The sequence below is a fragment of the Nostoc sp. genome (assembly GCF_036917095.1).
Lineage (GTDB): Bacteria > Cyanobacteriota > Cyanobacteriia > Cyanobacteriales > Nostocaceae > Nostoc.
In genome coordinates, this window is the sequence record NZ_JBALFH010000021.1 from 1 (window position 1) to 57,671 (window position 57,671).

Here is a 57,671-nt window from a genome sequence, read left to right on the forward strand (position 1 = left end):
AAAATATTTTGGGACTGCTTCTGATTCCTCTGAAACTCCCCACAGTGCCAGGTTGTAGGCAACAATGGTTTATGCACTGTGCCCAGTTAGGAAGGGGCAAGCGTGAATTTTCAGTCGGTTATAGCTTTATTGCATCAGTTCTGGGGCGAGCGCGGTTGTCTCATCGCCCAGCCCTACAATATTGAGAAGGGCGCTGGTACTAAGAAATCTCATCAATTCAATCAGATAACAGAAGCAGTCAAATAAATCCCACCCAAAAGTTGGTGGCACCTTTGTCATAGCGGATGGGGATTGTCCGATATTGCCTGAGCTTGGCAAAAATGTTTTCAATGAGATGGCGGACTTTGTATAAGTGTCGATCGTAATCACAGGCTGTGGTGTAGTGACGTTTTAGCAGAATCATCACAGTTTTGCCTTTGAAAAGGAGTAGTTGAATCACTCGCCAATCTAAATCGTATCCTTTGTCCGCAAGTGCAGTATTCAGTTACAAACTCAGGCAATATTTGATCGGAACCATCTAAATCACAAGCTTGTGCTGGGGTGAAATGAAAGCTCACCTTTATTCCCCAACGTATCTACTGTGGCATCGGAATCTTGGTACTCACTCAATCCACCTTTGCTGCGACCAATTGCTTCTTGCCCTGACTCCCCCCTTTGCAACCACACTATGCTGGTAGGCGTAGACAATCGTAGAGTCATCATGGCATATTCTTTGTCGGTATCGTCTGCTAAGTGTTGAAATACCTACTACCACACTCCAGTGTTTGACCACCGCGTAAAACGGGTGTGAATCACTCAAAAATCCCCAAATCTGTCTGGCAATCTCTCCAGGGAATTTCTACCCATATAGGTAGAACACAGCTTCGACAAACAGACAAACAATCGATTGTTTGAAGGCGGTGATTCCCACATAGCCTTATCGCCCAGGTAGCAGGCCTTTGATTCTCTCCCAGCATTCATCTCGTAGTGCCTACCGACGCGTCATCGTTTCTGTGTTGTCTATAATCTTGCTCAACTATTTTTGATTCCGTTTACCTATATTGATGACACGCCCTAGTAACATTACTGTTTTTTTTGAGAAAAATTTAAGTTAGATATAGTAGCTGCTACGTATTTACTTATACTTTCCAAGTATTAAGGATTCAATCTGTAATTTATTTAATTACAAATAATGATTAGAAAAACCTTGGTTAGAAATCAGCCAGAGGTCGGCAAGCTCGTGGGCAAACTGGGAATTTTTAGTAGATTTATAACATTCAGCTTTGCGATCGCCGCAATATTGTGCAACTATCAGGATGCGATCGCCCAAACTCCCAATCCTCAAACATTACCCCCAGGTCGGTTAGACAATATTCCTGACACTCCGTTACCGTCGGATGTGCTACCCAAGCCACCAGACGAGAATCAATTGCTTCCATCCCCAAAACTACCGAATCAGCCAATTCTGGAGCAGGATGACTCTAATGACCGATTTCGGGTCGATCGAATTGAAGTTTTGGGCAGTACAGTTTTCAAAGCAGAACAGTTTGCCGCTGTGACTGCTCCCTTTGTAGGACGGGAACTGACGTTTGCAGAGTTATTGCAAGTTAAAGATGCCATCACGAAACTCTACACTGATAACGGTTATGTCACTACGGGGGCGTTGATTATACCGCAGACAGTAGAAGGTGGGACGATCAAAATTCAGGTAATCGAGGGCAGTATACAAGAAATCAAGATTATCGGTAATAGACGATTGCACAGTCAATACATTCGCGATCGCATCCAACTTGGTGCTGGAAAACCCCTAAACGTACCACGCTTACTGGAAAAGCTGCAACTACTGCGCCTCGATCCGCGGATTCAAAACTTGTCAGCCGAGTTGCAGACAGGCGTGCAACCGGGAACCAATGTGTTGCAAGTTGAGGTTGAAGAAGCTGAAACTTTCAAGCTGACGGCAAGTCTGGATAATGGGCGATCGCCAAGTGTCGGCAGTTTTCGTCGGGGAGTGGATCTGCAAGAAGCCAATTTATTGGGCTTGGGCGATACCCTGAGTGTGGGATACGCCAATACCGATGGCAGTAATACAATCAATGCCAATTACACGCTACCGATTAACGCCCACAATGGCACCCTATCCTTCGGTTTTAGCCAGGGATGGAATCGCGTGATTGAAAAACCATTCAGCGTCCTTGATATTCAGTCAAATACCCGCTCTTACGAATTGGGCTATCGGCAACCACTGGTGGAAAAACCAACTCAAGAGTTGTCAATTGGGCTGTCATTCTCGCGCCAAGAAAGCCAAACTGAGTTGGGTATTGATAACATTGGGCCGTTTCGACTCTCCCCTGGTGCTGATGCGAACGGAAAAACCAATATTTCAGCTTTCCGCTTTTTTCAAGAATATACCCAGCGAAGCAATCAGTATGTATTTGCGGCGCGATCGCAATTGAGCTTTGGGGTAGATTGGTTTGGTGCAAACGTTAGTGATAATGAACCAGATAGCCGCTTTTTCGCTTGGCGGGGACAGGCGCAGTGGGTGAGGCAATTAGCACCAGACACTCTCTTTTTAGCTAGGGGCGATTTCCAATTGGCAGCAGATTCCTTAGTGCCTTTGGAACAATTTGGTCTTGGTGGACAGCTAAGTGTACGGGGCTATCGCCAGGACGCATTACTCACAGATAATGGTCTCTTATTTTCAGCAGAATTTCGAGTACCCGTTGTCCGCGCTGCCAAGATTGGCGGAGTGCTGCAACTGACACCCTTCATTGATGTAGGCAAAGGCTGGAATGTCAAGGGCGAAAATCCATCACCGAGTACGCTTGTTAGTACTGGGTTGGGGCTGTTGTGGAAACAGGGTGATGACTTATTGGTTCGCCTAGATTGGGGCATTCCCCTGATTTCGGTGGAGGGTGATAAGCGATCGCTCCAGGAAAATGGGTTGTATTTCTCGGTGCGCTATTCGCCGTTTTAAGGGAGCGATTGTTCAAAATAATACCGTTTTGGGCATCTTAAATACAAGGTATAAATAAAGGCTTGGTAATGACAACGACCTCTATTTGGTTGGCTCTATGCGGTAGAATAGCGCCGTTGATGGTAATGTCACTTTGGTGCGGCTTTGCCAATGCCCAGGTAACTCCCGATAGCACCTTGAATACTACTGTTTCCCAAACCGATAATAACTTCACCATTACTAACGGTAGTGCCGCCAACAGTAACCTATTTCACAGTTTCCAGCAGTTTTCGGTTCCCACTGGCGGTTCAGTTACCTTTGATTTAGCGAACACGCCCAATATTTCCACCATCTTTAGCCGTGTTACTGGCGGTAATATATCTAACATTGATGGCTTGATTCAGACGATTAACAGCAACAATCCCGTTAGTTTATTTTTAATCAATCCTAGTGGCATTGTCTTTGGCCCCAATGCCCAACTGAATATTGGTGGATCGTTTATTGGTACAACTGCAAATAGCATTAAGTTTGCTGATGGGGTGGAGTTTAGTGCCAGCAACACTACAGCAGCACCTTTGTTGACAATCAATGTGCCAGTTGGCTTGCAGTTTGGGCAAAACTCAGGCGCGTTGGCGCAGCCTGCCGTAGGCATCGCAGTACAAAACTCGATTAATGGCATCCCACAAACTCCACTAGGCTTACAGGTAAGTTCAGGTAAGACCCTTGCTTTGTTAGGGAATGGAATTGACTTAGCAGGTGGCGTTCTCAGAACTGTAAATGGCTCCATCGAACTCGGTAGTGTCCAGTCAGGACAAGTTCGCCTAATTCCCACAAACCAGGGGTGGACATTTGATTATTCCAATGCTGAGGGACTGAGCGATATCCATCTGACTCAGCAAGCACAAATATCTGCTTCTGGGCTTGGAAGTAGTGCCATTCAAATACAGGGTCATGATATCAGCCTTTTGGAAGGTTCAGCTATTATCACTCGAAATCAAGGTTCCCTCTCATTGGATCGGATTACGATTAATGCCACTCGGTCATTCACCCTTGCAGGAAAAAACCCAACACAAACTAGAAGCAGCCAATTGACAAGCAACACAATCGGGGTAGGGCAGGCTGGAGATATTACTATCTCAACCGGGCAACTATTGGTGCGGGATGGAGCGCAAATCAAGTCTCAAAGCTTGAGTTCGGGGCAGGGTGGAAATATCGTAGTTAAGGCTTCCGAGTCTATCTCAGTGAGTGGATTTAACCCTGCCAATCCTTCAGCAACAACATCGATTCTGACAAGCTCGGCCGGTTCTGGAAAGGCAGGAAATATTACCTTTTCAACCCAAAAATTTACAGCTGCGAACGGCGCTGCTATTGGGTCAACTACTTTGAGAACTGGTGATAGTGGCAATGTCCAAATTGATGCCTCAGACTCGATAGATGTTTCTGGAATTAATAAGGTCACATTTCTCCCTACTACTGTGGCGTCATCAACAGTAGGAAGTGGAAATGCTGGGAATCTGACCATCACAACTGCACGATTAACAGTGCGGGATGGAAGCTTAGTCACCTCCTCAACTGGCGCAACCGGAAATGCTGGTAATGTAAAGATTTTGGCTTCAGACTTTATCGAAGTGAGCGGCGCATCACCAGATAGTATTCTCAGTAGTAGCATTGGATCTAATGCACTACGCCTCGATCCTGTCACCCGTGCGACTTATCATCTGCCGGAATTTCCTAGTGGTAATGCGGGAGGAGTAATCTTAATGACGCCTCAATTGCGTGTGACAGATCGAGCTGACATCGGGGTGAAAAATGAGGGTACGGGTAATGCAGGTAATTTCGAGATTTATGCTGACTCGATTTTCCTCACTAATCGCGGAACGATTTCCGCAGCCACACAATCTGGCAACGGTGGTAATCTGGCTATTAATGCTCAACAACTATTGCTAATGCGGGGTAATAGCAAAATTTCTGTTGAAGCCAAGGAAGCAGGCGATGGTGGTAATATCACGCTCAACGCTCCCATCGTTGTGGGTTCAGAAAACAGTGACATCATTGCTAATGCAGTAAAAGGTCGGGGGGGCAATATTCAAATTACCACCCAAGGTATCTTTGGGCTGAAGTTTCGCAGCCAACTCACTGATGATAATGACATCACTGCCAGTTCGCAATTTGGGGTGAGTGGCATGGTTCAAGTCAATAATGTCGGCGTCGATCCAAATTCGGGTTTAGTCGAACTACCAGTAAATGTCACCGATCCATCCCAGCAAATTGCTACAGGCTGCGCGGGCAGTGAAGGTAGTCGCTTTGTGGCAACGGGACGAGGTGGTGTACCGCAAAATCCTAATCAGGAAGTGACGAGCGATCGCACTTGGTCTGATATCCGCAATCTGACTGCATACCGCAAAACAGGCGAAGTGATAGCGCAAATACGCACAAAAGAGGCAGTTCTTGTCCAGGCTACAGGTTGGCGACGTAATACACAAGGAAAAATTGAGTTAATTGCAGATAAATCTCCTACTCAGGTGCAAGCAGCATTAACCTGTGCTGCGGTTCCAAGAAGTTAATGATGTTATTAATCATATCATTTAGGGAATTCTAACTTTAAATCAGTAAAAGAAGTCTTTAATAATGAAAGCTGTACCCTTTGTATTTATATTGACAAGTGGGTTATTGACTCCAGGGATGATGCTAAGGGCGATCGCTCAGGTGACATCCGATGGTACTACCAATACCGTTGTCAACCAAAGTGGTAATAATTTTAATATTATTAACGGCATACAAAAAGGTAATAATTTATTTCACAGTTTCAGTAATTTCTCTATACCCACAGGTGACACAGCAATCTTCAACAACGCCGCAGATGTGCAGAATATCTTCAGTCGCGTCACTGGTGGGAGTGTTTCCAACATTGATGGTTTAATTAAAGCCAATGGTAGCGCTAATTTATTTTTGCTTAATCCCAGTGGGATAATTTTCGGTGCAAATGCCCAACTTAATATTGGCGGCTCCTTTATTGGGACAACTGCCCAGAGCATTAAATTTAGTGATGGTGCTGAATTTAACGCTATTAATCCCCAAGCTAACCCCTTATTAAGTATCAATGTTCCTATTGGTTTGCAAATGGGCAACAATCTTACACCGTTGGCGCAGCCTGCCTTCGGCATCACCGTTCAAGGCACAGGACACCGCTTGACTAATATCGGTGGACTGCCTCTTGTCACTCAAAATCCGAGTGCAACAGAATTGCGGGTACAGCCGAGAAAAACCCTAGCTTTGGTGGGTGGCAATCTGAATCTGAATGGGGCAACTCTGACCGCCAAGCAAGGGCAAGTAGAATTAGGCAGTGTGAGTGGTGCAGGATTGGTTAGTTTGCTCCCAACTGCACAGGGGTATACTTTGGGATATGAAGATGGGCAAAAGTTTGGTGATATTCAGCTAACAGGGCGATCGCTATTAGATATAAGCGGGGTGAATGCAGGTTCCGTTCAAATTCGGGGGCGACACATTCAATTCACCGATGGCTCTCTGGTGCTGGCGCGAAATTTCGGGAATCTCCCCGGCGGCGACATTCGCCTTCAGGCTACAGAGGCGATTGATTTGATTGGCAGAACAGCTGATACCACAATTCCGAGTGGGGTGCGTACTGAAGCTGTGGGTATCGCAGCTAGTGGGAACATCAGTGTAATTACTCCCAGGTTTACCCTCCAGCAGGGAGGGGGGTTGAATAGCATTTCAGTTGGAGTGGCTCCCAGTGGCAATATCCACATTGATGCAACAGCGATTGAACTGTCTGGCTTCTCACCAATCAATCCAAATAGCGTTAGTAGTCTTTCTACTTCTGGCTTTGGTTCTGGGAACACTGGCGATATCTCCGTCAATGCCAATAGTTTACTGGTGTCAAATGGTGCCTCACTGATTTCAGCTACATTTGGCAGTGGCTCCAGTGGTAAAGTTGCAATTCGCACCAATCACACCACTGTCATGGGACAAAGCCCCTCTGGACTATATAGCAACATTAGCTCAATCACTTTTGCGACCGGAAACGCCAAAACTTTGACCCTTGATACCGCCAAATTGCAAATTCTGGATGGGGGAGCAATTGGGACAACTACATTTTTTGCCGGTAATGGGGGAGATATAAGCATTAATGCCACGGAATCCATCGAGATTAGCGGTCGCAGTCGAAGCAATAACAGCAGTATCAACTCATCTAGCATTCTACTACCTCCACTACTCCGGCAGAGATTCCGTCTACCGGATAAACTCACGGCAAATGCAGGTAATGTGAGCATTACCACGCCGAACCTAACGCTGACAGATGGCGGGACAGTCGGTGTCACTAGTCAAGGTAGCGGCAATGGTGGCAGTCTCAAGATCGCAGCCAATAGTATCCGATTAGACCGTCAAGGAAGCATCCAGGCACAAACAGAATCAGGTAATGGAGGTAATATCGACTTACAAGTTGGGAACTTATTGCTGCTGCGTCACAAGAGCGCGATCGCAGCAACAGCAGGCGGTAATGGTGATGGAGGTAATATAAACATTAATGCACCGATCATCGTTGGCTTAGAAAACAGTGACATTATTGCTAATGCCATTAAAGGCCGGGGGGGCAATATTCAAATCACCACCCAAGACATCTTTGGGCTAAAGTTCCGCGACCAACTCACGTCTGATAGTGACATCACCGCCAGTTCGCAATTTGGGTTAAGTGGCACTGTCCAAGTTAATAATATCGGTATCGATCCAAATTCCGGCTTAGTCGAACTACCAGCAAATGTCAACGATTCATCCCAGCAAATAGCCAGTGGTTGTTCTGCAAATCAAGGTAGCCGATTTGTCGCCACAGGACGGGGTGGTGTACCACAAAATCCAACACAAGAAATTGGGAGCGATCGCACTTGGTCTGATATCCGCGATCTCTCTGCATATCGCAAAACACAGCAAGTACAAGCCCAAATATCAGCACCAAAAGAAACTCTCATCCAAGCTACTTTCTGGCATCGTAACGCTCAGGGCAAAATTGAGTTAGTTGCAGATAAAGCTACTGCGAATGTACAACAACCATTAACCTGTGCTGCTGTTACCAAAAATTAATCATGTTATCAATAATGCCCTGAACGGGAACTATAACTTGAAATCAGGTTAAGGAAGTTTTTCATGATAAGAATCCTAGCTTTTCTATTTATATTCATAACTGGATTATTCACTCCAGGAATGATGCTAAGGGCGATCGCTCAGGTGACATCCGATGGCACAACTAACACCACTGTCAACCAAAGTGGTAATAATTTTAATATTCTTAACGGAATTGATAAAGGTAATAATTTATTTCATAGTTTCAGTAATTTCTCTGTGCCTACAGGTGCTTGGGCGACTTTTGATTTAGTTAATACACCAAATATTACAACTATATTTAGTCGAGTCACAGGAGGCAGTGTTTCCAATATTGATGGCTTGATTCGGACTCTTAATAGCAGCAATCCAGTTAGTTTATTTCTACTCAACCCCAGTGGAATTGTATTTGGGCCCAATGCCAGCCTGAATATTGGGGGGTCATTTGTTGGTACAACTGCCGACAGCGTAGTATTTGCCGACGGGTTGAAGTTTAATGCCACCAATGCCACACCACCGCCCTTATTAACTATGAGCGTACCTGTTGGCTTGCAATTTGGGAGCAATCCGGGAGCATTAGCGCAGCCCGCAGTAGGCATCACTGTCCAAGGGTCAGGACACAATGCTCAATTAGGCGACTCACTTCAGGTTTCTGGATTAAACCTCGGTACGAGAGGATTACAGTTGCAATCTGGAAAGACGCTGGCATTGCTGGGTGGGAATATTGCCTTAGATGGAGGATTGCTCTCCGCACCAGGAGGGCAAATAGAACTGGGTAGCATCACTAACGGAAGCGTCGCCCTCAATTCCATCCCTGAAGGATTTGCGCTGAGTTATCCTAATGCTTCGAGTTTTGGCGATATTCAGATAACCCAACGAGCTTTAGCATCTACACGCGACCTCAGTGGGCAAAAGGGAGGAACCATCCAAATTCAGGGTAAACAGGTCAGCATCCGAGATGGTTCACTGATATTAGTGCAAAATCGCAGCAATCAAACTGCTGGTGATATTGCAATCAATGCCACCCAGTCCCTCCAGATTATCGGCAAGTCTCCTGATTTTAAAAGTTCCAGCAGTTTAATTAATGAAACTACATCCCCAGGTGCAGCAGGGAATATTATCGTTACCACCCCACAGTTGAATATTGACGGGGGTGGGTATATCTTAAACCGTACCTTTAGCACAGCACCGGGTGGCAATATTGCAATAAATACCGATGAAATGCGGGTGAATGGTTTTGCATTTGGCGATCCTTCTCCTTTTCGAGCAGTTAGCCAGGTATTAGCCGCTTCCTATGGGGTTGGAAAAGGTGGAAATGTTAACATCTCTACTCAAAACCTGTCTATTTTAGCTGGCGGCAATATAGCAGCAAGACCCTACGCTTCAGGTAATGGCGGCAATCTCATCGTCAAGGCGGATACAATTCAGGTGACAAATGAGAGAGCGCCAAAGGGTTTGTATTTTAGTCTGTTGTCTACTGCCACATTTGGGTCTGGTAATGCAGGGAATTTGAAAATCGATACCCGCAAGCTGTCGATTCAAGCTGGCGGAAGAGTGTCAGCCTCTAGCATAGTTTTAGGAAATGCGGGTTCACTGACTATCAATGCGTCTGAATCGATTGATGTGAATGGTGTCAAAGATGCACAAAATCCCAGCTATATTGGTACGGCAGTTCGTCCTGTTTTTGGATTTTCCAGCGCTACTTCAGGTAACACCACGATTAACACCCCACTTCTTAATATCAGTAATGGTGCAACAGTTTTTGTCCAAAACCTTGGCTCCGGTAAAGCTGGTACTTTAAACATTCAGGCGAATACCCTACGACTCGACAATGGGGCCAGCATTTCAGCATCCACAAAAGCAGGCGGTGGTGGTAACACTAATTTACAACTGCGGGATCTACTACTGATGCGTCATGGTAGCTTTATCAGTGCAGAAGCAGAGGGCAGTGGTAATGGTGGCAATATCACACTTAATGCTCCGAACATCGTGGGTTTAGAAAACAGTGACATTATTGCCAATGCAGTTCAAGGAAAAGGTGGCAATATTCAAATCACTACCCAAGGAATCATTGGGCTGAAATATCGTCCTCAACTGACTCCCGAAAACGATATCACTGCCAGTTCCCAATTTGGGGTTAACGGTACGGTTCAAGTTAATACTATTGGTGTCGATCCAAATTCTGGCTTAGTGGAACTACCAACAAATGTCACTGATTCATCACAGCAAATAGCCAGTGGTTGTTCTCCAAACCAAGGCAGTCGGTTTATCGTAACGGGACGGGGTGGTGTGCCGCAAAATCCAAATCAAGAAGTGACGAGCGATCGCACCTGGTCTGATATGCGCGATCTCTCTGCATACCGGAAAACTGGCGAAATCACGACACAAACCCCTGCATCCTCAGAGTTTCTTGTCCAAGCTACAGGTTGGCATCGCAACGAGTCAGGCAAAATTGAGTTAGTTGCAAATAAATCTTCCGCTCAGGTGCAACAATCATTGTTAACCTGTGCTGCAACGCCAAACTAATCAGTCCCGACGTTGAAAATGCTAAAGTCAAAGCGGAGGTTTTGATATGGCTCAAGCTTTAACTCAACTATTTACCTTTGAAGAATTTATCAAATGGCTGCCAGAAAATGTTGGAAAGCATTATGAATTACACGATGGGATAATTGTTGAAATGTCTCAGCCGAGTGGAAAACATGAAAAAGTAACGGGATTTTTAGCAGGAGAAATTACCGTTGAATATAAGCGCTTACAATTACCATACTTTATCCCCAAAACAGCATTAGTAAAACCACCGAGAAAATCATCTGGTTACTTACCGGATGTAGTTTTAATCAATGATGCTAATTTACATAACGAGGAATTGTGGGAAAAAGAATCTACCGTGACTCAAAGCAAATCAATTCCTTTAATTATCGAGGTGGTGAGTACAAACTGGGAAGACGATTATTACACCAAATTAGGGAATTATGAAGTCATGAAGATTCCCGAATATTGGATTGTTGATTATGCAGCTTTGGGAGCCAGAAAATTTATCGGTAATCCTAAACAGCCAACCATTTCTATTTATCATCTAGTTGATGAAGAATATCAAGTCGCGCAGTTTAGGAATTCGCAACCTATTGTATCCCCTACTTTCCCAGATTTAAAACTGACTGCTAATCAGGTTTTTAATTGTACTTTGTAGAGCCGTTTTGGGTATCTTAAAATACAAAGTATAAATCAAGGCTTGGCGATGAGTACAACCTCTCTTTGGTTAGTCCTGTGCAGTGGAATAATACCGTTGATAGTAATGTCACTTTGGTGCGGCTCTGCGATCGCTCAGGTAACTCCCGACAGCACCCTCAACAGCACTGTATCGCAAAGTAGCGATAACTTCACGATCGCCAACGGTAATCGAGTTGGCAACAACCTCTTCCACAGCTTCAGCCAATTCTCAGTTCCCACCAACGGCTCGGCTTTCTTCAATAATGCTTCAGATATCCAAAGCATTTTCAGTCGTGTTACTGGAGGCAGTGTTTCCAACATTAATGGTTTAATTAAAGCCAATGGTAGCGCTAATCTATTTCTACTCAATCCCAATGGAATCATCTTTGGAGCAAATGCCAAATTAAATATTGGCGGTTCGTTTATCGGTACGACAGCCAATAGCATCAAGTTTGCTGATGGTGTTGAGTTTAGTGCTATTAATCCCCAAGCTAACCCCTTATTAAGTATCAATGTTCCCATTGGTTTGCAAATGGGTAGCAATCCGGCATTAATCAGCGTTCAAGGCACAGGACACTCCTTGGCCAATCCCGGTGGATCGATTCTTGTCACTCAAAATCCGAGTGCAACAGAATTGCGGGTACAGCCGGGAAAAACCCTAGCTTTGGTGGGTGGCAATCTGAATCTGAATGGGGCAACTCTGACCGCCAAGCAAGGGCAAGTAGAATTAGGCAGTGTGAGTGGTGCAGGATTGGTTAGTTTGCTCCCAACTACACAGGGGTATACCTTGGGATATGAAGATGGGCAAAAGTTTGGTGATATTCAGCTTACAGGGCGATCGCTATTAGATATAAGCGGGGTGAATGCAGGTTCGGTTCAAATTCGGGGGCGACACATTCAATTCACCGATGGCTCTCTGGTGCTGGCGCGAAATTTAGGCAATCTCAAAGGCGGCGACATTCGCCTTCAGGCTACAGAAGCGATTGATTTGATTGGCAGAACAGCTGATGGCACAATTCCGAGTGGGGTGCGTACTGAAGCTGTGGGTGTCGGAGCTAGTGGGAACATCAATGTCATTACTCCCCGTCTTACCCTCCAGCAGGGAGCGGGGTTGAATATCAATTCAGTTGGAGTGGCTCCCAGTGGCAATATCCACGTTGATGCAACAGCGATTGAACTGTCTGGCTTGTCACCAATCAATCCAAAGGTTAGTATTCTTTCTACTTCTGGCTATGGTTCTGGGAACGCTGGCGATATCTCCATCAATGCCAATAGTTTACTGGTGTCAAATGGTGCCTCACTGATTTCAGCTACATTTGGCAGTGGCTCCAGTGGTAAAGTGACGATTCGCGCTAATCACATTACTGTGATGGGAGAAGGCCCCGATGGACTATATAGCAACATTAGCTCATTCACTTTTGCCACCGGAAACGCCAAAACTTTGACCCTGGATACCGCCAAATTGCAAATTCTGGATGGGGGAGCGGTTGCGACAACCACATTTTTTGCCGGTAATGGAGGAGATTTGAGCATTAACGCCACGGAATCCATCGAGATTAGCGGTCGCAGTCTGAGCAATAACAGCAGTATCAACTCGTCTAGCACTCGACTTTCTCCAATACTGCGGCAAAAATTCCATCTACCGGATCAACTCACGGCGAATGCAGGTAATGTGAGCATTACCACCCCGAACCTGACGGTGACAGATGGCGGAACAGTCAGTGTCACCAGTCAAGGTAGTGGCAATGGTGGTAGTCTCAACATCACAGCCAATACTATCCGATTAGACCGTCAAGGAAGCATCCAGGCACAAACAGAATCAGGTAATGGAGGTAATATCGCCTTACAAGTTGGGAAGTTGTTGGTGCTGCGCGACAAGAGCGCGATCGCCGCAACAGCAGGCGGTAATGGTGATGGAGGTAATATAAACATTAATGCACCCATCATCGCCGGAGTAGTAAACAGTGACATTATTGCTAATGCGATTAAAGGTCGGGGGGGCAATATTCAAATCACCACTCAAGGCATCTTTGGGCTGAAGTACCGCGACCAACTCACTTCTGATAGTGACATCACCGCCAGTTCGCAATTTGGGTTAAGTGGCACTGTCCAAGTTAATAATATCGGTATCGATCCAAATTCCGGCTTAGTCGAATTGCCTGCAAATGCCACCGATCCATCCCAGCAAATTGCTACAGGCTGCACGGGCAGTGAAGGTAGCCGCTTTGTGGCAACGGGACGAGGTGGTGTGCCGCAAAATCCAACGCAGCAAATTGGGAGCGATCGCACTTGGGATGATATCCGCGATCTATCTGCATACCGTAAAACCGGGGAAGCGACTGCCCAAATACCTGAATCCCCAAAGGCTCTTGTCCAAGCTACTTCCTGGCATCGCAACACCCAAGGAAAAATCGAGTTAGTTGCTGATATTGCTCCTACCTTTGTGGAACAACCATTAACCTGTGCTGCGGTTCCTAAAAGTTAATCATGTTATCACTCCTGAAATTTAGGGAAAACTAACTTTAAATTAGGTAGAGGAAGTTATCTTGGCAATCAGAGCCGTATTGTTTCTATTTATATTCACAACTGGGTTATTCACTCCAGGGATGATGCTAAAGGCGATCGCTCAAGTGACATCCGATGGCACAACTAACACCATTGTCAATCCAAGTGGTAATAATTTTAATATTCTTAATGGAATTGAAAAAGGTAATAATTTATTTCATAGCTTCAGTAATTTCTCTGTACCTACAGGTGGTTCAGCCAGATTTGATTTAATTAACACACCAAATATTACAACTATATTCAGTCGGGTTACAGGTGGAAATGTTTCCAATATTGATGGGTTAATTAGCACGCTTAATACTAGCAACCCGGTAAGTTTGTTTTTGATGAATCCTGCGGGGATTGTGTTTGGGGCAAATGCCCGCTTGAATATTGGGGGGTCATTTCTGGGGACGACGGCGAATAGTATTAAGTTTGCCGATGGGACGGAATTTAGTGCTGTAAATGCTTCGGGTACTCCTTTGCTGACTATAAGTGTACCTGTGGGTTTGCAACTTGGGGCAAATGCTGGAGCGATACAAGTTCAAGGGGCAGACTTGCGAGTTAAAACCGGACAAACATTAGCGTTAGTTGGTAGTCAAATCGACATGACAGGGGCAAAACTGACGGCACCAAATGGACATATCGAACTATGGGCTGTGCAGAATGCTGGGATTCAAATGGAAAATCAAGCTCAATGGCAACTGACGAGTCCTGTGGCTACGACAAATTGGGGCACAATTACGTTACAAAAAGCTTCATTGGTTGATGCAAGTGGAATTAACGGGGGTGCAATTAACATCCGTGGACGTGGGTTGACGGTGCAGGATGGATCGAATATTAGTTCTACTACCTTTGCTGGGCAAGGTAAGGGAATTACTGTCAACACCACAGACTTTGTTGATCTGCTGGGTGCTTCTCTCCCAGGACAATTTAATCCTGGCATTGGAACTTCTTTAGGTATCTTTTTTGGGCCTCCAGCAACTGGGCGAGCTGGAGATGTAACAGTAGAGACAGGACGCTTAAAGTTAGCAAATGGAGCTTGGCTTCAGTCCTCTTCTAATGGCAACAATTCTCGATCGGGAGATGTAACTGTTCGGGCTTCAGATGTAGAGGTGGTAGGTTCTAATCCATTTTTTGAAATCCCCACCTCGATTACCACCACTCTCTTTGGTGGCAAGAACAATCAGAGTGGAAATATTTCCATCGAAACAAATCGAATGCGGCTGCAAGATGGTGGAATCGTCAGTACATCTTTGATACCCTTTAACGGTATCTCTCCTCCCACGGGCAAGGCTGGAAATATCTCAATCCGAGCAACTGAGAGCCTTGATATCTCAGGATACACACCCTCTCTACTACTGTCTGGAGTAGGTACGAGAATTGGTCAAACAGAAGGAGACGCGGGAAATATCTCAATCGATGTTGGACGTTTGCATCTCTTTAATGGCGGGTCTATCCGCAGTACTTTATCAGGAAAAGGGAAAGCGGGAAATATCACCATTCAGGCGCAAGAGGTAACAGTTAGCGATCCAGTAATTGATGTTATCAGCAAATTACCTGGTGGCATTACTGTTTCTGCGGGTGATAATTCAGTAGGTTCAGGTGGAAATATCGCCTTAACTGCTGACAACCTACGGCTTTTTAATGGAGGACAGATCACCTCTTCCAGCCAGGGTCAGGCAAATGCGGGGAATATTAACTTACAAGTTAAAAACATTGATATCCAGGGTATATCTCAACCTTTAACTAACGGTCAAATTCTGCCCAGTGCGATCGCAGCATCTTCAACAACTAATTTTAACGCCGGAACAATAAAAATTACATCTGATACAGTTAAAATACGTAATAGTGCGGAAGTTAGCGTCAGCAATATAGGAGGCGGAGATGCAGGTAATTTGAATATTACAGCCAATAATATTTTCCTCGACAATAAAGCCAGTTTGCGATCGGAAGTCAAAGGAGGTAGCCAAGGTAACATTCACCTCCAAGCAAATGATGTTTTGCTGTTACGTCGTGGCAGTAATATTACAACTAATGCCACTGGTACTTCTACCGGAGGTAACATTGATATTACTGCTGGAGCTATTATTGCCCTTCCTGACGAAGATAGCGATATCGTTGCCAATGCGGTACTCGGAAGCGGTGGAAATATTCAAATCACCACCCAAGGCATTTTTGGGCTGAAATTCCGTCCCCAACTCACCCCAGAAAGCGACATCACCGCCAGTTCCCAATTTGGAGTGAGTGGCACTGTTCAAGTTAATACTATCGGTATCGATCCAAATTCCGGCTTAGTCGAACTACCAGCAAATGTCACCGATCCATCGCAGCAAATTGCTACAGGTTGTTCTGCCAATGAAAGCAGTAAATTTGTTGCAACGGGTCGGGGTGGTGTGCCCCAAAATCCCAATCAGCAAGTGATGAGCGATCGCACTTGGGATGATATCCGCGATCTCTCTGCATACCGCAAAACCGAGCAAGTAAAAGCCCAAATTTCATCATCACCAGAGGTTTTTGTCCAAGCTACTTCCTGGCATCGCAATGCCCAGGGCAAAGTTGAATTAATTGCAGCACGATCTCCGACACATATACAGCCGCCCTTAACTTGTGCTGCGGTTCCCAAAAGTTAATTTGCCCAGGAATTCTGCAACCAAGCCCATTATTTTTAAAAGTAATATAGTATACAATTCATTAGATATTTGAATCGGTAATTACTTATGCCTTTCCAAATCAAACAATTTCGTTGGCTCTATATCAGTCTGAGTATTTTGAGCTTATGTTTGGCAGTGACCATCACACCAGTTAGAGCATCACTGCAAGTACCAACAACTTCCACCCTGAATGTGTCAGCATCTCCTTCCCAGCCTACCAATTGGCTAGAACAGGGACGAAACCTCTACCGTTCAGGACGCTTTGCAGAAGCAGTAACCAATTGGCAAACGGCAGCACAACAGTATCATACCCAAGGCGATGGCCTCAACGAAGCTCTCAGTTTAAGTTACCTCTCACTAGCACAACAGGAACTTAATCAATGGGAAGCAGCCCAACAGTCTATTGAGCAAAGTCTAAAACTATTGCAAACAGGTAAACCTTCTGCTGATGCAATTCTTTGGGCACAAGCACTCAATACCCAAGCAAATTTGCAATTGCACACTGGCAAAGCCGAAACTGCCCTAGCCAGTTGGCAACAAGCTGAAAAATATTATGACCAAGCCGGTGACAAAATAGGCAGTTTGGGTAGTCAAATCAACCAGGCACAAGCTTTACAAAGTTTGGGGTTTTATCGCCGTTCTAAACAGCAGCTGGAGGCGCTGACTCAAAAGCTCTTAGCAATGCCAGATTCGGAAGTCAAAGTTAGTGGATTGCGATCGCTTGGTTTAGCCTTGCAAATGATTGGCGATGCTAGAAGTCAAGAGGTATTAGAGCAAAGTTTAGCGATCGCTCGCAAAATTGAAACTACACCTCAGTTGAGTTCTATCCTGATCGGCTTGGGCAAAACTGCCGTTGACTTGAAAGATCCAGAAGCAGCATTGGATTACTTGGAACAGGCTCAACTTTTAGCCACCAACCCAAGCGAACAGTTGCAAGCGCGTTTAGCTCAGTTTAAACTTTTCCTCGATTACGACAAACCTGAGTATGCTACCCCACTTGCACCTCAATTACTCCAACAACTTAAGGAACTGTCCCCCAGTCACACCTCTCTCTACGCAGCGATCAATTTTGTTGCCACCCTCAATCGCCAGTCAAATCCTGACACAATCCTACCCCTGAAAGATTTGGCGCAACTGATGGCAGTCACAGTCCAGTCTGCACAGCAAATCCAGGATACTCAAGCCCAAGCTTATGCACTGCATCAATGGGGAAAACTTTATCATCGTACACAGCAGGTATCTGAAGCACAAGAATTAGCTCAGAAATCTCTCAATATTGCCCGTCAACTCCAAGCTAACGATATCATTGCTCAATCTGCCTGGCAGGTGGGACAGTTATATAAGCAACAAGGCGATCGCTCAAAAGCAATTACTGCCTATACAGAAGCAGTCAATGCCTTAAAGGCACTCCGGGGGGATTTGGTGGCTATCAACCCTGATGTCCAGTTCTCTTTTCGCACCAGTGTAGAGCCTGTCTACCGAGAATTGGTTGATTTACTTCTAGAGGATCAACCGAGTCAAGCAGAACTGATACAAGCCCGTGAATTGATTGAGTCACTCCAAATTGCGGAACTCGATAACTTTTTTCGGGAAGCTTGTTTAGATAGAGCTCAACAGATCGATCGGGTTGATCCCACTGCAACCGTGGTTTATCCCATCATCCTGCCAGATCGTTTAACAGTAATCCTCTCCAAAGCAGGGCAACCACTTCGTTCTTATGTCACTCACAAATCTCAGGCTGAAATTGAGCAAACTCTAAACAAATTTTTGGTCGCTCTTAACCCTGTCTCAGATTCCAAAGACCGGGATCGATTGTCCCAACAGATTTATGATTGGTTGATTCGCCCAGAGGAAAGAGATAAAGCATTTATTGATACCAAGACATTGGTGTTTGTTTTGGATGGTCGGTTACGGAATATTCCTATAGCAGCTCTGTATGATGGTAAGCAATATCTGATTGAGAAGTATGCTGTGGCGCTCTCACCAGGATTGCAACTGATGGCTACGCGATCGCTTCATCAAAACCACATCAGTGCGATCGTGGGTGGCATCAGCGAATCTCGCGCTGGCTTTAGTGCTTTGCCCGCTGTGGAATCAGAAGTCAAACAAATCTCCAAGTCCGTTTCCTCCTCACTGTTGCTGAACCAGCAATTTACCAGTGAAGCCCTTGCTGAACGGGTGAAATCCAGTAGCGCAGGTGTTGTTCACCTTGCAACCCACGGACAGTTTAGTTCCCGCCTCGAGGATACCTTCTTGCTCACTTGGGATGGAAAAGTCAATGTTAAGGAGTTATCTGAACTCCTAAAAAATCGGGGTAACGATCCATCGAAAGCGATCGAGTTGCTGGTACTAAGTGCCTGCGATACTGCCGCAGGAGACGATCGCGCCGTCCTGGGACTGGCGGGCTTGGCTGTCAAATCTGGCGCTCGCTCAACTATCGCCACCCTATGGCCCGTCAAAGATCGGGCTGCCTCAATGCTTATGACTCGCTTCTATGACCAACTTCGACAACCAAAAATGACTAAAGCCGAAGCACTAAGACAAGCACAAATTAACCTCATTCGCCAAACTGATTTCCACGATCCCTTCTTTTGGTCTGGCTTTGTTTTGATCGGCAACTGGATTTAACTAAGTAATAAAACGGAGTCAATTTCAAATAAATTAGGCTATTTTTTACATAGTTTCCGCTAAAGCTAGCCTATACTACTAGTAGAAGTTCCCTGAGTTGGCTGAAGCCTGGGCTTATTCTCTGAGCGAACGATCGTAGTCGAAAGAAATGTATTTTGTATCATATTTCAATTGGATGAGGTAAAACATCATGAAACGTCGATATTTAGCTAGTATATTGAGCGTCATTGCTCTGATCGCTAGCGGTGTATGGACTAGCGCCTATGCTATTACATTTACCCCGCCCACCAATAGTGGCTCTCCTAGTCAAGCAACGGGAGGAGCTTCTCGGGGTAGCATGTTTACACCTAGTGCCGGGAAAGGTGCGCCTAGACAAGCAACTGGAGGAGCTTCTCGGGGTAGCATGTTTACACCTAGTGCCGGGAAAGGTGCGCCCAGACAAGCAACTGGAGGAGCTTCCCGAGGCAACCTGTTTACACCTAGTGCGGGGAAGGGTACACCTCAGCAGGCAACTGGAGGAGCTTCCCGAGGCAACCTATTTACACCTAGTGCGGGGAAGGGTACACCTCGGCAGGCAACTGGAGGAGCTTCTCGCGGTGACCTCTTTACACCTGCCCCCGGAAAAGGCGCTCCCGAACAAGCAAGTGCGGGTGCTTCTCGCGTTGGTACTTACTACTTGAATCCATCGACTGCAAGTACAACAGAACCAGCAGCGCTAATCGCCCTTTTGCCCCAAAATTTCTATGGCACAACAGTGTCTGAACGTCCGACAATTCTGGTGTATCTGCCGACTTCCAATGCCCAGGAAGCTCTGTTCAGCCTCAAGGATGAAGCTGGCAACATGCAATATCAGATGAACATTCCAGTTGCTGGGAAAACTGGGGTAATTGCGATCAAATTACCCGCCAATGCACCCGCTTTAGCCGTTGGCAAAAACTATCAATGGTTGCTAGCAGTCAAAGTAGATGGACAACTCGGCCCAAGTACCCCTTACATTGATGGTTGGGTTCAGCGTATCCAGCCGAGCGCTGAGTTGGCAACAGCAATGCAAGAGCAAGATGCTCTGAAGCGGGCTACTGTTTTGGGTAAAAACGGTGTTTGGTATGACTGTGTGGCAACACTTGCATCCGCATACACCACCCAACCCAACAATGCAACTCTCCGCAAACAATGGGAAGAACTTCTGTCTTCAGTGAGTTTGAAGGAGATTGTAACAGCGACCTTATTAGCATCGACTAACTAATGCCAGGTCAATTTTAGACAGGTTTTGGTGGGGTGTTGCTCCATCAACGTTGACCCAGATAACTATATGTGGCTCAGATTCCAGGCTTTTATCCAACGCACTCGCAGCGTTTTGATTATTACTCCCAGCGTTGCCTTGACGGTTATGGTTGGGCAATCGTTGGGACTTTTCAATTTACCGGAATGGAAAATTCGCGACGAATGGGTTCGTCAGCGATCGTCACAGGCGATCGCTGATGAGATTGTGATTGTTACAATCGATGAGCGCGATATCCAATCGGTACGTAAATGGCCAGTTCCAGACTGGGCGCTGGCAGGATTACTAGAAAAAATTCGGGCACAGCAGCCGCGTGCCATTGGCTTGGATCTCTATCGAGATTTACCGGAAGGAAGCGGACACGAGCAACTTGTTCAAGTCTTCCGCAACACTCCCAATTTGATTGGAGTTGAGAAAATTACTGGCGAACGCGTCAATCCTCCACCGGAATTGAAAAAAAAGGAGCAGGTAGGATTAGCAGATTTAGTGTTGGATGGCGATCGCTTTGTGCGTCGTGCGCTTTTAACAGCTGAAGATGCCAAAGAAAAAAACACGATTAAAGCCGGACTGGCAACCCTTGTAGCCCTTAAGTACCTCGAAGCTGAAGGAATTAGCTTAGAAAGCATTGACCCCCAGCAGCAAAAGTTTCGGTTGGGTAAGGAAATTTACCTGCCACTGCAAAATCAAGAAGCAGGTTATACGGATGCCGATTTAGGAGGCTATCAAATTCTGCTCAACTGGTATGGAACGGATGCAGCATTTCGCACAGTTGCGATGCGCGATGTCTTAGCAGGGAGAATTCCAGCAGATTTGATGCGCGATCGCATGGTATTTATTGGGTCAATAGCCTCCAGTACCAATGATTTCTTCAGCACACCCTTTTCTTCCTGGGTATCTGCTCAAAAACCGACTCCAGGTGTGGTTGTTCATGCCAATATTGCTTATCAACTAATACGAGGGGCAAAAATAGGAAAAGCCACCCTGCACGGTGTTTCTGGCATTTCTTTATCAATCTGGATTGTTTTTTGTTCTGTCATCGGTTCTACGGGCAGTTGGTGGTTAGCTAGTGCGCGTACTAAGCGACAAATTCCCGGCGGCAAAATTCTTTGGGCAACTATAGGCATCACTGGAGCCTGCATAGGGGGTGGCTATGGGATGTTTTTGCATGGTGTTTTAATTCCGGTAACACCAGCCTTAACCGCCTTCATCGGTAGTGTGATTGCAACAACGAATGCCTATAAACAACGGAAGTTAGAAGAAACAAATCGCCAATTAGAAAATGCTAACAATCAACTATTAGATTATTCCAAAACCCTAGAGACAAAAGTCGAAGAACGAACTCATGAATTGATGGAGGCAAAGCAAGCTGCCGATGCTGCCAATCAGGCTAAGAGCGAATTTCTTGCCAATATGAGCCACGAACTACGCACACCTCTCAATGGCATCCTTGGTTTTGCCCAGGTACTAGAAGGATCGCCAAATATGACAGCTAAAAACCTGGAAGGAGTCAGCATTATCTACCAATGCGGATCGCACCTCTTGATGCTGATCAATGACATTCTCGATCTCTCGAAGATAGAAGCGAGGAAATTGGATTTGGTTGTCACCAGCGTGCATCTGCCCAATTTCTTACATGGTGTGACTGAGATTTGTGGTATCCGGGCTGAACAGAAAGGGATTACATTTAATATTTTAATTAGCGATCGCCTGCCACTTGCCATTGAAGTTGATGAAAAACGGCTGCGGCAAGTCTTGATTAATTTGCTAGGCAACGCCATCAAATTTACAGACAGCGGCGGCGTTATCTTCAAAGTAGAGTTATTAGAGACTGAGCAAGACTCTTCCCAATCTCCAATCGCCAAAATTCGTTTTCAGATTGAAGATACGGGTATTGGGATGTCACCAGACCAACTCGAGAAAATCTTTTTGCCCTTTGAGCAAGTGGGTGAAGCCGGACAGCGCTCTGAAGGTACTGGCTTGGGATTGGCGATTAGCCAAAGAATTGCAGCATTGATGGATAGCCAAATTCAGGTGCAGAGTCACCCAGGCGAAGGAAGTTTATTTTGGCTGGATTTAACAGTACCAGTACCACTCGATCATGACTGGCGGGGAGGAGTGATATCTCCGACGAGCCTAGCAGCCCCAACCCCCCACAAAATTACTGGGATTCAGGGTAATGCGCCTCAAATTCTGATTGTCGATGACGATCGCAACCACTGTTCTATGTTGACCAGTATGCTGCAAAAAATTGGCTGTCGAACCCTAGAAGCGACCGATGGCAAACACGGGCTACAGGTGGCAACTGAACACAATCCAGATGTGATTCTGCTCGATTTAGCCATGCCCAATATGGATGGTTTTGAGCTAATGGTTCACCTGCAAACGAATCCGCAAACCTGTTCTATTCCCATTATCGTCTCTAGTGCCAGTGTCTTCGAGTCAAATCGCCAGCGGAGTTTAGATGCAGGGGCAACAGCATTCTTGCCCAAACCCCTCCAGATCGACGAACTACTCGATAGACTGCGATCGCTGTTGGGAGTGGAATGGATCTATGCCGAATCTTCGCCTCAGCAGTCGTCTCCCATAGGCGAGCAGGCAACTGGTAATCAATGGGTTCTACCATCCCAGGATGTTTTGCAACAGCTCTATCATCTGGCAATGATGGGGGATATCTCGGCGATCGAGGGAATGTTAAGAGAACTAGTTGAGCAAAACAGTCAGCTAGCTCCCTTCGCAGCAGAGTTAAACAAACTCACTGCCAATTTCCAAACCGGAAAAATCCGTAAGTTCCTCAAATCATTTGTCACAACGGAGTCACATCCATGATCGCTGTTCCTATCTCGAAACCCATACATATTCTGTTGGTGGATGACAATCCAAACAATCTCAAGGTGCTATCTGAAGCGATTCAGAGGTGTGGCTGGAAAGCCCTCATGGCAACAGATGGAGAGTCAGCGATCGAACAGACAGAATATGCTCGTCCCGATCTCATTCTCTTGGATGTGATGATGGCAGGTATTGATGGATTTGAAACTTGTCGCAGGCTGAAAACCAATCCCATCACTCAGAATATTCCGGTGATTTTTATGACTGCCCTGGCCGATTCTACAGACAAAGTGGCGGGACTGGAAATTGGTGCAGTTGACTACATTACAAAACCTTTCCAACACGAAGAAGTCATTGCCCGTTTAAAGTTACACCTGAAAATTTCCCATCTCACCCGAACATTAGAAGATCGCGTGCAAGAGCGCACCGCAGAATTAACTCAATCTCTACAGCAGTTACAACAAACCCAACTACAACTGATCCAGAGTGAGAAAATGTCCACTCTTGGGCAGATGATTGCAGGTATCGGTCATGAAATTAATAATCCGGTTGGTTTTGTTAGCGGAAATTTATCCCATATTGAGGAATATGTAAACGATCTGCTTCGCCTGGTGAGCCTCCAACAGCAGAAACTACCGCAGCTAGACTCGGAAACAGAAGAGCTTGTTGAAGAAATCGACTTGGAGTATATGGCAGAGGATCTGCCAAAACTACTGACATCAATGCGCCAGGGTATTACCCGTCTTAAAGATATCAGTCTCTCTTTAAGAACTTTTGCTCGCGCAGATGTTTCATCTCAGGTGGAGTTTCAGATTCACGAAGGAATCGATAACACTATAATGCTGTTGAAACATCGGCTCAAAGGCAATGGCAATCGCCCAAAAATCCAGGTTGTAACACAATACGGAGAGTTACCTCCAATCAGCTGCTATCCCGGACAACTGATCCAGGTGTTCATGAATATCATCGCCAATGCCATTGATGCATTTGATGAACTCAATCAAAATCACTGCGATCGAAAGATTGCTGTTTACCCAAACATCATCACCATTACTACATCAGTTGATTCTCAGCAACAAACCGTCACAATTTGCATCCAAGATAACGGCCCCGGTATGCTTGCTGAGGTGCAAGCTCGAATTTTTGAGCCATCTTTCACAACCAAACCTGTGGGCAAAGGAACCGGGTTGGGATTAGCGATCAGTTATCAAATTATTGTTGAAAAACACAATGGACAAGTCCACTGCTTGTCAAAGCCTGGTGAGGGGACAAAGTTTATTATTACTTTGCCGATGTGATGAGATGAATGAGGTCTGACAAATCAACGGTCTACTAGGGACTCATACCGAATGCATCAATTGTAAATTAACCTTACACCAACTGAGTGATATTGACTTTGTTAGCAAAGGGACTTCCATCTCTTGAATAAAACGCTCTTTGTTTAACAAAATGCTACACTGACTTTTATGACGATAGCAACAAGCAAAAATCTTACCTTGTTAAGTCAATGAAATGGATCTTAACAACTGCTTTGATATTGAGCAGCACTACCCAATATCCAGCACAAGTAACACATCAAACGAAACAACCAGTCACTAATAAACAGCCTCCACAACCAGTTCAAACACCTGCTTCACGTCAAGAGCCTGCCTCTCGACCAGTTTTTATTTTGCCAAAAGCACCCGCTCGGTTAAGTCCTGTATCTGGGCGTAGAGCAGGAATGGGTAGTCGAGATAATTGCCCTGCGGTTTCAACCCCGCTTACTGCCTTAGTCCCATTTCAAGAGGAACAAAAGGTTGCTGGAGAAACAAACAAATCAATTATCGGGGTTGTAGAGGGACTAACTACTTCTGAACGACCTACGTTTTGGTTTTATATGCCCTACACTAAGGATTTGTCTAACTCAAGCGCTGAATTTAGCTTACAGGATAGCGCCGAAAATGATGTTTATAGAAATGCGATCGCCCTACCTTCAAAGCCAAGTATCATTGGTATTTCTCTCCCTATTAATGCTTCATTACAAGTAGATAAGACATATCGCTGGTATTTAAAAGTACGTTGTAACCAAGAGACAGCAAGCATTCCTGTATATGTAGAAGGGGACATTAAAAGAATCAATTTAGATGAGCGTGTTATGCAACAATTAGAAGCCGCAAATGAGCCTCGACAAAAGATTATAATTTTTGCTGAAAAAGGAATTTGGTTTGACGCTTTAAATATGCTAGCCCAAATACGCATTTCTAATTCTAATGATGCATATCTTGAAAAAGATTGGCAAAGTTTATTGCAATCAATCAATTTAGATAATATTGCTACGATGCCCCTAATCAAATTACCAACCCGCTAATAAGTTTATATCCGATAAAATATTTATAAGCTTAGATTTTTACAACCAATTACCAACTATAACATAGGGTGCCCAGTACATCGGACGGTTATATTCAGGAGCTTCAAGTAATTTTAATTGAGCAAAGCGTAAAGCTTCTGCCGTAGTTTTACCACTCACTAACTGGCGATAAAATTCCTCAATAAATAAAGCTGTAGAGTTATCGCCAATTTGCCATAGGGAGGCTAAAGTACTCCGCGCACCAGCACGCAAAGCAACTCCTGCTAATCCCAAGGCAGCTCGGTTATCTCCTGCTGCTGTTTCGCAAGCACTCAAAACAAGTAATTCAACTGGTTCTGTTAGGTTTTGCTCTCTACTTTTGAGCAAACTATCTAATTCACTCACATTGATGCGTCCATCAGCTGCTAAGATAAAAGTGTCTTTTGCTTTAGAGCTAAATTGCCCGTGAGTTGCCAAGTGAACAACTTTAAAAGGTTGAGCGTTGATAGTTTTTGCTAAAGTCGTACTGGTAAAATTTTTATCCAATAATGTAGTTGTCGATACGCCTGATTCCTGAATTAATTCCAGTTCAACCTTAACGTTGGGAAGCGCTGCAAACTTTTCATTTTTGGGTGGTTGTGATAGTCCTCCAGCCAGGGCATTTAATTTTTTCTGTCCTAGAGGTTTGGGAGTAAATAGTTGCAGTCCGGGGCTAATAACTACAGAGTATTTTTGGACTAAATACTCTCTGCCATCATATAATGCAGACATCGGGATATTTCGCAGCAACCCATCTGGAATAAAGACTAGAGTATTAACTTTACTATTTTTAAGGTCTGTTTCAACTGGTTTAATTAACCAGTTATAAAGTTGTTGAGAAACTGCTTTAAATTTCTGATTAGCATCGGGTTCGACTATTGTTTCTCGTATTTTTGTAATGACTTGCTCTACTTGCTGACGGTTGACTCTAGAAGTTTTATGAATCAACGGTTGCTTGGGAAGTTTGATAATAAGTTCTAAATAGTTATCTAGAATAATCGGGTAGAAAATAGCAGTATTCGGGTTGTCGCTGTCTACTACTTTGTCCAAAACCACAAATTGGTTACTCAAGCAAGCTTCTCGAAAAAAATTGTCGAGTTCTGCAAGTTGCAAGGCTTCCATTCGCTGTCGTGCCTTATCTAAATCTGGTTTTCGTTGTCCTTTCTCTTGTAAAATCAACTCTACAGACTGCCGATAAAGAGGTTCTATGCGATCGCGAAAATTGAACTGTACCTCTCGATTAACTCCAACTAAATCGCTGCGAAGAGACTGAAGAGTTGTTACAGCAGCATCATAAGCAGATATGGCGGCTGGGATATTTCCCTGTGCTTTGAGCAAGCGTCCTAACTGCCACTCAAAGCGATAAGCTATATCTGAGGCATCAATTTTCTGAGCCATAAACAACGCTTGCTGCGTCAAATCCTTTGCTTCTTGCAATTGTTGGTTCTGCTCGTAAACTTCTCCCAAGCTGCCCAGTGCATAAGATTGGGCACGTTCATCGCCGATTATTTTGGCTTGGTTAACGCTAGTTGCCAGAATCTCTGCAATATCTTTTTTATTACCAATTGTGGCCAAAGTCTGAGCAAAATTTATCCTTGCATAAATACCAGCTTGATTGGTAGGCAGATTAGCGAATTGAGCTTGGATTATGGATATTAATGACTTTGCTTCAGTGATGCGTTCGTTTTCGACCAGCAAACTCAGCTGATTAATCAGGGCTTGAACTTTGGCCAGAGGGTTTGGTGCAATTTTGGCAGCATTTTCATAATGAGCGATCGCAGATTTAATATTACTTAACGACCTAGCAGTATTACCGAGGCTAAATTCCGTCAAACTAATTTCTAGAGGCAGTTGCAGACGTTGAGCGATTTCTAAGCTTTGTTGTAAGTTTTTCTGGGATGACTCAAGTTCGCCTAATTGTTGTAAGACATTGCCAAGCGATCGCAAAGCTGTTACTTTTACAAGTGAGTCAGGTTGGGAAATTAATTGTTGGGATACTTCATTCAATATATCTAAGCTACGGCGGTAAAAACCAGCAACTCGTAGGGCTTGTGCTTGGTTAATCTGGCTGCGCGTTATTCCGGCATTGTCACCTAATTTCTTCCAGATTTGCTCTGCTTCTTGTGATGTTTTCACAGATGCATCAGTTTGTCCCTGTGATAGTTGCAATTCGCCCTGAATATTTAAAGTTGGTGCGAGAATTTCTAACAATTCAGATTTGGGATTGTTGACATTTAACTTTTGATTTATCTCATCCCAGCCAAGTAAATTTAAGCTACTGTCAATAGTTGAATAAGCTTCTTTCCACGAGCCGAGTTGCTGGTATACAAGAGAGAGGTTAGTTAGCGCTGCGGCTTGTGCGAGGTTATTGCCTTCTCGTTGAGAGGTACGGACAGCTTGTTGTAAAATAATTACGGCTTCAGTAAAGCGTCCAGCTTGATAAAGTGCTTCTCCTTGTTCAAGAAGTGGCTGTGGTGTTGTGGCTGGGGGCTTATTGGTTTGGATGTGAAACCCGTTTGGTGAATTTGTCTGGATTTGTTTAGCAAATGTACTAGGGATAATAGTCAGGAAAACAGCAAGGGTAAATAGGAGTATGGGAGTTACCGCAAATCTAATTACTCGCTTTGGCAGCTGAGATTTTGCCATATTTCACACCTCCCTGAGATACAGGACAGGAAGCAGATGTTTGCCAAGGGCTGTGGGGGTTGAGTTGAGGAACTTGTGCTACTAGTTTTATGTTTCCATTGCCATCGATTACCCAGCCAGAAGCTTCCACAATTGGAGTTGTAGTAGCAATGGGAGTAGTTGAAACTGCTGTTGATTTTGGCACAGGCGTTGTGTTTGCCAAGTTTTCTGATTTTGGTCTTAATCTCACCCACCCAGACACAGTACTTGAATCTTGTAATGGTTCAGTGGGACTCATGGGTAGTCCGCCACGTCCTGTTGCGACAAATGTGTTTTGGAATTGCCGAGTTCCAGGCGTGCAGGCATTAGAAATTTGCCTAGAAGCATCAACTAGATTAATTGGGAGTTCGACTAAGCCGCGAGTGGGGTCTATATCAGGTGTAGTGATTCGCACATTACCGCTCAACTCGCGAGTTGCTCCGGTGGCTGTGATGTCGCTTGTGTTTGGGGAAGCGATATCTTGAAACTGAAGACCAAAGATACCCTTAGTATTAATTTTGACATTTCCGCCACGAAAATCAGTAGATTTGGCAGTGATGTCGCTATTTTGAAAGGCAGCCAAGACATCAGCATCAATATTGATGTTGCCGCCAATAACGTTTGCTCCTGTGGCGTTGGTTCTGATGATACTATTGCGACTTATAATCAAATCTTGTGAGTTAATGTTAATTGTCGCTTGCTTCCTATTCGGGTCAACAAGGGGGCTTTGTGTATTGGCGGTGAGTATAGCATTGTTGTTTAAACGGATAGAGCGAGCATTTAATGTCATCTTGCCTGCGGTTCCTGTTCCAAGACTTTGCACGGTTACTCCTGCCCTATCTCGCACTAGCAAAGTATTGGTTTTAATTGTTAAATCACCCGCATCTCCTGTTGAGTTTCGCTGTGCAGAAGCACCCAAGGCACTAGGAAAACTACCATCAGCGCTTGTACCAATCAGTTGCACATCTTGGGCATCAACAGTCAAACTACCCCCCTTGCCTAGACCGAAAGTAGCAGCATTGATCTGTCCTCCATCTCGTACTAGCAAGGTATTAGTTTTGATCGTCAAATCTCCCCCCTTGCCCGCACCATCTGTAGAAACACTCACCTCTGCCTCATCTCGCACTAGTAAGGTATTAGTTTTGATCGTCAAATTACCCGCATCCCCTAATGAGTTTCGCTGTGCGCCAGTAAACAAGCGACTGGCAAATTGACCATCAGCGCTTGTACCAATCAGTTGCACATCTTGGGCATCAACGCTCAAATTTCCTCCCTTACCCGCACCAGATGTAGCCGTACTTACCTCTGCCCCATCTCGCAGTAGCAAGGTATTAGTTCTGACCGTAAGATCACCCGCATCCCCTAATGAGTTTCGCTGTGCAGAAGTACCCAAGGCACTGGGAAGCCGATTATTAGCACTTCTACCAATCAGTTGGACATCTTGGGCATCAATGCTCAAATTTCCTCCCTTACCTGCACCAAATGTAGCAGTATTTATCTGTGCTCCATCTTGCAGTAGCAAGGTATTAGTTTTAATCGTCACATCACCCGCGTCCCCTGTTAAGTTTGGCTGTGCGCCAGCACTCAAGCCACTGGGATACTTACCATCGGCGCTTGTACCAATCAGTTGCACGTCTTGAGCAATAACGCTCAAATTTCCTCCCTTACCCGCACCAGATGTAATAGTACTTACCTGTGCCCCATCTCGCACTAGCAAGGTATTAGTTTTAATCGTTAAATTACCTGCGTTCCCTGTTGAGTTTGGCTGTGCGCCAGCAGACAAGCCACCGGGATACTTACCATCGGCGCTTGTACGAATCAGTTGCACATCTTGGGCATCAATGCTCAAATTTCCTCCCTTACCCGCACCAGATGTAATAGTACTTACCTGTGCCCCATCTCGCACTAGCAAGGTGTTAGTTTTAATCGTCAAAGTACCCGCATCCCCTGTTGAGTTTAACTGTGCGCCAGCAAACAAGCCACCGGGATACTTACCATCGGCGCTTCTACCAATCAGTCGCACATCTTGGGCATCAATGCTCAAATTTCCTCCCTTACCCGCACCAGATGTAATAGTACTTACCTGTGCCCCATCTCGCACTAGCAAAGTATTAGTTTTAATCGTTAAATTACCTGCGTCCCCTGTTGAGTTTGGCTGTGTACCAGCAAACAAGCTACTGGCAGATTGACCATCAGCGCTTCCACCAATCAGTTGGACATCTTGGGCATCAACGCTCAAATTTCCTGCCTTACCCACACCAGATGTAATAGTACTTATCTGTGCTCCAGCCTCAACTTGTAACGTGCTAGCACTGATATTGACATCGCCTCCCTGTCCATTTGCTTGTGATCGCACCAGATTAATAATAGCTGCATTGTTAAGATTTATTGCTCCAGTTGCATTAACCGTAATATTTCCAGCCTTATTATCAGAACCATTACCACTGTCTATCTCTGCTTGCAGGAAACTCCCTCCCTTCATCTCTAAATTCCGGGCGTTAACTGCAATACTCCCACCACCAGCAGCTTTTACATCTACGCTAGATCCATTAGCTAAAGAAACATCCGCTCGCGCACTTTCAGTAGGAAAGCCTAAGCGAAAGTTGTCATCATCTATCCCAAGTGCTACAGTTCCGCTTGATGTCAATCCTCCCAATTCAACTCGACCACCATAAGCATTCAGTTTTCCACCATCCATGTTGACATTGCCACCTACTAGCAGCAAACTCTTTCCATCTTTAACACTTAAACCAGATACTTTAAAACCAGCTGGATCTTCTGGTGCTGGCGCAGTTGAACTATTTTGAATCAGGGAAGCCGCAATTTGATTGAATAGTAAGGTATTTGGATTTACTGTCAACAAGGGTGAAGGTGCTTCTGGATTTGAGGCGCTGAAAAATCCCAAATTGCCAAACCCAATGGCATTGGCTGTTGTGGCGACAAAGGAACCGCCGATATTCAAACTGGCATTTTTACCAAAAATAATCCCGTTAGGATTGAGCAGGAATAAGTTGGCTTTACCGTTAGCACGAATTAAGCCATCTATATTAGAAATTGACTTACCTGTTACTCGTGTCAGGATGTTCTGAATATCCAGTGAATTATTGAACAAAGCAGTACTGCCATTAAGAACAGAGAACTCCCCAAAGCTGTGGAACAGATTATCCCCTCTTATGGTTCCACCCTCAATAATGCTGGTATTACCTTCTAATTTCACATTGGAATTATTTGGCAGAGTGCCGTCTGGGGTGATTTGGGCAACTGAGATATTTGCATATAAGGTAACTGCACTGACAATGGCAACTCCTAGTAGACCTTGTAACCAGTTTGGCGCAGTTTTAAAAGACATTGCACTCTCTTATAGAAAAGGAAATTTAGGTTGTCAGCCTCAATCTTGAGTAGAAAGTGTTAGGACTAGCTCTTTCAAGGTAGCTAAAAACTTTAGTCAAGAAATTACTTTTTAAGCTCTTTACTCGGTGTTTTCTGCGTCTATATAGTTAAATAAATTACTTATAAACTACAGAGGCACAGAGAGCGCTAAAGAAAAACAAGATATTTAACGAGTCACCTTGAAAGGGCTAGTCCTGTAAGTGTCAGGACAATGAACTTATGCATAACAGAGGATATTAGCAAATTGGCACTGTTGAATCAAGTGAATAAACCAGAGCAGGGGTTTGAGCGTTTGATAATTGAAGCGATTTTTTTATCAATATCCTTATGCAACAAGGGTTTCACAAATTACGTGCGTTTGCCCTAGTGAATAAACTTATCTCACTGCTACCAATTAACAATCAGAAGGTAAAGCTAAAACCTCTGATTCCCAGCCGTGAATAAACTTATCTCACTGCTACCAATTAACAATCAGAAGGTAAAGCTAAAAAACTTCTGATTCCCAGCCGTGAATAAACTTATCTCACTGCTACCAATTAAAAATCATAAGGAAGAAAACAAGCTTACCTTCAGTTCAAACCCCAATCTAAAACTCAGGGGAAAAACAATGTCTAACATCAATAACTACGGAGTAGATATGAACAACAAGCAAATCAAAGATTTCTACAGCATCGAAGCTGTGCAAGACCTTTCCCATGAAGCCGCTGCCACTATTAGTGGTGGTGCCTTAGACCTTTCCGACAAGAAGAATGGTGAAGGAGCGCGGCAAAATAATATCATAAACGCACGACGCAGTTTAGGCAGCTTTAACAATAAAGCAACTTGGTACGAGGTGACGGGTAGAAGAGATTGGATTGTCTACACTGGTGAGAATTTCACAGGTGCATCAAGGCGTCTGAAAGCAGGTACAAAAGGTAACTTCACCGGCCCTTTTAACAACAACATCGCGTCTGTCAAACTTGGATAATCAGCTCTGGTCTATTTCATACCGTGTACTCGAATCCTTCAAAACCTAAAAGAGAAAAGAATGCTCTCACATAAGCTTTTAGCTGAGTAACATTCTTCTCTCCCAGTTCGTAGGGGCGAGGTCGTTTTCGCTCCTACTTTTTCATTCATATCAAAATAGCATAAATAAACGTAAACGGGTGTTAACAGTTATTAGGTAGAAAACGGACTCGTCCACCCCTTGTTAACTGCGGCTGTTACTAATTTTTTAAACAATGAAATACTACAGTATATTGCAACACAGTGAAGAAGATTGTGGTGCAGCAAGCCTAGCCACGATCGCCAAATACTATGGACGCACCTTTGCCCTCAATCGCGTGCGAGAAGCAGTGGGCACGGGAACGCGAGGAACTACACTATTAGGTTTAAGGCGGGGAGCAGAAACTCTGGGATTCAATGCCCGTCAAGTTCAAGCTACCCCAGAACTGCTTGAGAAATTAAATGAAGTCCCTTTACCAGCGATCGTTCACTGGAAAGGCTACCACTGGGTAGTATTGTACGGGAAAAAGGGGAAAAAATATGTTATCTCTGACCCTGCCTTCGGCATCTTGTACCTCACCTCCCAGGAGCTAATCGCGGGTTGGAGTGATGGTGTGATGCTGCTGCTGATGCCAGATGATAGCCGCTTCTATGAGCAAGGGGAAGATAAAATTGGCGGCTTTGGGCGCTTTATTGCCCGCGTCTTGCCATACCGCAATCTTTTGGTTCAGGCGATCGCTATCAACTTCGCCATCGGGCTGTTGTCCCTGGCTTCCCCTTTAATGATGCAACTCCTCACCGATGACGTGCTAGTGCGGGGAGATACCCAACTGCTAACAACAGTGGCAATTGGCGTCATTGCCATGAACCTAATTCAAAGTGCCATTGGTTTGGTACAATCTCACCTGATTGGTCATTTTGCTCAACGGTTGCAATACGGGCTAATTCTAGAATACGGCCGAAAACTGTTGCGCTTACCCCTATCATATTTTGAAGCACGGCGCAGTGGGGAAGTCGTTAGCCGGATTGCAGATGTTCATACCATCAATAATCTAGTTTCCGAAATTGTCCTTGGTTTACCCAGTCAATTTTTTGTGGCTCTGGTTTCCTTGGGTTTCATGCTCTTCTATAGTTGGCAACTGACTCTCGCTTCCCTCGCCGCCTTTGCGATCGTCACTTTTGTCAACCTGCTTTTTCTTCCCGCCTTGCGCCAAAAAACCCGCAGCCTGATCGTTAAAGGTACGGAAAATCAAGGCTTTTTAGTCGAAACCTTTCGCGGTGTTCAAGTCCTCAAAACCACCCAAGCTACAGAGCAAGCTTGGCAAGAATATCAGACAAATTTTGGTCGCCTTGCTAACTTAGACTGGACTACGATGAAGTTGGAGCTTTACAGCGGTACAGTCACTAGTATTCTTTCCAAATTGACGAGTATTAGCATACTCTGGTTAGGTTCTAGCTTGGTGATTAATCAGACATTATCCATTGGTCAACTGCTGGCGTACAGTGGTATGAGTGGTAGCTTTCTTGGCTTTTTAGAGTCAGCAGTCGGGCTAATTGATGAATTTATCACTGCTCAAATTGTCGTTCAACGCTTGACAGAAGTGATAGATTCTACCCCAGAAGATGAAAATGACTTTAAAAAACCTTGGGCAGAAATTCCTGGCAATGCAGATATTAGTTGTTCTCAAGTTAACTTTCACCATCCTGGTAGAACTGACCTGTTAGAAAATTTTTCTTTAACTATCCCTGGTGGTCAAGTAATAGCCTTAATCGGTCAATCTGGCTGTGGCAAAAGCTCCCTTGGTAAATTAATTACTGGTTTATATCAAATCAAATCTGGTAACATTCGTTATGGCATATACAACCAGCAAGATTTATCTTTAGAATGTTTGCGGCAGCAAGTCGTATTAGTTCCTCAAGAACCTCATTTTTGGAGTCGTTCGATTGTTGACAATTTTCGCTTCAGTTATCCCAACATTAGTTTTGAAGAGATAGTCCTTGCTTGCCAAATTGCTGGTGCAGATGAATTTATTAGCAAATTACCCGATAAATATCAAACTGTTTTAGGCGAGTTTGGTGCAAATATTTCTGGCGGACAAAGACAGAGATTAGCTATAGCTAGAGCAATTGTGATTGACCCACCTGTATTAATTCTAGATGAATCTACAGGCGCTCTTGACCCAGTAAGTGAAACCCAAGTTTTGGATAGATTACTTAATCACCGTCAAGGTAAAACTACAATTATGATTAGCCATCGTCCTCAAGTTATTAAACGGGCTGATTGGATTGTATTGCTTGAAGATGGGCGCTTAAAAATTCAAGGGACTCCAGAAGAATTACGTCATATCCCAGGAGAGCATTTAAGCTTTCTTGATGAAATGTATTCTTCTAATAATGGTAATGGATTGAAATCTTCTTTACTTTTTCGGAATTAGTTAATGTTTATTAGACATTTTAGAGATATTTATAGCAATCCTAAATCATTTGTAAAAATTATATATCTCTTTTTCCTTTCTTATCTTTGCGTCCTTGGCGTTCTTGGCGGTTCGTTTCCTTATCTATATTTTTCACGACTCATTTAGGATTGCTATATAACTTATGATTAGTAAGTCTCAAACAAATTTTTTACCCTTAGTTCAAGACAATGAGTTTCTCCCACCAATTAGTCGTTGGACTACATTTGGCGGACTATTTATCGTGTTTGCCTTGGCGTTAGCTGTTCCTGTGGCTGCGGTTGTTAAATATAAAGTTACGGTGATTGGGCAAGCGGTTGTGCGTCCTGCGGGTGAATTGCCAATTGTACAGGCGGCGACAGAAGGACAGGTAATGCAGATTTATGTCAAAGAAAATCAAACACTGCAAAAAGGAGATAAAATTGCCACTATTGATGATTCTCGACTGCAAACCAAAAAAAACCAGCTGCAAACCAATATTCAACAAGCTAGGTTACAACTAATTCAAACTGTTCCGCAAATAAATGCAATAGATAGTCAAATTCGAGCTGAAAGTGATCGCACCAATCGGACTATCGCCTCTGCTAAAGCTGAATTACAAGGACGCGATCGCGATCATCAAGACAAAAAAACTACCAGTATCACTGAACTTCAAGAAGCATCAGCCAATGTCAAAATGGCTCAAGAAGAATTATATGCAGGGCAAGCACAGTTACAATCAGCATTAGCTAATCTCCATGCAACTGAGGCAGCTTTAGGAGCAGCGAGATCAAAACAGAACCGATATGAAAGTGCCGCTAAACAAGGAGCATTATCCCGCGATCAACTAGAAGAAGTACAGCTGGCTGTGAAACAGCAGGAACAAGCTGTACAAGCGCAAAAAGCTACTTATAAGGCCCAAGAAAAAACAAATGAACGGCTAAAACAAGCTGTTTTAGGGGCTATTGCTAAACGCGATCGCGCTCAAGCAGCTCTCAATCCCAGCAATGCAGAGGTAGCAATGGCGACTGAACGCATTGCTCAAGAAAAAGCCTCTGGGGAAGTGAATAAAGCATCCTTAGAAAGAGAACTTCAAGTTCTTCTCAAACAGAAAATTGAAACGGAAAAACAATTAGAGCGCGATACTAGCGAATTCAAGCAAGCTGAAATTGACCTAAAGCAAACTACTATTACCGCTACAGCAGACGGGATTATTTCCAAGCTCAATTTGAGAAACCCCGGTCAAACTCTCCGGGCTGGGGAAGAAGTTGTCCAAATTGTTCCTAGTCATGCACCTTTAGTTATCAAAGCAGCTGTCGGTTCTGAGGAAAAAGGTAAGATAAAAATCGGTCAAAAAGTGCAAATGCGAGTTAGTGCTTGTCCTTATCCTGATTACGGTACTCTCAATGGCGTTGTCAAAGCGATTTCCCCGGATGCTGTTAGGTCACAAAAAAACGATGCTGATGCTGATACGAACTCTACCCCAAAAGCAACTGCTGTAGGTGCTTTTTACGAAGTCACAATTGAACCAGAGAAACTTGCTTTAGGTCGCAGTACAAAGAAATGTCAAATTCAATTGGGTATGGATGGCAGAGTTGATATTATTACCCGCGAAGAAACTGTACTGCAATTTGTGCTCCGCAAAGCAAAATTAATGACGGATTTTTGAGATCGTCAATCGCCAAATTGACGTTATTTTTCAGTTATAAAGGAAAATTTTATTCAACTAATGGTTGTGAAATCGGGAAAACTTCCTGACGGGGTTGAATCAACACTACAACAACACCGCTTGCAACCACAGCAAAGGCAGAAGGAATAAATGGCAACCATAGCCCTTGTTTTAAAAGAGCGATCGCACAAACTCCATATAAAGTTACAACTATCGCAACTATAGTGCATCCCTTATGTGAGAGCGATCGCACCCACCAAATAATCAGACTCCCAACTACAGACCAGCCGCATATCCAAAGAATATCGCCCCAGTAAGGCAAAACCCAAAGAATTGGACGTTGGTCTAAAACTGCACTCAAAACTTGGCTAACCATTTGTGCCTGTATAAATATCCCTGGTATTTCTTGGTAATCTTGCTGTGCAGTACTGTAGGGAGTTGACCAAGTATCGCTGACTGTATTAGCTGTCACTCCAACGATCACTACTTTATCTTTCATTGATTTACGATCGAATTGATCGCTCAATACCTCATCAATAGAAACTCTTTGATAATCTGTATTACGGTAATTGACAAGTATTTGATTTCCGCCTAAATCAACTCCTTGTTGATAAGCACCACTGCGGCTAAATTTTAAGCGTTTAAATACTTTAGAGCCAAACTGTACATAATCTTCATTAAATTTAGGTTTAATATTTTTATAAGATAAGTAACGAGCAGCTAATTGTAACGAGAGCGAATAAGGCGTTGTACAAGTCGAAGAAGGTTCTTGTGCCATCATCAAAAATTGGCGACGGACGATACCATCTGGGTCTTGAATTGCATCGGTAAAACCCTGACGTTCTACAGGTAAGTCTTTCGGAGGTTTAACACCTTGGGGGTCATATTTACTATCGCTGCCTTTGCAGACAACAACAACATTATCTTTATTAAGTTCAGCCGGAAGTTGTATTAGATTTGATTGATTTGGGGGGTCAGCGAAGTCTCTATAAACATCCAGTCCAACAACTCGCGGTTGATACTTTTGTAACTTGTTGAGCAATTTAGCTAACGTACTATCCGAAATGGATTTCATTCCTTTAGTCGTCTCTTGTCGTGATTGAATATCTTTTTCAGTAATTTCTACAATTATCAACCTTGGATCTGGGTCTTCCTTAGGTCGTAACCGTAGCATTTGATCGAAAGTTTGCAGTTCGATTTTCTCAAAGATTCCCACGTATCTCAACCCTACTGTTGAAATAGCCACAATCAAAGTACTAAGTAGTACAGTCCAAAGTTTTAATTTTGGTGTCGCAATTTTACCTTTTATCGAAACTTCACCTACAAATTTAGGATCAGCAAAATTACCGCACAGTTCTTGCCACGTAGTAGGAACAGTTGTAGGATTTTGACAGATAACTGGCAACCAACTGGCACAAGGAAATTCATTTTCCAGTCCTTGAAGTCTTTCTCGCGCTTCTCGCACAGCCAAGTAAAATGGTTTGCTATCTGCAAAGGCAGTAAGAAAGTTTTTTAAAAATTCCTGTGCGATTAAATCTGGCACTCCTTCCCGCATTACAATCATTTGGGGAATGTTTAAATCCGCTAAATTTCGTCCTAAACCAATTCCGTCACAAGAATTGAAAATTGCTAGTTTCAAACCGCGTCTAATTGCTGCCTTAAGTCCATTTTTCAATTGCAAAATTGCTAAACTTTCTGTTTTATTGATGCAAATTGCCCCAATCTCTCCGTCAGCAAGACTATTGCTATGTCCGGCAAAAAATAGAATATCCCAATCGTGATTCCATAGATACTCGTCAAGTGTTTGCCGTGTTGGTTCTATAAGAAAGGTGGTTTTGGCATCTGTTAAACCTTGTAACAAAGAGGCATCTTTCTCAATATCAATACCAACTCTATTGCCTAGAATCGCCAAAATTTTGACTTTACCTGTAGGAAATTTTTGTAATAGTTGAGGAGATTCATACTCATGATTGCTTAAAGCTAATTCCGCTTTCGGGTAATCTTCAAAAAAATGCCACAGATGCCAAGGCAAGCGATGCAGTAGAACTATATTTGTTTCAATAATTACTCTAATTTCATCATTACGACTAAGTAGAGTTCGCAACTGCCGTTCAATATTCTGAAATGATTCAAATTTTAACCAAGCATTGATATTTGCTTGTAGCTGTTGACATACTTCATTGAAGTCATTGATCGAAATATTGGTTATGTCTTGCGAATGTACTTTTATACGGTGATTTCTACCCAGGCGTTGATGAATTGCTGCGTAGAGTAACTGCCATCTGCGGTAGAGTTCGCTTAGTTCTGGTGCTGGCGGTAGACTCCCTGTTAATTTCACGGGTACAAATTCGTCATGACACCAAAGTTGAGCCGTGACAACAGGAAATCCTTGATTTAAATCTCCCCCCAAGAAACTGAAGACAACTAGCTTACTCATAAGTAAAATGGACTTTGCCATTCGCGATTAACTAATGACTAATCAACAGGGAGCATTCTACTTATGCAAAAACACCAAAAATAAGTGTATTATAAGGGCTACATAAGACAAATTTGACCCAATCAACACCGATTTGACACTGCTGGCTCCTAATAACTAAATTATGAAATTTTCTGTTATTTGATAATTATTCAGATCGATCTGGATGCTGAAACATTCTCCCACTTCCCCATCAAAGAGTTTCAACTGCACATAAATATCTTGAACTCTTGCTTGTACTTGTTGAAGTATTTCCCCTCGATCTGAAAGTAAAACTAGCTTGATATTAGCAGGTAGGTAAGGTTGATTAGAAGCTGGATGTAGTTGCACGCGAATACTAACTTGTTGGTTAGCTTCTGGTATTAAGGCAATTAATAAAATAACTTTTTGAGTCTCTATTTCTATTCCCAAGTCAATCAGCTTGGCGCGTTTGATAGCGGCAGCATTTAACCCAGAAGAAGTGCGGAAATTAAAAGCTAGGCTACTGGAGTTTGGCTCAAAAAAAGTCTCTATAGCTTGCCAAGAAGCATCGTAAATCTGCTCCAGCCAACGACTGAGATTCACTTGTACTTGTGAAAGTTGCGTAGGTGCAGCCTGTTGTAGAGATTGCAGCCTTTCTTGGTACAAACGCTGCCGCCATTGCTCATTTTCTAGTAGCACTCCCCAGGTTGTAAATGGCACTGCAATTCTAGGAAATGTTACAGAGGAATTACCTAACCGTTGCACAAGATTTTCTGCTTCAACAGTCGATAATTCTGGTAGTGGAGCGATCGCAGCTTTCATCTCCTCTGTTCCACAAAATTGGTAGGTCATCCAAAAAGCATTAAGGTCTTTAATTAAGTGCCCTGCATCTATACAATAAGTCCTATCTGCTTGGTCATAATGTGCCAGTGATTTAAGTTCTTGATGGGTTATATAGCTCCAAATTCTTACCCACTCCCCATCTGCTGTAACTTGCACTGCTAAATAATAGTCTGCTGCCCAACTGGGAATGTCTACCCATTCTTGAGGAACTTCTAACTCGCTATCATCAATTGCCTCGCTAGGAATTAAAACGACTCGCTTTTCCTTTAACAAAATTGCTGTGCCATTGACAAATTCCCAAAAAGCAGGAATACCAGGGGAACTATGCCAGATACTTGCTTCTGGAACATATTCAGCTTTTACCCAATTCAAAAACCCATGAAGGCAAATTTGATTTATGTAAGCACGCCAGCGACTGCTAGGTGTGGCGTACATTTGGCTTTCTTGCCAAGAACTTGTCTGTAATGATGGTGATATTTCTAATAATAGTTCCTGCGGTTCAGTAAAAGCCGAAGTCATTTTTACTACCTCATCTTTCATAACGTCAGCTAGATTCGCCATACTTAACTTTCAACCATTCTTCCAAAGCGGTACTCATATCATTAACTAGGTTGGAAGTCACAGAAATATTAAGCGTGTCTTGACTCCATTGGATCAATGCTGCCAGCATTGATTCTCTAGCTTTGAACAACCGGCGAGAAACAGTAGGCTGACTCATTTGTAGGCGTTGTACAATCTGTGGTTGAGTCAGCCCCTGTTGGTAGTAAAGTTTAAGTATTTCCTGGGTTTTCGCCTCAAGACTTTGTAAAGCTTTTAACAAGACAGCTTGAATCTGAGATTGTTGATTTTGTTGGTTTTGGGCATCCTCTTGGGCTATCATCTGAGCGATTAATGATTCAGAAGATGGATCTGGCAAATCAAGAGTTGTTATGCTGCCATCTTCTGAACTCACTAAATTTAGAGAATTAACAGGTGGAAACAGATAAGTACGCACGTGGATAGCTGCTTGGATTAACCACTGTTCAATTTTCTCGATTGTGCATTGTGGAGCAGGTTGAGCTAATTGATTTTGTCGTTCGCGGTTATACAGGTTGACAATAGCCTCCCAAAGCTGGCGATCTGGTTCAGGTAATGCCTTTGTGCCTCCAGGTTGGTTTTGCACATACAGTTCTTTGAAACAAGTCCACGCTAAACGATATTGGGCAATTGTAGAAGGTGATAATCCAGCTTTATCAAGAGCTTCTAAAAACTGTTTTTTGCTCACTTTGCGTAATAATGCCCAATTTGTACAAATATCAGCTTCCTTTCGTTGGCGTAAAATGTCTTTTAACCGGCTAGGAATTGCCATAGTCCCATAAACTTTTAAACTAGAGCATTTTTCTGGGTTAAAGTTTTTGAGAATTGTTTCAATTTCAGCATTCGCCATTTGAAAATAATCTGCTAGGCTATGTTGACTATTTGTAAACTTAGCAATTGTTTTTTTAGCAGCCCAATAATTTGGTTCCTGTAAATAGGCTGAGAGATGCATTCTAGCAAGGCTATTAGATTGCTCTTGCCAGCACTTGTACCAATGTAACGCCCAAAAATTTTCTGAGTTAGGGACAATTGGTGAATACTCCAAACAAGTTTGGATACTTCGATGCAATTTGATATCAATCAACCATTTGCTGAATCTGTCTCCTTCCAACTCAACGAAGGTTGAGAACATCTCCGTAATTTCTTGGCGAGGACGCATAAGCAGTTAAAAAATTAAATCGATCTGAACTTAAGCAACTGTCAAAGCCGCCCACACCTCTGTGGCCGATCGCAAGATACTAATTTCCTAATTTGCAATTCAATAGCGCACATATATTTATTATTCCTTGAGGTTTTTTGAACATAACCCTACTTGTATTCTGTTGAATCTAGATAATTTGGTTAGATTAAAGTTAAATTGATGTATAATCAGCCAAAAATAAAGTTAGTCTAGCTTTGTCCGAAATAGTCTAATGCAAGAACGTGCAATATAAAGTAAGGTAAAATCCGAGTCCAATGGACAGGACAGTATAAATATGCTGACACCAAAACCATACAGGATTTTACACGTTTTTTAGGCTATTTCGTCGCCCGATCGGAGATTCCACTTCATCTGATTCAACTATTTGGCAAGGCAAGGATTCTCGTTAAGCTGTGGAGCGATCGCTGAATCCTCTAGTTTGCTTGCTCTGATAAAGCTGTTTATGTCATACTTACAGTACTTACAAATTACTATATTCCGAGCGACTTTAAGTAGTATATTTAAGGGTCGCCAAAAGACCTGAGTTCGAGGTCAGAAACTGAAGAAGAAAACAAAGCAGGATTTAGGCTACAAGTAGTTGCGATCGCTTAACTCCGATGGAAGTATCTCAAGTTTGCAGAAACATCAATTTTTCGCAAGATGGAATCTTGCCCGTCTTGCAAAAAATTTGGTGGACAGTTATGTCCTTCAGGGCTGGGGTAAAAATTTAGATGCATTCAAACTGATGAAAAATTAGAGATTAAAAGAATTCTTTCCCAGCCCCCAATCCCTTTTTATTGCAAATTAGTACTAGTAAAGTGAGTTTTGAAGGAGTATTTATGTCACAGTTGGAGCAAGCAGTGCCAGACACCTTTGTAACTAGACGCTTAGAAACTCTCCCCAATATTTTAGACCGGGTTGAGGCTCTGGCCAAAGACTTTGCCACCCGTGCAGGGGCACACGACAAAGACGGTTCTTTTCCCTTCGAGAATTTTACAGCTTTGCATGAGGCAGGATTACTCAGCCTCACCATTCCACGTGAATTAGGTGGTCAGGGTTTAGGGCTGCCAACTATCTGCCGAGTGATTGAAGGCATAGCGCGTGGCGATGCCTCGACCGCGCTAGTATTGACAATGCACTATCTTCAACACGCTCATGCCGCCCGTAGCCGTCGCTGGAATCCAGAAGTATATAAGCGGCTGTGTCGTGAATCGATTGAAGGCATTGCCCTGCTCAATGCTGCCCGTGTCGAACCTGAGTTAGGGACGCCAGCTAGAGGCGGATTGCCTGCCACATTTGCCGAACGAACAACAGAGGGTTGGCGTTTAACAGGCCACAAGCAATACACCACGGGCAGTCCTATCCTCAGCTACTTTGTTGTTTGGGCACGGACAACTGAGGATGAACCACGAGTTGGGAGTTTTCTGGTTCCGCGCGATCTGCCAGGTTTGCAAATTGTCGAAACCTGGGATCATTTGGGGATGAGAGCTACAGGCAGCCACGATCTCATTTTGGAGAATGTATTAATTCCCTTAGAGTATGCCTTGAATATCAGCCCTATATCTGCTGCGCCATCCTTCGATCCGCTGATTTCGACTTGGGGCAGTTTGACAGTGAGTGCTTTATATCTCGGTGTTGCTACTAGTGCGCGAGACTGGCTTGCTAAATATCTTTGGGAGCGATCGCCTTCTAATCTCAAAGAGCCACTGGCAACTCTACCACGCTTCCAAACTGCTGTAGGTGAGATGGAAGCACTGCTGTTTGCTAACAATAGATTGATTTATAGTTTGGCTGAAGATATCGACAAGGACGAGTATGAGCCTAACGTAGGATTACAGGCACAAGCTGTTAAATATCTTACTACAACTAACTCCATTCGTGCTGTGGAAATTGCCTTAGAACTAACTGGTAATCCTGGTCTGTTGAAAAGGAATCCTTTAGAGCGACACTACCGTGACGTTCTGTGCAGCCGTATTCATACACCGCAAAATGATGTTATTTGCCAGTCGTTAGGGAAATCTGTACTGAAAGTCAAGTGATTGGGGAGCAGGGGGAAAATTCCTTCCCTCTGTTCCGAATGGCACTAAGAAAAGGGAAAATCGTTGAGGCAGCAGGGGTGCTCTTGAGCAAAGGAGCAGGGGAGAAAAAAGAAATTTTAGGCATAGGAACGGATATTTAGAAATTCCCCTCTGCACCACTGCCTCTCTGCAATCCTTACGCCGCCTACCCTTCAGCTTGACTTAGTGCCATTCCCCTCTGTTCCTTTGCCTTTTCTGCCCAATTCCCAATATTTTGAATTGCTCAGTATCCAGCTTGTTTGTCTACGACATTCCGCAAGGGCTGACCAGTTCGGTAGCGTTTGAGATTGTCAATAAACAGTTGTGCTATCCGCTCTCTCAGCCGTGGTGACAAGGCTGAACAATGGGGCGTGATAAAGGCGTTTGGTAACGACCACAAGGGACTTTCTGGTGGCAAAGGTTCTGTAGCCACTGTATCTAATCCAGCACCTGCAATCCATCCTTCACGTAGTGCGGTAATTAATGCGGCTTCATCCACGATCGCACCACGAGCAATGTTAATTAAGTAAGCAGACTGACGCATAGAGCGCAATGCAGCTTCATCGATCGAGCCTTTAGTTTCTGGAGTTAGTGGTGTAGCAATAACTACATAATCGGCTGCTGGCAAGAGCGATCGCCATTCATCAGCACCCACAACTTTGTCAAAATTCGGTAGGGGTTCGGGATGGCGACGACTACCCCAAACTTGAACTCCAAAAGCTTTAGCACGAGATGCGATCGCTTGACCTATATTCCCAGTACCAAGAATTAATAAAGTCGCGTTTGCCAACTCTTCGAGAAACACTCCTCTTACCCAAGTGTGTTCGTCCTGCAAAGTTTGTAATTTCCGCAGATTCTTGGCGTGATAGAGCATGAATGCCAGTACAAATTCCGAAATTGGAATCGCATGAACGCCTGCGCCATTAGTAAGGATAATGTCCTTTTGCAAAAAAGTTGGCGTGAGGATGTGATTCACGCCAGCACTCGGTGACTGTTGCCAACGCAATAGGGGTGCTGCTGTCAAAACTTTGTCAAGGGTAGAAGTTTTCAGGTAAAATCCGTTGACATAAACTTCTGCATCACTAGCATCACCATCAAGATTACCTTCACTATCCACCTCTACAACATCTATATCAGATGGTAGATGTGGCTCAATATCAGCAATGAGATGATCGGGTAAAATTAGTTTGACCATTTTCTACTCCCTAATTCCATTTTAGATTTTGGATTGTGTAACCAGATCGGCAACACTTCTTCATTTTTAATTTTTAATTGTTTAGTATCCTGCTTCTTTGTCCACTACATTTAGTAACGGCTGACCAGCTTGATAACGCTTCAGATTGTCGATAAATAGCGCTATTGAACGCTGTTTACTTTTGGGTGAATGACCAGAAGTATGAGGTGTGATAAAGATATTAGGAAGTGACCACAAAGGACTTTCAGGTGGTAGCGGTTCTGAGTTAACTGTGTCTAATGCTGCACCTGCAATCCAACCTTCTGTGAGCGCTTTTATTAATGCCGATTCATCGATTACGCCACCACGAGCAATATTAATTAGGTATGCATGTTTTGGGAGCGATCGCAATACAGATTCATCAATAAATTCTTTGGTTTCTAAAGTTAATGGTGTCGCAATAACTACATAATCGGCTCCTGGTAGGAGCGATCGCCATTCATCAGCACCTACTACTTTATCAAAATTTGGTAGCTCTTGCGGATGACGCCGACTGCCAATAATTTTTAAGCCAAAAGGTTTAGCACGGGCGGCAATTTCTTGACCAATACCACCAGCACCAATAATTAGCAAGGTTGCATCTGTCAACTCTTCGATGGCAAAGCCTCTTTTCCAGTGACGTTCTGCTTGTAAAGTGTATAATTCCTGTAGGTGTTTGGCATGAGCCAGTATATAAGCGATTACAAATTCTGCGATCGGAATTCCATGTACTCCGGCCCCATTTGTGAGGATAATATCTCTTTCCAAATAAGTTGGTGTCAGGATGTGATTCACGCCTGCATTTGGTGCATGATGCCAACGCAATGCAGGTGCTGCTTCTAGTATTTTATGTAGCGTCGGACTTCTGGATAAAAACCAACTGAAATAAACTTCAGCATCGCTAGCATCCCCGTCTAAATTTCCTTCAACATCTACACTGACCACCTCTGTATCAGGTGGTAGATGAGGCTCAATGTCAGCAACGAGATCGAGCGGTAAGATTAGTTTCATCTTAGATTACCTCTTTATAGAACTATCTCTAAAAATGGCTTCTGTTTCACTAATAAATTAAGTATTATTTGCTAGTAATACAAATTTTGATAATTATTTTTAATAATAGAAAAAGTCCCTAGAAAGAAAAATGATTAAATTTAATAGCCTCTTTGAAAAATAGAATATACTAAGCTCTTAAGAATATTGATTCTCGAAGTAGCCTATTTTACCGCAGCTACCTCAAGCATGATATTAATCAACTAACAAAAGCTAAATTTCAACTACTCAACTAACTGCAACAATTGGTTATTTGACTGAGTACCTTCATTGCTCATTACTCGCTGGAGAACTGCTTCTCTGATATTGACAAATACTTCACTACTTCTATCTCGTGGGCGTGAAAGTCTCACAGGCAAATCGAGAGAAATTTGCCCTTCTTCAATCACTATCACTCGGTCTGCCAACGCCACAGCCTCTTCCACATCATGAGTAACCAAAAACGCAGTAAATCTCCGCTCTTGCCATAGATTTTCAATTAAACTCTGCATCTCTTGGCGAGTTAGAGCATCTAATGCTCCCAAAGGTTCATCTAACAACAACAAACGGGGCTGACTAACTAATGCTCTTGCCAATGATACGCGTTGCCGTTGTCCACCAGATAAAACATATGGCCACTCATCGGCCCGATCTTTGAGTCCGACTTTATCGAGTACCCACAAAGCTTTTTCACGCCAATTACCTTCCAAGCCCAACCCCACATTCTGAACAACGCGCTTCCACGGCAGTAAGCGAGGGTCTTGAAACATCACTGTTACGAAACGGCTGAGTCTATGCAGTGGTTCTCCATCCAGCAGTATTCCGCCTGAAGTTGCTTTATCTAATCCTGACACAAGACGCAATAAGGTACTCTTACCACAACCACTCCGTCCGACAATAGCGACAAATTCACCTGCTTCAACTTCTAAATTCAGCGAGTTTAAAACAGTTTTCTTGCCAAAAGCCTTCGTCAAATCCAAAATACTTAGTTGTGTCCCTTGTACATTAGAACTCACTTGCAAAATCTCCTTTTTTAGAACAATCGGGATTTAATTATTTAATGAGGCGTTGAACAAAGCAAATTACAGTCAAAAGTTAAAAAAAATAATTTTAAACTTTTAACTCTGGTAATTTTGGCATTTATGACTTTTGATAATTCGGGTTCCAAGCCAAGAATTTTGTTTCTAATCCTTTGGCAACAGCATCTGCTAATTTACCCAGCAGTGCATAGATTACAATACTCAAGACGACAACATCAGTTTGCATAAACTCACGGGCATTCATTGCCATATAACCAAGGCCGGAATCTGCCGCGATCGTTTCTGCCACAATTAGTGTCAGCCACATAATTCCCAAAGAAAAACGGACACCAACCAGAATCGAAGACAAAGCTCCTGGAAAAATGATTTGCCACAGCAGTTGTGGTGTTTTTAATCCATAGACTTTTCCCATTTCAATCAGTCCAGGGTCAACACTGCGGATGCCATGAAATGTATTGAGATATATCGGGAAAAATACCCCCATAGAAACTAGAAATAATCTAGCTTGATCGCCAATACCAAACCAGAGAATTACTAGCGGAATTAATGCCAAGTTAGGGATAGTCCGAAGCATTTGCAGAGAACTATCCAGTAACTTTTCTGCTACACGAGAAAAGCCATTGAGCAATCCCAAAGCGAACCCAATACTGCCACCAACTATAAAACCAGATATCGCTCGCCCAGCACTAATTCCTATATGTTGAAAAAGTTCTCCGGTGGAGGCTAGTTTAATAGCTGTAGCGATTACGCCACTAGGGGCTGGTAAAATTCTAGTTGAGAGTAAACCAATTCTGGAAGAAATTTCCCAAAGTACTAGCACTAGAACGGGCACAATCCAGGGAACTATTTTTTCGATTTGCGGGTTGTCTAACACCTCGCTCAGGGATATATTATTGTTGCTTTTGGTGCGTTTAAAGGTAATAGTCATGGAATTTGGGATTTTAGATTGTTCCAAAGGATGAATCTAGAAGCAACGCCAACATAATTCGTAATTTGCTCTTGAATTACGAATTATTAGGTTATGAAGCACTCGTTAGTTGTTTAGCAAATTTTTCATTGGTGACGATTTCGCCAACAGGACTTAAGACTGGTGGCGTTAGCGGTGCGGGTTCGCTTTGCAAAGGTAGGCGGGGAAATAATAATTCAGCGGTGCGATACGCCTCTTCTAAATGAGGATATCCAGAGAAAACGAAAGTTTCTATGCCCAAATTGTGATATTCCAGCATCCTAGCGGCAACGGTGTCGGGATCTCCAACTAGCGCCGTACCAGCACCACCCCGCACCAATCCAATTCCTGTCCACAGGTTGGAGCTAATCTCTAAGGCTTCTCGACTACTACTATGTAGTTGACTCATGCGCCGCTGTCCTTCAGAATCAGAACTAGCTAAGTCTTTCTGAGCTTTTGCGATCGCATCCTCATCCACATACTTAATTAGCTCATTGGCAGCATCCCAAGCAGCAGATTCGGTTTCTCGCACAATTACATGCAAGCGAATCCCAAAACGAACTGTTCTACCTTGTTCGGCTGCTAATTTTCGGACTTCGGCAATCTTTTGGGCCACTTGTTGTGGTGGTTCGCCCCAAGTCAGGTAAACATCAATGTGTTTAGCAGCAACTCGCTTGGCAGCAGCAGATGAGCCACCAAACCACAAAGGTGGATAGGGTTTTTGAACTGGTGGGAATAAAAGCTTACCGCCTTTGATATCCAGGTAGTTTCCTTTAAAATCGACCGTTTCCCCGCTGACGATACCCCGCCAAACTGTGAGAAATTCATCGGTTAAATCATAGCGATCGTCATGACTAAGATGCAAGCCATCCCCAGCGAGTTGCACAGGATCTCCACCTGTTACCACATTAATCAACAATCTTCCTTTAGAAATCCGGTCAAATGTTGCTGCCATCCGGGCAGCAGCACCTGGGGAAGTAATTCCTGGGCGAATTGCCACGAGAAATTTCATCTGTTTGGTAACAGAGATAAAAGCGGCAGCAGTTATCCAAGCATCTTCACAAGAACTCCCTGTGGGTAACAATGCACCCGTGTAGCCTAAACTATCCACAGCTTGGGCAATTTGCTGTAAATAATCAGGTGTGGCAACACGAGAACCAATATCTGTGCCTAAATAGCGTCCGTCATGAGAACCAGTAGGAATAAACCAGAGAATTTGCATGTTTGTCAGGGTATAAGGTCTAGCTTATACGGTACTTCGACCGAATTACCGTAGTTTATAGTCAGCATTTTACAGGAAATTATTTCAAAAGGCAGTATACATTAACGATTCATAAAGAATAACGACCCACAAAATTGACTCGATCGCGGATAATCCTGGTAATCATGACACTTTTTCTGCCAGAATGGCTGTCGTGAAGAATACAAGTTTTGTATAAGGTTACGAGCGGTGATGCTTAGACTCTGTATACAATAGTTACCTCTAACTAGTCTGCCACAAGCATTATGAAAAAGCACTTTAGGGAACTCCAAAAAATAAATTATCCAATTTCTGAACTTTTCTGAACTTCACTACAACTTTCCCTGCCCCCTGCTCCCTGCCCTAAAAGTGATGGGATATTTTTTATTTGGAACTCCCTTAGGGAACTCCAAGAAATAAATTATCCAATATTGTGGGGTGGGCATCCTGCCCGCCCAGTTGATATGGCTCTCGTGTCGCCCACCCCACAAGAGTTAATTGGATACTTTTTTATTTGGAAGTCCCTTAGTGCTTAGACGAGGGCTAGAGCCACCCACGACAAACTTACCAAAATTAATTTTGCAGAGGTAGGTGGTTTCTATTACAAATCCTCCAACTCAACGAACAATTCTGACGAGCGTGGGGGCGAGAGCGCGAAATCATTCGAGAAAAAGGTCTGTGGGTTAGAAAGTAAAGGTAGTGCGGAGAGCACCTACCCAAATTGGATCGTTGTTATCGTTATGTTCTGGTTTGGTAATTACATAAAAATCTGGAGTAACAGTGATATTGTCATTCACTCGATAAGTGTAGAAAGCTTCAATGTGTAAAGAGGTACTAGGATCTTCTCGAAGAATCCCAGCCCTACTTCTATAATCACTACTTGTGACTTTAGGCGGTATCCCAACGATAATCCCACCCAGATTGCCTTTTTTAAACAAGTCTGGTAAACCAATTGTCAATGCAGTATTAACGATTGTCGCATCACTATCACCGCCTCTGTTTTGATGGGCGCGTGTATAGCCGAACCAACCACCCAAAGTTAAGCTCCGACTGGTTCTCCAGTTAAATTCAAATCCAAAGTTATCGGTTGTAGTGGAGTTTTGTTCAAAAGGATTTCTGGCGAAAGCGCTACCTGTACCACCAGTGACGTTAAAAGCCGGGTCAGCACCACTAGTGTTATCAATATAGTATTTGCGGGCGTAAGTTAGACCAAAATCTAGCTGGCGAGTGGGCGATATGGTTAACTGAGCAAGTGCCAAATTAGTACCATTGAAAAGTCCACGGGCAGGGTTAGGAGCCTGATTATTATCCGCTATGTAACCTAAGCTTAATTGCAATTTATCGCTAAACTTATAGCCAAGAGCTAAACCTGCACCATCAAAGCCTGGCCGATAAACAGTATGGTTGAATATGGCAAACCGCGAGACAGCACCATTTAGCCCACCAACGGCACCATTTAAGGTGGGAGCAAAGATAGCTGGTTGAAGTGCTCTAGGGCCTACCCACACAGTAGCTTTTGAGCCTAACGGGAAACGATATGTTAACTGACTAAGATACGTATCAGTTCTCCCCTCACCATCAATGGTAAAACGGGTCATCTGGGTTCCCGTAGTAGTCCCTAAGTTAGGAATGTTATTTCCTGCTGTTAAAAGAGTGGTTAGTTGATCTCTGCCAGTAAAGCTCGTTTGAAAGTTAAGTCTGGCACGATAAGTAAAGAATGTTTGAGTACCATCATTTGTATCATCAGCAGGAGTATTATTGGCGCGATCGCCAAATGTATCCGCTACCAGAAATGTTGCATCCCCGATCAGTTTGGTAGTTGTAGAAAACTGATTAGCTTCCACCTTAGCTTGACGCGTTTCTAAGGCATCTACCCGTCCGCGCAGTGTTGTCAGTTCAGACCTAAATTGTTCTTGCAGTTTTTGCAGAGTAGCTAAGTCTTCCTTTCGTACCAACTCTCCAGTGCTAGTAGCAATCAATTCGTTGAGGCGATCGAGGGCTGCATTCAAGCCTGCGGCAAATTCATAACGAGTTAGCGCCCGATTACCTTTAAATGTGCCATCTGGATATCCGGTAATCACACCATAGCGCTCAACTAGAGACTGTAACGCTTGAAAGGCCCAATCTGTAGGTTGAACATCCGACAGTTGCGAAACAGATGTAACTTGCTCTATGCGATCGCTAGGTGCTGCTAAAACTTGAACTTTTGATGTGCTAGGAGAAGGTTCAAAAGATTGAGTAATGATAGTTGGGGCAATCTTTTCAACGAAGAGGTAGGGGGACTTGGGGCCCCCACGGAGTGGGGATTGGGGGAGAGGGGACACAACGCTTGGCACAATCACCTCATCCTGCTGCTCCCTTGCCTCTTTTCCAATTGGTATTACTTGCTGTGTCGGCTGTGTTGTCTTTTCTACTTCAGCAGCGAGTGTACCTGAAGACAGGACTACGAGTCCACCGAACAACGCTGGAATCACTAGCAAATAATTCCACAAAACTTTAGACATGGGTTGTTTGTTCCTCACACAATATCAACTAAATTTCGCTGCTCAATCTTTTTCGGTAGCTACAAGACCTTGTGGAACGAACATCCGTATATATAATTCTTGGAATTTCTTCGGTTTCCAAGTTTGAGCGTACATCTGTACGCCCGATAGAGAGGATTCATTGCTTGCAAAGATTTAGCGCTTCACCGCTACGTATTTACTTTCAAAAAAGTAATTTTCACAAAAAATTTTGGCAAAAACTTTTGAGATATCATACAATCCAGCTATGAGGCTAGTAGTTGAAGTCAGTTAAAACGGTCTAAATAACTAAAAAATTCAGTCGGTTGTAAGCAACTGTAAGTGTTAGTTCTGGGCATTTTTTCACTTTCAGTTTTTTCCAGATTTTTGCCAAATGGTTATTCCCAGAAACCAGATATTTCTGATTCCCTTTGTGCCAATGCACCTCACAAATTTTTTACCCTCGCCAAGAATGGCTAGAGTTTTGGAATTTATAAACTTTAGACGCTAAACTGCTTGTCAGCTATTAGCTAATTTTACTCTTGCTCGAACTCTGAAAAACATTGGTAGATGCCTTGAGCCGGAATGGGATTCCTTGCTGTTGTTTGGAAAAAATCATGAAACAACGGTAAGTCTATCGAATTTAAGGTCTTTGTGTACTAACATTGGATATTTGCACATAATGCTGAAAAAAGCAACCCTCTCAAGAATGATAAAACTTTTCGTTTTACATAACTTTACGTTGTAAGTTGTTTGCTAAAGTCCTTGCTTTTTGTCGAAAACTATGAAAAGCTTTGTTATGTTACTAACTACGGTAATTCGATCAAGTTATAGTAGTTATTAGCTGTAAATCTACTGGCAGCCTTGTCTTAAGGAGCCGCAAATTAAGGCTACTAGTAAGCCGTCAAGTAGAGAGGCAAACAGATTTCTGAATATTTTGCAGCATCGATGGGGTGAAGACTTGATGCTTAAGACTTTATCGATGGAGGGGAAATTGTAGATGCTGAAGACGTTAACAACCGATTTTGAACTTGACCTCGAAGCAGATGTGCTTGTAATTGGGGGTGGGCCGGCTGGAACTTGGGCGGCATGGAGTGCTGCATCAAGTGGATCTAGAGTCGTCCTAGTAGACAAAGGATATTGTGGCACGACTGGATGCGCTGCTGCATCTGGCAATGGAGTCTGGTACGTGCCACCCGATCCAGAAGCACGGGAAACAGCAAAGGCGAGTCGGGAATCGTTGGGTGGGTTTTTATCCGATCGCAACTGGATGGATCGAGTACTGAATCAGACCTATGCAAACGTTAATCAGTTAGCAGAATGGGGTTATCCCTTTCCCACCGACGATGAAGGAAAACCCTATCGGCGATCGCTGCAAGGGCCGGAATATATGCGGCTGATGCGGCGGCAAATTCAACGAGCTGGAGTCAAGATTTTAGACAACAGCCCCGCCTTAGAATTACTAGTAGATGACGATGGTGCTGTTACTGGTGCAACAGGTGTAAACCGTCAGACTGGTGAGAAATGGATAGTGCGATCGCAGTCCACAATTATCGCAACAGGTGGCTGTGCATTTCTGAGTAAAGCGTTAGGATGCAACGTCCTGACAGGGGATGGTTATTTAATGGCTGCTGAAGCTGGTGCCGAGATGTCGGGTATGGAATTTTCCAATGCCTATGGCATCTCTCCGGCTTTTTCTTCAGTTACCAAAACCCTGTTTTATAATTGGGCAACCTTCACCTACGAAGACGGTACTGTGATTCCGGGGGCAAGTTCTCATAGACGTTCAGTAATTGCCCAAACATTACTGCAACAGCCAGTTTACGCCATCATAGACAAAGCGGCGGAATCGATGCGGGCATCTATGCGTTTAGCGCAGCCCAACTTCTTTTTACCATTTGACCGTGCAGGTATCGATCCATTTACTCAACGTTTTCCTGTGACTCTGCGCCTAGAGGGAACTGTGCGCGGTACGGGAGGAATTCGGATTGTCGATGAGAGTTGTGCCAGTTCGGTGCGGGGACTTTACGCGGCGGGAGATGCCGCTACACGCGAACTGATTTGTGGCGGATTCACTGGCGGTGGTAGTCATAACGCGGCTTGGGCAATATCTTCTGGCTATTGGTCAGGGAAATCGGCTGCTGAATATAGCCGCAGTTTAGGGGAACAGAAAACTCAACGCCAAGTTAAGGGCGTTGGAGAGGTAGGATTACATAGTGGGAGCGATCGCTCTCAAACCTTAGCGACTGATGAAATTATTCAGGCAGTCCAAGCTGAAGTATTCCCCTACGAAAAGAACTATTTCCGTACAGAACAAGGCTTAACCGAGTCTTTGGGTAAGCTAAATCATCTTTGGCAAGAACTTCGCAGTAGCCAGGTAACGTCAGAAAAAGAGCTTCCCAGGGCGCGAGAAGCTGCGGCGATGGTAGCCACAGCGCGATGGATGTATAGCAGTGCCATTGAACGAAAAGAAACTCGTGGTATGCACAAACATCTAGATTATCCAGAACTTGATGCTAACCAGCAACATCACCTAATTAGTGGCGGATTAGATCGAGTCTGGGTGAAGAGTCAGCCTTTACATAGTACAGAAAAGTCACAATCCAAAATAGGAGCATTAGTGTGATTGAGTTGGTCAGCGAGTCGCGGTGCATAAAATGTAATATCTGCGTGAACATTTGTCCAACCAACGTGTTTGACAGAGTACCCGATGCGCCGCCAACCATTGCTCGACAGAGTGACTGCCAAACCTGTTATATGTGCGAATTGTATTGTCCAGTTGATGCTCTTTATGTTGCACCAGAAAGCGATGTGACGACATCGGTCAACGAGGCAGAATTGGCAGAAGTTGGGCTACTGGGTAGTTATCGTGAAAACATTGGTTGGGGACATAAACGCACTTCAACAGCAAAAGCCGATCAAACATTCCAAATTCTGAAGCAGATGAAATAGTAACGCGATGTGCAACTTATCCTTAGAACCCCGCTTCCATTCCTCTCCCCCACAGGGAGAGAGGCTTTGATTATTGCTCCCCTTCCCTTGCAGGGAAGGGGTTGGGGGTTAGGTCTGAGAGAAAGTTGCACACTATAGTACGGCAAAGAAAAGAGTCATGTTAGCAATCACAGTAGGAACAGCTTCTATCAGTAAAAATCAACTTTCTTCCAGATTATCAACCTCATTGGCTTGTATCCTACTGCTACTAACTACAGGATGTAGCCAAGGCGAAACTAAATCTGCTCAATCGATTAATGCCAATAGTGCTAGCGTTGTAGCTGCAACTAACAACGTTTCTACCCTACGAATAGGTTATGTAGGCAGTTCAGAACCTACAGGATCGCTTGGTTGGGCAAAGAAAAAGGGAATATTAGAGCGCGAGCTACAAAAACTAGGATTTAACAACATTACTTTTGCGCGATTTCCTAACGGGCCGGATCTAAATGAAGCTCTTGTAGCAGGGCAATTAGATGTTGGTTCTTTAGGGGATACACCAGCGATAGTTTTGAGAGCTAGGGGTCAGGAAACCCGACTGCTGCGGATCAGCCAATTTAATACAACCGCCTGGTTAGTGGCGAAAAAGAATGGTGCGCGATCGCTTGCTGAACTTAAGGGTCAAAAAATAGCTACCCAAAAAGGTTCTTATATGCATCGATACCTGCTGGGTCTGTTAGCTGAAGCTAAAATTGCTAAGGATGTAAAAGTTGTCCACTTGATGACTACTGAGGCAAAAGCGGCTTTAGAACGTGGTGATGTAGCAGCTTATGCAACTTCAAGCGATCTCGGCCCTTTTCTGAAATCACAAGGGTTTCCAGTGATTGATTCTTCGGCGAATCATAAAGGTTTGTCTGGAACATCATTAGTTGTAGCAACTGAAAGCTTTCTGGCTAAACAGCCTGATTTTCCCCAGAAATTTAATGCAATTCTTACAGAAGCGACCAAAGATTTAAAAGCTCATTCTGAAGAATATTATCAGTATCATGCTCAAACTACTAAATATCCCATTGATATTATAAAAGTATCGTTCCCACTCAAACAGGTGTCAGAAGAACCATTACCAGCCGAGGGTGTGAAACTTTTAGAAGGGACAAAGAATTTTTTAGTTTCGCAGGGTTTAGCAAAGTCGAACTTTAAATTAACTGATTGGGCTGCTAAAGAACAGCCGCGTTAATTTTATCCGTCTTAGCTTGTTATGCGACAATACTCCTCAACTGGAGAAAGATTTTATGACTATTGCTGTAGCTGCCAATGTCTACAACTTTGTGGAGAAGGAACCGATCGGCAAAGCTGATTTTCGAGATTTTATCTTTACTAATCTCGCCACATTATATGTAAAGAAAAATCCCAACTTCTTCAAAGAACTGCTGTTAAGAAGAAAGTAGACAACCTTCTTAATCAGTAATATCTACCCAATCCAATTGAAAAATCAGGTAGAACCTATGACTATTGCATTAGACCGTCCCAGAAAAACTAAGTCTGCTCAAATCCGCGAAAAACTTGGTTATCCGATTATCGACACCGATGTACATACCCAAGAATTTCCCCCAGCATTCTTGGACTATTTAGAGCAAGTTGCTGGAACTGCGATCGCACAGCGTTTTCAAGAACACTTACCCGGTGCATCTCGCTCTAAATGGTTCAAGCAATCTTGGGATGAACGCCGCGCTAACCGCACCGCCCGCCCTCCTTTCTGGACTCGTCCCACTAACGACGCCCTAAATTTAGCTACCGTAAGTTTGCCAAAGTTACTCCACGAACGCTTGCAAGAAGCTGGTACAGACTTTGCAGTTGTGTACCCCAACTTGGCAACAATGGCTCCACACATCGGGAATGAAGAAATGCGGCGGGCTGTTTGCCGTGCAACGAACACGTACCACGCTGATATTTTCCGTCCTTATAGCGATCGCTTAACACCCATTGCGGCCATTCCCATGAATACGCCCGAAGAGGCGATCGAAGAGTTGGAATATGCGGTGAAGATTTTGGGACTCAAAGCAATTCAAATCCCCGGACATGTCCGCCGCCCAATTCCCGCCTTCGAGAAGTATGGCGAAGAAGTAGCCAACGAAGCCATCTGGATTGATACTTTTGGCTTGGATAGTAAGTATGATTACGATCCCTTCTGGGCGAAGTGCGTGGAACTGAAAGTTGTACCCACCACCCACTCTTCCGGTATGGGTTGGATAAATCGGCGTTCGATTAGCAATTACCAATACAACCATATTGGTCACTTTGCATCGGCTGCGGAAGCACTATGTAAATCTCTGTTCTTTGGTGGTGTAACTCACCGCTTCCCCACACTCAAGTTTGCCTTTTTAGAAGGAGGTGCAGCTTGGGGTGCTAGTTTGTACACCGATTTGATTTGGCACTGGGATACCCGCAATAAAGACCATTTGGTGGAAAATAACAATCCCGCCAATGTTAATTATGAAGAACTGCTAGAATTTTATACCCGCTATGGTGGCGAACAAGTACATGGTCGTTTGGATCGACTAGGCAGTGGTTTAGGTTTCCACGCTGACTTAATATCTCCTCTAGAACCAGGTGATTTGGATGAATTCGCCTTAGCAGGAGTTACAAAGCCAGAGGATATCCGCGATCGCTTCTTGAATAATTTCTACTTCGGCACAGAATCAGATGATACCCGTGTAGCTCAAGCTTTTAACCGTAAAGCTAATCCTTATGGCGATCGCGTTAAAGCCTTTTTAGGTTCTGATTCTGGTCATTGGGACGTACCTGATATTACTGCGATCGCTGCCAATACCTATTCAATGGTAGAACGCAAGATTATCAGCGAAGAAGATTTGCAATATTTCCTGTCAATTCATCCCTTGGAGTTGTACACCAGCCTGAATCGTGACTTTTTTAAGGGTACGGCTGTCGAGAAAACAGCAGATGAATTTTTGGCTGGGAAAGAGACGCG

The 57,671-nt window shown here is 43.8% G+C and carries 33 protein-coding genes and 2 pseudogenes (1 of these 35 running past the window's edge); 22 read left to right on the forward strand and 13 right to left on the reverse strand.

All coding sequences use genetic code 11. The annotated features are described in order from the left end of the window. Positions 1 to 102: 102 nt before the first annotated feature. A pseudogene (locus V7L01_RS09825) lies at positions 103 to 219 on the forward strand (glycine--tRNA ligase subunit alpha); the annotation flags it as partial. A 19-nt stretch (positions 220 to 238) separates the two neighbouring features. Here the strand turns inward: V7L01_RS09825 and V7L01_RS09830 are convergent. Further along, positions 239 to 361: pseudogene (locus V7L01_RS09830) on the reverse strand (IS5/IS1182 family transposase); the annotation flags it as partial. A 161-nt stretch (positions 362 to 522) separates the two neighbouring features. Continuing rightward, positions 523 to 702 carry a hypothetical protein gene (locus V7L01_RS09835; protein WP_335034195.1) on the reverse strand — a complete coding sequence of 60 codons (180 nt, stop codon included), beginning with the start codon at positions 700 to 702 and terminating at the stop codon, positions 523 to 525. 469 nt (positions 703 to 1,171) lie between these two features. Between V7L01_RS09835 and V7L01_RS09840 the strand changes: the two genes are divergently transcribed. The 12 genes from V7L01_RS09840 to V7L01_RS09895 all read left to right on the forward strand — a co-directional run bounded on the left by V7L01_RS09840 (position 1,172) and on the right by V7L01_RS09895 (position 25,535). Then, positions 1,172 to 2,953, forward strand: a complete 1,782-nt coding sequence (locus V7L01_RS09840; protein WP_335034196.1) for a ShlB/FhaC/HecB family hemolysin secretion/activation protein — start codon at positions 1,172 to 1,174, stop codon at positions 2,951 to 2,953. Between the two features lie 68 nt (positions 2,954 to 3,021). Next, positions 3,022 to 5,496 carry an S-layer family protein gene (locus V7L01_RS09845; RefSeq protein WP_335034199.1) on the forward strand — a complete coding sequence of 825 codons (2,475 nt, stop codon included), beginning with the start codon at positions 3,022 to 3,024 and terminating at the stop codon, positions 5,494 to 5,496. Positions 5,497 to 5,560: 64 nt separating this feature from the next. Next, on the forward strand, positions 5,561 to 8,029 hold the full coding sequence (locus V7L01_RS09850) for an S-layer family protein (protein ID WP_335034201.1): 2,469 nt from the start codon (positions 5,561 to 5,563) through the stop codon (positions 8,027 to 8,029). Positions 8,030 to 8,092: 63 nt separating this feature from the next. Further along, positions 8,093 to 10,573 carry a two-partner secretion domain-containing protein gene (locus V7L01_RS09855; RefSeq protein ID WP_442936960.1) on the forward strand — a complete coding sequence of 827 codons (2,481 nt, stop codon included), beginning with the start codon at positions 8,093 to 8,095 and terminating at the stop codon, positions 10,571 to 10,573. Between the two features lie 46 nt (positions 10,574 to 10,619). Continuing rightward, the gene (locus V7L01_RS09860) at positions 10,620 to 11,237 is read left to right on the forward strand and encodes a Uma2 family endonuclease (protein ID WP_335034204.1); all 618 of its coding nucleotides are present in this window, start codon (positions 10,620 to 10,622) and stop codon (positions 11,235 to 11,237) included. Between the two features lie 48 nt (positions 11,238 to 11,285). Further along, positions 11,286 to 13,742 carry an S-layer family protein gene (locus V7L01_RS09865; protein ID WP_335034207.1) on the forward strand — a complete coding sequence of 819 codons (2,457 nt, stop codon included), beginning with the start codon at positions 11,286 to 11,288 and terminating at the stop codon, positions 13,740 to 13,742. 121 nt (positions 13,743 to 13,863) lie between these two features. Beyond that, the gene (locus V7L01_RS09870) at positions 13,864 to 16,434 is read left to right on the forward strand and encodes an S-layer family protein (protein WP_335034623.1); all 2,571 of its coding nucleotides are present in this window, start codon (positions 13,864 to 13,866) and stop codon (positions 16,432 to 16,434) included. Positions 16,435 to 16,521: 87 nt separating this feature from the next. Further along, complete coding sequence (locus V7L01_RS09875; protein ID WP_335034210.1) at positions 16,522 to 19,083, forward strand: CHAT domain-containing protein; 2,562 nt, start codon at positions 16,522 to 16,524, stop codon at positions 19,081 to 19,083. A 190-nt stretch (positions 19,084 to 19,273) separates the two neighbouring features. Then, complete coding sequence (locus V7L01_RS09880) at positions 19,274 to 20,326, forward strand: DUF928 domain-containing protein (protein ID WP_335034213.1); 1,053 nt, start codon at positions 19,274 to 19,276, stop codon at positions 20,324 to 20,326. Positions 20,327 to 20,392: 66 nt separating this feature from the next. Next, positions 20,393 to 23,188: a CHASE2 domain-containing protein gene (locus V7L01_RS09885; RefSeq protein WP_335034215.1), complete on the forward strand. Its 2,796-nt coding sequence runs from the start codon at positions 20,393 to 20,395 to the stop codon at positions 23,186 to 23,188. Further along, positions 23,185 to 24,486 carry a hybrid sensor histidine kinase/response regulator gene (locus tag V7L01_RS09890; protein WP_335034218.1) on the forward strand — a complete coding sequence of 434 codons (1,302 nt, stop codon included), beginning with the start codon at positions 23,185 to 23,187 and terminating at the stop codon, positions 24,484 to 24,486. The genes V7L01_RS09885 and V7L01_RS09890 overlap by 4 nt, the downstream gene beginning before the upstream one ends. Before the next feature lie 209 nt (positions 24,487 to 24,695). Beyond that, positions 24,696 to 25,535 carry a DUF928 domain-containing protein gene (locus V7L01_RS09895; RefSeq protein WP_335034220.1) on the forward strand — a complete coding sequence of 280 codons (840 nt, stop codon included), beginning with the start codon at positions 24,696 to 24,698 and terminating at the stop codon, positions 25,533 to 25,535. Between the two features lie 39 nt (positions 25,536 to 25,574). Here the strand turns inward: V7L01_RS09895 and V7L01_RS09900 are convergent, their stop codons facing one another. Together V7L01_RS09900 and V7L01_RS09905 are read right to left on the reverse strand one after the other, a co-directional pair. Then, positions 25,575 to 28,199, reverse strand: a complete 2,625-nt coding sequence (locus tag V7L01_RS09900) for a CHAT domain-containing protein (RefSeq protein WP_335034221.1) — start codon at positions 28,197 to 28,199, stop codon at positions 25,575 to 25,577. Then, a complete protein-coding gene (locus tag V7L01_RS09905; protein ID WP_335034223.1) occupies positions 28,165 to 31,566 on the reverse strand; it encodes a two-partner secretion domain-containing protein in 3,402 nt (1,133 codons plus the stop codon). The genes V7L01_RS09900 and V7L01_RS09905 overlap by 35 nt, the downstream gene beginning before the upstream one ends. Positions 31,567 to 32,214: 648 nt before the next feature. Between V7L01_RS09905 and V7L01_RS09910 the strand changes: the two genes are divergently transcribed. From V7L01_RS09910 to V7L01_RS09920, 3 genes are all read left to right on the forward strand, one after another. Then, positions 32,215 to 32,574 (forward strand): hypothetical protein, encoded by a 360-nt coding sequence (locus V7L01_RS09910; RefSeq protein WP_335034226.1) that lies wholly within the window; start codon positions 32,215 to 32,217, stop codon positions 32,572 to 32,574. Between the two features lie 253 nt (positions 32,575 to 32,827). Continuing rightward, positions 32,828 to 35,026, forward strand: a complete 2,199-nt coding sequence (locus V7L01_RS09915; RefSeq protein WP_335034228.1) for a peptidase domain-containing ABC transporter — start codon at positions 32,828 to 32,830, stop codon at positions 35,024 to 35,026. A 163-nt stretch (positions 35,027 to 35,189) separates the two neighbouring features. Further along, positions 35,190 to 36,692: an HlyD family efflux transporter periplasmic adaptor subunit gene (locus tag V7L01_RS09920; RefSeq protein ID WP_335034231.1), complete on the forward strand. Its 1,503-nt coding sequence runs from the start codon at positions 35,190 to 35,192 to the stop codon at positions 36,690 to 36,692. Between the two features lie 49 nt (positions 36,693 to 36,741). On the opposite strand, the gene V7L01_RS09925 is transcribed toward V7L01_RS09920, so the two are convergent. The 3 genes from V7L01_RS09925 to V7L01_RS09935 form a co-directional block, all read right to left on the reverse strand. Continuing rightward, positions 36,742 to 39,129, reverse strand: a complete 2,388-nt coding sequence (locus V7L01_RS09925; protein ID WP_335034236.1) for a CHASE2 domain-containing protein — start codon at positions 39,127 to 39,129, stop codon at positions 36,742 to 36,744. Between the two features lie 156 nt (positions 39,130 to 39,285). Then, complete coding sequence (locus tag V7L01_RS09930; RefSeq protein WP_335034239.1) at positions 39,286 to 40,491, reverse strand: DUF1822 family protein; 1,206 nt, start codon at positions 40,489 to 40,491, stop codon at positions 39,286 to 39,288. A gap of 25 nt (positions 40,492 to 40,516) precedes the next feature. Next, positions 40,517 to 41,707 (reverse strand): sigma-70 family RNA polymerase sigma factor, encoded by a 1,191-nt coding sequence (locus tag V7L01_RS09935; RefSeq protein WP_335034241.1) that lies wholly within the window; start codon positions 41,705 to 41,707, stop codon positions 40,517 to 40,519. An 860-nt stretch (positions 41,708 to 42,567) separates the two neighbouring features. On the opposite strand from V7L01_RS09935, the gene V7L01_RS09940 reads away from it, so the two are divergent. Continuing rightward, the gene (locus V7L01_RS09940; RefSeq protein WP_335034244.1) at positions 42,568 to 43,767 is read left to right on the forward strand and encodes an acyl-CoA dehydrogenase family protein; all 1,200 of its coding nucleotides are present in this window, start codon (positions 42,568 to 42,570) and stop codon (positions 43,765 to 43,767) included. Positions 43,768 to 44,029: 262 nt separating this feature from the next. Here the strand turns inward: V7L01_RS09940 and V7L01_RS09945 are convergent, their stop codons facing one another. The 6 genes from V7L01_RS09945 to V7L01_RS09970 form a co-directional block, all read right to left on the reverse strand. Continuing rightward, complete coding sequence (locus V7L01_RS09945) at positions 44,030 to 44,980, reverse strand: D-2-hydroxyacid dehydrogenase (protein ID WP_335034247.1); 951 nt, start codon at positions 44,978 to 44,980, stop codon at positions 44,030 to 44,032. Positions 44,981 to 45,061: 81 nt separating this feature from the next. Then, the gene (locus V7L01_RS09950; RefSeq protein ID WP_335034250.1) at positions 45,062 to 46,009 is read right to left on the reverse strand and encodes a D-2-hydroxyacid dehydrogenase; all 948 of its coding nucleotides are present in this window, start codon (positions 46,007 to 46,009) and stop codon (positions 45,062 to 45,064) included. Between the two features lie 263 nt (positions 46,010 to 46,272). Next, positions 46,273 to 47,043, reverse strand: coding sequence for an ATP-binding cassette domain-containing protein (locus V7L01_RS09955; RefSeq protein ID WP_335034253.1), 771 nt, complete (start codon positions 47,041 to 47,043; stop codon positions 46,273 to 46,275). A gap of 124 nt (positions 47,044 to 47,167) precedes the next feature. Beyond that, positions 47,168 to 47,995 (reverse strand): aliphatic sulfonate ABC transporter permease SsuC, encoded by an 828-nt coding sequence (ssuC, locus tag V7L01_RS09960; protein ID WP_335034256.1) that lies wholly within the window; start codon positions 47,993 to 47,995, stop codon positions 47,168 to 47,170. 91 nt (positions 47,996 to 48,086) lie between these two features. Continuing rightward, complete coding sequence (gene ssuD, locus V7L01_RS09965) at positions 48,087 to 49,235, reverse strand: FMNH2-dependent alkanesulfonate monooxygenase (protein ID WP_335034259.1); 1,149 nt, start codon at positions 49,233 to 49,235, stop codon at positions 48,087 to 48,089. Positions 49,236 to 49,936: 701 nt separating this feature from the next. Then, positions 49,937 to 51,757 (reverse strand): iron uptake porin, encoded by a 1,821-nt coding sequence (locus V7L01_RS09970; protein WP_335034261.1) that lies wholly within the window; start codon positions 51,755 to 51,757, stop codon positions 49,937 to 49,939. A gap of 997 nt (positions 51,758 to 52,754) precedes the next feature. Between V7L01_RS09970 and V7L01_RS09975 the strand changes: the two genes are divergently transcribed. The 5 genes from V7L01_RS09975 to V7L01_RS09995 form a co-directional block, all read left to right on the forward strand. Then, the gene (locus tag V7L01_RS09975) at positions 52,755 to 54,380 is read left to right on the forward strand and encodes an FAD-binding protein (protein ID WP_335034263.1); all 1,626 of its coding nucleotides are present in this window, start codon (positions 52,755 to 52,757) and stop codon (positions 54,378 to 54,380) included. After that, the gene (locus tag V7L01_RS09980) at positions 54,377 to 54,706 is read left to right on the forward strand and encodes a 4Fe-4S dicluster domain-containing protein (protein WP_185582283.1); all 330 of its coding nucleotides are present in this window, start codon (positions 54,377 to 54,379) and stop codon (positions 54,704 to 54,706) included. Before V7L01_RS09975 ends, V7L01_RS09980 begins: the two co-directional genes overlap by 4 nt. A gap of 157 nt (positions 54,707 to 54,863) precedes the next feature. Next, positions 54,864 to 55,919: an ABC transporter substrate-binding protein gene (locus V7L01_RS09985; protein ID WP_335034265.1), complete on the forward strand. Its 1,056-nt coding sequence runs from the start codon at positions 54,864 to 54,866 to the stop codon at positions 55,917 to 55,919. A gap of 55 nt (positions 55,920 to 55,974) precedes the next feature. Further along, entirely contained in the window at positions 55,975 to 56,130 is a 156-nt protein-coding gene (locus V7L01_RS09990) for a hypothetical protein (protein ID WP_335034266.1), read from the forward strand. Positions 56,131 to 56,187: 57 nt separating this feature from the next. Continuing rightward, positions 56,188 to 57,671: the 5' portion of an amidohydrolase family protein gene (locus tag V7L01_RS09995; protein WP_335034268.1), read on the forward strand. The gene runs 4 nt beyond the window's last position; the window shows 1,484 of its 1,488 coding nt (coding positions 1-1,484); its start codon is at positions 56,188 to 56,190; its stop codon lies off the right edge, out of view.

What these genes read in the sequence shown, in the direction of transcription:
- V7L01_RS09835 (WP_335034195.1), bottom strand. Translation starts at nt 702, where the DNA reads ATGATGACTCTACGATTGTCTACGCCTACCAGCATAGTGTGGTTGCAA.
- V7L01_RS09840 (WP_335034196.1), top strand. Translation starts at nt 1,172, where the DNA reads ATGATTAGAAAAACCTTGGTTAGAAATCAGCCAGAGGTCGGCAAGCTC.
- V7L01_RS09845 (WP_335034199.1), top strand. Translation starts at nt 3,022, where the DNA reads ATGACAACGACCTCTATTTGGTTGGCTCTATGCGGTAGAATAGCGCCG.
- V7L01_RS09850 (WP_335034201.1), top strand. Translation starts at nt 5,561, where the DNA reads ATGAAAGCTGTACCCTTTGTATTTATATTGACAAGTGGGTTATTGACT.
- V7L01_RS09855 (WP_442936960.1), top strand. Translation starts at nt 8,093, where the DNA reads ATGATAAGAATCCTAGCTTTTCTATTTATATTCATAACTGGATTATTC.
- V7L01_RS09860 (WP_335034204.1), top strand. Translation starts at nt 10,620, where the DNA reads ATGGCTCAAGCTTTAACTCAACTATTTACCTTTGAAGAATTTATCAAA.
- V7L01_RS09865 (WP_335034207.1), top strand. Translation starts at nt 11,286, where the DNA reads ATGAGTACAACCTCTCTTTGGTTAGTCCTGTGCAGTGGAATAATACCG.
- V7L01_RS09870 (WP_335034623.1), top strand. Translation starts at nt 13,864, where the DNA reads ATGATGCTAAAGGCGATCGCTCAAGTGACATCCGATGGCACAACTAAC.
- V7L01_RS09875 (WP_335034210.1), top strand. Translation starts at nt 16,522, where the DNA reads ATGCCTTTCCAAATCAAACAATTTCGTTGGCTCTATATCAGTCTGAGT.
- V7L01_RS09880 (WP_335034213.1), top strand. Translation starts at nt 19,274, where the DNA reads ATGAAACGTCGATATTTAGCTAGTATATTGAGCGTCATTGCTCTGATC.
- V7L01_RS09885 (WP_335034215.1), top strand. Translation starts at nt 20,393, where the DNA reads ATGTGGCTCAGATTCCAGGCTTTTATCCAACGCACTCGCAGCGTTTTG.
- V7L01_RS09890 (WP_335034218.1), top strand. Translation starts at nt 23,185, where the DNA reads ATGATCGCTGTTCCTATCTCGAAACCCATACATATTCTGTTGGTGGAT.
- V7L01_RS09895 (WP_335034220.1), top strand. Translation starts at nt 24,696, where the DNA reads ATGAAATGGATCTTAACAACTGCTTTGATATTGAGCAGCACTACCCAA.
- V7L01_RS09900 (WP_335034221.1), bottom strand. Translation starts at nt 28,199, where the DNA reads ATGGCAAAATCTCAGCTGCCAAAGCGAGTAATTAGATTTGCGGTAACT.
- V7L01_RS09905 (WP_335034223.1), bottom strand. Translation starts at nt 31,566, where the DNA reads ATGTCTTTTAAAACTGCGCCAAACTGGTTACAAGGTCTACTAGGAGTT.
- V7L01_RS09910 (WP_335034226.1), top strand. Translation starts at nt 32,215, where the DNA reads ATGTCTAACATCAATAACTACGGAGTAGATATGAACAACAAGCAAATC.
- V7L01_RS09915 (WP_335034228.1), top strand. Translation starts at nt 32,828, where the DNA reads ATGAAATACTACAGTATATTGCAACACAGTGAAGAAGATTGTGGTGCA.
- V7L01_RS09920 (WP_335034231.1), top strand. Translation starts at nt 35,190, where the DNA reads ATGATTAGTAAGTCTCAAACAAATTTTTTACCCTTAGTTCAAGACAAT.
- V7L01_RS09925 (WP_335034236.1), bottom strand. Translation starts at nt 39,129, where the DNA reads ATGAGTAAGCTAGTTGTCTTCAGTTTCTTGGGGGGAGATTTAAATCAA.
- V7L01_RS09930 (WP_335034239.1), bottom strand. Translation starts at nt 40,491, where the DNA reads ATGACTTCGGCTTTTACTGAACCGCAGGAACTATTATTAGAAATATCA.
- V7L01_RS09935 (WP_335034241.1), bottom strand. Translation starts at nt 41,707, where the DNA reads ATGCGTCCTCGCCAAGAAATTACGGAGATGTTCTCAACCTTCGTTGAG.
- V7L01_RS09940 (WP_335034244.1), top strand. Translation starts at nt 42,568, where the DNA reads ATGTCACAGTTGGAGCAAGCAGTGCCAGACACCTTTGTAACTAGACGC.
- V7L01_RS09945 (WP_335034247.1), bottom strand. Translation starts at nt 44,980, where the DNA reads ATGGTCAAACTAATTTTACCCGATCATCTCATTGCTGATATTGAGCCA.
- V7L01_RS09950 (WP_335034250.1), bottom strand. Translation starts at nt 46,009, where the DNA reads ATGAAACTAATCTTACCGCTCGATCTCGTTGCTGACATTGAGCCTCAT.
- ssuC (WP_335034256.1), bottom strand. Translation starts at nt 47,995, where the DNA reads ATGACTATTACCTTTAAACGCACCAAAAGCAACAATAATATATCCCTG.
- ssuD (WP_335034259.1), bottom strand. Translation starts at nt 49,235, where the DNA reads ATGCAAATTCTCTGGTTTATTCCTACTGGTTCTCATGACGGACGCTAT.
- V7L01_RS09970 (WP_335034261.1), bottom strand. Translation starts at nt 51,757, where the DNA reads ATGTCTAAAGTTTTGTGGAATTATTTGCTAGTGATTCCAGCGTTGTTC.
- V7L01_RS09975 (WP_335034263.1), top strand. Translation starts at nt 52,755, where the DNA reads ATGCTGAAGACGTTAACAACCGATTTTGAACTTGACCTCGAAGCAGAT.
- V7L01_RS09985 (WP_335034265.1), top strand. Translation starts at nt 54,864, where the DNA reads ATGTTAGCAATCACAGTAGGAACAGCTTCTATCAGTAAAAATCAACTT.
- V7L01_RS09990 (WP_335034266.1), top strand. Translation starts at nt 55,975, where the DNA reads ATGACTATTGCTGTAGCTGCCAATGTCTACAACTTTGTGGAGAAGGAA.